This is a genomic window from Pseudidiomarina taiwanensis (genome assembly GCF_003987435.1).
GTDB classification, from domain to species: Bacteria; Pseudomonadota; Gammaproteobacteria; order Enterobacterales; family Alteromonadaceae; genus Pseudidiomarina; species Pseudidiomarina taiwanensis.
The window spans coordinates 519,043-575,344 of sequence record NZ_PIQG01000002.1 but is presented as its reverse complement, the minus strand read 5'-3'; the positions used below and the strand labels follow the sequence as shown (position 1 = coordinate 575,344).

Sequence of the window (56,302 nt, the reverse complement as noted above, 5' to 3'; positions counted from 1 at the left end):
GACTTTTTCTGCTTGTTTGCGGTTCGGGGCATGCTACATTAGCGCCTGACATGTTAGACTATCGGCATAGTGTAAACCCTGTTGTTGTGAACTTCCAAAGGTAATAGCGCATGGCTAAAGGATCATTTTTTTCGCTGTTTGGGAAGAAAAAGCCCGAAACCGCTGAAGCAGTAGATGAAACGCAAGCTCAAGAGTCACCCGCTGAGGCTTCACCCCCACCTCGTGAAGTTCCTGATGCCGCCGAAATGTGCGCCCAAGTCACCGCTGAACACCGCGCTCCGAAGACTTCACCAACCCGCGAAAAGCCGAGCCTTTGGAAACGTTTACGCGAAGGTCTGAAGAAAACCTCAACGGCCGTGGGTGATGGCATTTGGGGTATTTTCAAAGACAAGAAAATTGATGACGAGCTGTTTGAAGAGCTCGAAACCCAATTGCTGACCGCTGATGTCGGTGTCCCGACGACCTTAAAAATTGTGGAGCAGTTAACTGAGCAAGCCGACCGGCGCCAGTTGCAAGATGCAGCGGCCTTATATGAGTTGTTGCAGAGCAACTTGACTGAGCTGCTAGAGCCCGTCGCTCAGCCACTGCAATTATCGGAACAAGATGGTCCGTATGTGATTTTGATGGTTGGCGTAAATGGGGTCGGTAAAACCACCACCATTGGTAAATTAGCACAACAATTTAAGCAACAAGGTAAGTCAGTGATGTTGGCGGCTGGGGATACCTTCCGTGCGGCTGCGGTTGAGCAGTTGCAGGTGTGGGGTGAGCGCAACGATATCCCGGTGGTGGCACAACATACGGGTGCGGATAGTGCGTCGGTGATTTTCGATGCGGTTGAGGCGGCGCGTGCCCGTGGCGTTGATGTACTGATTGCCGATACGGCAGGGCGTCTACAAAATAAAGCACACTTGATGGACGAGCTGAAAAAAGTCGTGCGAGTGATGAAGAAGATTGATGCGAATGCTCCCCATGAAGTGATGTTAGCACTTGATGCGGGGACGGGTCAGAATGCCATCAGTCAGGCGAAATTGTTTACCGAGGCGGTTGGGGTCACGGGGATTACCCTCACCAAACTTGACGGCACCGCCAAAGGTGGCATCATTTTCGCTATCGCCGATCAGTTTAAGATCCCCATTCGGTATATCGGCGTGGGCGAGGGGATTGATGATTTACGGCCTTTCCATGCCGAAGAATTTGTCGCCGCTTTGTTCCAACGTGGTGATAACGATACGACCTCAACAACTGAGTCAGCATGATTAAATTTGAACAAGTCAGTAAAACTTATCCCGGTGGCTTCCAAGCACTGAATCAGGTCAATTTTCATGTCGAGCCGGGTGAGATGGCATTTCTGACCGGGCACTCAGGTGCGGGGAAAAGTACGCTACTGCGACTGATTGGGATGATGGAACGCCCAACCACTGGGCGGGTGCTGATTAATGGACATGACTTGCGCAAAATTACCCGCAAACAAATTCCTTATGTTCGCCGTGATATCGGGATGATCTTTCAAGATCATCGGTTATTGATGGATAAAACGGTTCTCGATAATGTTGCGCTGCCGTTGCTGATTGAAGGCTATTCAATGCAAGAAGCGCGCAAACGCGTGCAAGCGGCGCTCGAAAAAGTAGGGCTTGGTGACAAACTCCGCCATTATCCGATGATGTTATCTGGTGGTGAGCAGCAGCGAGTGGGGATTGCCCGCGCGGTCGTTAACAAGCCGCCTTTGTTGCTTGCCGATGAGCCTACCGGCAACCTTGATCCTAAGCTGTCGATGGAGATCATCAAGCTGTTTGAGGACTTCAACAAAGTCGGCGTCTCTGTCTTAATTGCAACCCATGATCTGGGCCTGATTGCCCGGATGCGTTATCGCACGCTAACCCTTAAAGAAGGGCGTATGATCAATGACGGCTTACAGGAGAGTGAGCTATGAGTTTGCTCTTTCGCAGTCGCCAGTCTGGCGCCCAGCAAGTAAAAATCTCTGCTGTTAGACGACTGCTGATGTTTTTTGTGCATCACCTGCAGCAGGCCGTTGCCAGTTTGGGTGAGCTGGTGCGTTATCCGCTTGCCAGCTTAATGACCATGGCGGTACTGGGGTTGAGCCTGACCCTGCCCGCAACCCTTTACGTGGTGGCGAAAAATACCGAGAGTGTCGGGGCAAAATGGCAAAGCGCCGCAGAAATCACTTTATTCTTACGCACTGATTTAAGTGAACAAGAAGTTGCGACATTTCGTAAAAGAATTGCGCTTTCTGCTGAAATTGAGCAGGTGGAATGGCGCGATAAGGCGGCCGGATTAGCGGAATTTCGGGAAAGCTCTGGGTTTGGCGAGGCGCTTGATGCACTGCCTGACAACCCGTTACCCGATGTGTTAATTGTGACGCCGGTTGCGAGTAAGCAAAACAGCGCCTCGGCGCAGGCTCTGCTGCAACGTTTATTGAATGAGCGTGAGGTCGCCGAAGCGCGGCTCGATTTGGACTGGTTGGAGCGTTTACAAGCGTTGCTGAACTTGGTCCGCGATGGGTTTCTTGGTCTTGCTGTATTGCTCTGTACCGCAGTGGTGTTGATTGTGGGGAATACCATTCGGCTGAACATCAACAGTAAGCGTGACGAGATTATGGTGATGAAGCTAGTCGGTGCAACAGATGCTTACATTCAACGGCCTTTTCTCTACACCGGGATATGGTATGGTGTGGTCGGTGGCGTGATTGCCTGGTTAGCGACCGCACTCTTGCTCTGGTGGATTGAAGGGGCAGTGATTGAGGTGACTGAACTGTATGCGTCGCAATTTTATTTGGCCGGTCTCAGTTTTGCTGAAATGCTGGTGGTATGGGGTCTGGCGGTAGGTTTAGGTCTTGTTGGATCGTATTTAGCGGTAAAAAAACACGTCGCAAGCATTGAACCAAGATAGATTGATCCCCATGATCCTTTTGGTACAATAGACGGAACTTTTTCCACTCGAAGTGGTCAGACAAGTGTCGATATTAAATCGGACACTGAAGTAAAAAGAGGATGTTATTGAATGAGCACTGATATGAGCAGTATGGCCCTAGCCGTTCCCCAAAGTAGCGGGAGCCTGGAGTCCTATATTCAGTCTGTCAATCGCATTCCAATGCTGAGCGCAGAAGAAGAGCGGGAACTGGCAGAGCGTCTAGTTGGCGAAAATGACCTTGAGGCTGCACGCCAATTGATCATGTCGCACCTTCGTTTCGTGGTGCACGTTGCCCGTGGCTATTCAGGCTATGGGTTACCTCAAGCAGATCTAATCCAAGAAGGAAACGTCGGTTTGATGAAAGCGGTCCGTCGCTTCGACCCAACCGTTGGTGTCCGCTTGGTGTCGTTCGCGGTGCACTGGATTAAAGCCGAAATTCATGAGTATGTGCTGAAGAATTGGCGCATGGTCAAAGTTGCGACCACCAAAGCGCAACGTAAATTATTCTTCAACTTGCGCAAGATGAAAAAGCGTCTTGGCTGGTTTACCGACGAAGAAGTGAATACAGTTGCTGAAACGCTTGGTGTAAGTGTTTCAGAAGTGAAAGAAATGGAAGCTCGAATGAGCGCCCATGACCAAGCCTTTGAGCTGAGTTCAGATGATGATGATGCGCGCGATGGCGGCACCTATTCACCTGCACAGTATCTTGAAGACAAACGTTCAGATGTTGCTGAAAGCATCGAAAACGAGCAATGGGAAAGCCACACGCAACAACGCTTGCTGGCGGCAATTCGTACCCTTGATGAGCGTAGTCAAGACATCGTTCGAGCGCGTTGGTTAGATGAAGAAAACAAAACCACTTTGCAAGAACTGGCTGATAAATATCAAGTATCAGCAGAACGAGTGCGTCAGCTCGAAGCGAACGCGATGAAGAAACTGCGATTGGCAATGAGTTAACCGACTAACGCACCAGTTTCGACGCAAACACAACTTCAATATTTGCCGCTTCTAGAAGCGGCAAATTTGTTTCTAAGAGCTGTAAAGTAGCTTCATGAGGGTGACCAATGGCAATGGCAAACCCATTTTTATGGGCAGTTGCAATGAGCCGCTGCCAGGCACTTTGCATCGCAGCCGCTTCCCGTTCATGGTCTAAAAACACATGGCGGCGTTCGGTCGGCACAGCGTAGGCTCGTGCGGTCGTCTCAGCAACAGTCTCCACCGTGGTGCGGCTGTCGATAAAAAATAGCTGGCGCCGTTTGAGCTCATCCATAACAGCGGTCATTACCTCGATATCACTGGTCGCTAAACTTCCCATATGATTATTCAAGCCAACCGCCATCGGCACTTGGCTTAGGGCATGGTCCAGTTGGGCAGTGATTTCGTCGGCGCTCATCGTGATTTGTAATGTCCCTTGCTCCTTGGGCATGAGGTCATCGTTTGCTTGCATCGGCAGATGCACCATCACCTCTTTGCCAAGCGCTGCGGCATCTTCTGCTAACCCTGCACCAAACGGGCTATCGGGTAGCACGGCGATGGTCAATGGGTAGGGCAGTGCAAAAAAACGACCATCACGCGCAGAGTAGCCGACATCATCAATGATAATGGCAATTTGAGCCGGGCGGGTTGATTGTGGCTGTGGCGCTTCGAGAGCAGCGGCGCTGGCGCTGCTAAATAACAGCATCGTAGCCCCAAATAACCGCATAACGCTGCGCATTAACGCACCCAGCGGGTCGGATTAACCGCATCGCCTTTGATGCGGATTTCGAAGTACAAACTCGGCTCAGTCTGTCCGCCTGATTGGCCGACGAGTGCGACGGTCTCGCCCTGACGCACGGTCTGGCCCACATCAGGAACGATGGTTTGGTTGTGGCCATACAGGCTCATATAGCCTTCACCGTGGTCAAGCACTAGGACTAAACCATAGCCACGCAGCCAATTGGCAAAAATCACCCGGCCATCGGCTATCGCCTTCACTGGCGTGCCTTCTGCAGCCTCAATAATGACTCCGCGCCAGGGCACACCGCCACTGCGTTCGGTCGCGAACAACCGGCGCACTCGTCCTTCGGCAGGCCAGAGCATTTTCCCTTGCAAAGGCTTCAAGCCAAGCAATTGGGGTTCATCGCGCAGTGCTGCAAGCAAGCCTTCGAGCACTTGCTCGAGTGCCTCTTGGTCGCGTTTGAGGGCCGTTATCCGCTGGGTATCGGCTTGTTGCTCGCGCTGCAGGCGTTTCAGTAGCTCTTGTTGTGACTGGCTTTGCTCACGCAACACGCCTTGTTGCCGGCGCTGGGTGTTCGCCTGTTCTTGCAAAGTGGCTTGTTCAGCAGTTAAGGCTTGGGCAACTTGATCGAGATCTGCAGCCGTTTGATTGACTTGATCCAGTTGCTGTAAGCGGGCCCGATTAAGATATCCATAGTAACCAAGCATGCGCTCGACTTGATTTGATTGCTGTTGATTGAGCAACAGCTTGAGCAAATCATGTTCGCCCATCTTATAGGCGGCTTGGATTTGTTGAGCTAACCGCGCCTGTTGCTGGGCGTACTCGCGCTCGAGTTGCTGTTGCTCAGTTTTAAGTTGCTGTAAACGCCCTTCAGTGGCGGCAATAGCCGTTTGCGTTTGTTGCAACTCGCTGGCGACCGTACTCATTTGTAGCTCGAGTTGGCGTAATTGCTGTTGGGTAAGCGATAAATCTTGTTGACGCTCTGCAATTGCTGCTTGGCGCGCAGCGATTTCAGCCGCCAGCTGTTGCAAGCGTCGCTCGGTTTGCTCGCGCTCGGCGGCAACATCGTCTTGCCAAGCAAAGCTCGGAGCGGCGAGGATAAGCGCCGCCATTAGCAAGGTAAGCGAGAGCAAAAACTTCATCGCAGCATCACACTTAATCAGTAAGAGTGACGATAGGCGTTCCTGTCATCTCTTTAGGTTGCGGTAAACCGAGTAAATGCAGCATAGTCGGAGCGACATCGCTGAGGCGACCCCCATCGCGCGCTTGAGCCGGACGACCGACGTAAATAAACGGCACTAACTCGCTGGTATGCGCGGTGTGGCATTGACCGGTGCTATGATCAACCATTTGCTCAGCGTTGCCGTGGTCTGCGGTAATTAAACATTCGCCGCCGACTTGTTGGAGCGCGGCTACGACTCGACCAATACTCGTATCGACTGCTTCACAGGCTTTCACGGCTGCCTCGAAGTTACCGGTATGACCGACCATATCGCCATTCGGATAGTTGCAGATAATCACGTCGTAGTCGCCACTGTGAATGGCTGCGACTAACTTATCGGTCAATTCGACTGAACTCATTTCCGGTTTCAGATCATAGGTCGCGACATCTGGTGACGGGATCAAGACGCGCTCTTCACCTGGGAATGTCTCTTCACGCCCACCACTAAAGAAGAAAGTAACATGGGCATATTTTTCGGTTTCAGAAATCCGCAGTTGAGTTTTGTGATGTTGCGCGAGCCAATCACCCAGCACATTTTTTAAGCTCTCTGGCGGATACGCAATTGGCCCTTTTAGGTTCGCTTCATATTCGGTCAGCATTACAAACGAACTTAATTTGGGCACGCGACCACGATCAAAGCCGGCAAAATCTTCATCTAAAAAGGTATGGGAAAGCTGACGGGCGCGGTCGGCTCTGAAATTCATGAAAATTACCGCATCGCCATCACGCATTTCGACTTGATCACCAATGGTCGTGGGCTTCACAAATTCATCATTTTCGTCTCGTGTATAAGCCGCTGCTAGACCATCAAGCGCACTCGCAGCGTGATATTCAGCGCGTCCAGCAATCAATAGCTGCCAAGCTTGCTCAATACGTTCCCAGCGTTTGTCGCGGTCCATTGCATAATAGCGCCCCACCAAGCTGGCGAAACGCCCTTTACCTAGGCTTGCGAACTTAGCTTCAAAACGTTCAATCGATGCTTTTGCTGAGCGTGGCGGGGTATCTCGGCCATCTAAAAATCCGTGTACATAAATATGCTCGGCGCCACGCTGAGCGGCGAGTTCAACCATAGCGAGCAGATGATCTTCGTGGCTATGGACGCCACCGGGTGACAGCAACCCCATGATATGCACTGCTTTTTGCTCTGCTACAGCCGCATCGACGGCATCGGTTAGCACCGGGTTTGTAAAGAAATCACCATCGGCGATGGCTTTGCTAATACGGGTGAAATCTTGATATACAATTCGACCTGCACCAAGGTTGACGTGGCCAACTTCTGAGTTGCCCATTTGCCCGTGCGGCAGCCCCACTGCCATCCCTGAACCGTCCACTAAAGTGTGGGTGCAGGTTTGCCAGAGTTTATCCATATTCGGTGTATGAGCCGCGGCAATGGCATTATCAGGTGCCGCTTCGCGGTGTCCCCAACCATCTAGGATAAGTAACGCTAGGGGTTTACGTTGTGCCGACATAGCCACCTCAGTAAAGTCGAATTGCAATAAATATTTGTGCTTATTTTATGCGATTTTAGGGGAAATAACACCCTCGATATCGGCGTCAATTTCGATGTTTTGCGGTAAACTTTCGATAAATTTTGCTGGCAACTGCTATTTCAGTCGGTATACTTTGCCATTGATTTTTCCACCAAGAGAATCGGTCGTTATGGAGCAAATTTTAGCATTCGCTGGGAATCACCCGTTCATGAGTATTTTGTGGGTGGTTTTGTTGATCGCTTTGATCGTCACGTCATTGCAGTCAGCAACGTCTGGGGTCAAGCAGTTAACCCCGCAACAAGCGACGTTCGCAGTGAATCGTGAAGATGGCGTGTTCGTTGATATTCGGTCGCAAGACCAGTTCCGCAAAGGGCATATTGCGGACTCTTTGAATATCACCGCCGAACGAATTCGGAAAAACGATTTGCAAGCCCTTGAGAAGCACAAATCTGCCCCCATCGTATTAGTATGCAACACCGGCATGACCGCGAAAGGGGTCGCTGGGCAGCTAAGCAAAGCAGGATTTGAGCAGGTGTCCGTGTTACAAGGTGGCGTCAATGCTTGGCAAGGTGCTAGCTTCCCGTTGGTGAAAAAGAAATAATCATAACTCGCTCATATTAAAAATTAATGTTCAATAGATAGGATGTAATCATGGCTGACGAACAGCAAACAAATGGCGCGGCACAAGACCAAGCGCAACAATTCGCAATCCAGCGTATCTACACTAAAGACGTTTCATTTGAAGCGCCTAACTTGCCACAAATTTTTCGTGCTGAGTGGAAGCCAGAGCTAAACCTCGACCTCAACGTTAAGAACGAAAAAATCGAAGACAACTTGTACGAAGTTGTGTTGAAAGTCACTGTGACCAACAAAATTGGTGAAGACGTTGCTTTCTTGGCAGAAGTACATCAGGCCGGTTTATTTACTGTTGCTGATAGCATCCCAGAAGGTCAGCGTGCTGGTTTGTTAGCTGCATTCTGCCCAAATATCTTGTTCCCATATGCACGTGAGTGCTTGGCGAACTTAGTAAGCCGTGCAAGCTTCCCGCAATTGAATCTCGCGCCAGTAAACTTCGATGCGATTTTTGCACAGCACATGCAACAACAACAGCAGCAAGCGCAGCAACAACAAGCTGACGCTTAAGCGCCAAGGTCTTCACTTTGCGTGAACAACATGCTGTAACAGTGCTAGGAGCCGGTTCTTATGGGACCGCCCTAGCATTTTGTTTCGCCCGTAAGGGCACGCCAACCACTTTGTGGGGGCGCGATTCCGCTCAAATCGAGCAAATGCGTAGCACCCGCGAAAATAAACGCTACTTACCAGGTATCCCTTTTCCAGATAGTCTCGTTGTGACCGACGACTTAGCTCAAGCGGTTGCAGCCTCAGACAACATCGTTGTGGTGGTTCCAAGTAGTGCATTTGCCCAAGTTTTAAAAGACATCAAACCGCTGCTTCGTGAGCATGCCCGAGTTGCTTGGGCGACCAAAGGGCTTGAGCCTAATACTGGGCGCTTATTATACGAAGTAGCCGAAGAAACTTTGGGCACCGAGCGTTCGCTGGCAGTATTGTCTGGCCCAACTTTTGCAATGGAAATGGCAAAAGGCTTGCCAACGGCGATTTCGATGTCGTCTAAAGATAACGATTTCGTCGAAGAACTTTCAGAACTGCTGCACTGCGATAAAAGTTTTCGGGTCTACACCAATGATGACTTTATTGGGGTGCAACTAGGTGGTGCGGTCAAAAATGTCATCGCGATCGGGGCTGGCATGGCCGATGGGATTGGCTTTGGCGCGAATGCCCGCACGGCTTTAATCACTCGCGGTTTAGCCGAGCTGACACGATTGGGGTTAAAACTCGGCGCTCGCCCAGAAACTTTTACTGGAATGGCCGGCCTTGGTGATCTGATTTTGACTTGCACCGATGATCAATCGCGTAATCGTCGCTTAGGGTTAGCGCTAGGACAGGGCAAAACCGTTGAGGAAGCAATGGCTGAAATTGGTCAGGCGGTAGAAGGATATCGAAATACCAAAGAAGTCGTTGCCTTAGCCCGCCGCAACGGGGTCGAGATGCCTATTTGCGAGCAGCTTTATGAAGTGCTCTACGGTGATATGTCACCGCGTCAAGCCGCGATTAACTTACTCAGCCGCGCCCGTACCTCGGAGTAACGAGCGCTGCCGATGCCGGCTCCGCTCAAGCTAAAGGGCCAGCGAGCCAGTGCCAATGTTGGTCAAAGTGTGCCGTCGGAGCAGTTTTGAATTCTGAGCGTACAAATTGGCCGAGTTTACCTTCCACATAACTTAGTAGCAGGTTAGCGAAAGCCGCTTCATCCATCTGCTGATGAAACCCAGCGCGCATGCCATGCTCACGCAGCGTTTGTTTTAAACTCGCTTCGATTTTATCGAATAAACCTTTCACCCGAGCGCGCAGGCGTTCATGCTCACCAAGCAGTGCGTCGCCGCTTAACACGCGACTGATGCCGGGATTCCGTTCGATAAAGGTCAGTACCACTTTTAAAATCATTTGGCAGCGTACCGAGACGTCTTTTTCAACTTCGATAATCTGATTGATGCGGCTGAGCAATGTGTCCTCAGTGAATTCAATCAAACCTTCAAACATCCGTGCCTTGGATGGAAAGTGGCGATATAAGGCGGCTTCAGAAACGCCTAGGTCAGCTGCTAAGCGGGCAGTGGTGATACGCTGACCATGGCTGGTTTCCAGCATTGCCGCGAGAGTTCCGAGAATTTCTTGCTTGCGATTCGGTTTAGTCATGAGGTTACGTTTATCCTTAGCTCACTAGGGTAATAACTGTGCCGCACGGGCGAAAATGGCGAACGCCAATTCGAGTTTGCTGGCACGGGGCAATTCGGTTTGTTGGATTTCGTTTTGTGCATCACGCCAAATAAGGGTCATGGCGTTATCATCAGTATTAAATCCAAGGGCGGGATCGCTGACATCGTTGGCGGCGATCATATTTAACTTTTTGCGCTCAAGCTTACCGGTGGCATAGCTGACAACATCATGTGTCTCAGCGGCAAAGCCGATACAAAAAGGGGCATTAGGTTGCGCGGCCACGGTCGCTAAAATATCGGGGTTAGGGGTCAACTCGAGCGTAAGGGTTGCGCCCGATTTCTTCATCTTTGCGCTCGCCGCTTGCGCCGGGCGATAATCTGCAACCGCAGCACAGCCGACAAAAATATCACAGCCAGGTAATGCTGCTTGCACGGCTTCGAGCATTTCTGCCGCACTCGTCACATCAATCCGCTTAACGCCGACGGGTGTGGTCAGCCGAGTTGGTCCGCTAACGAGCGTAACTTGAGCGCCAAGCGCCGTCGCAGCTTGCGCTAACGCAAACCCCATTTTACCGGAGCTATGGTTACTGAGATAACGTACTGGATCGATGGCTTCTTGAGTTGGTCCCGCGGTAATCACCAGTTGCTTGCCTGCTAAAATTTGCGGCTGTGCAGCTGTGGTCAATACCTTAACCAAGGCTTCACGAAGCTGCAGTGGTTCTGGCATACGTCCCGCACCGACATCACCACACGCTTGTTCGCCTTCGGCTGGGGCGATGATCTGATAGCCAAATTGCTGCAAGCGTTGCAAATTTGCTTGGACTGCTGGGGCCGCCCACATTTGCTGGTTCATCGCAGGTGCCAGTAGCACAGGGGCCGTGGTCGCTAAGCACAAGGTACTGAGCAAATCATCAGCCAGGCCATGCGCAAGCCGACCCAGAGTATTAGCGCTTGCTGGTGCGATCAGAATGGCATCGGCCCATTTGGCCAGCTCAATATGTCCCATTGCCGCTTCTGCAGCAGGGTCGAGTAGGTCATGGTGCACGGGATGGCCTGAAACGGCTTGCAGGGTAAGCGGCGTAATAAACGCTTGGGCGCCTTTCGTCATCACCACGCGGACGTCCGCACCAAGGTCGCGGGTACGACGCACCAGTTCGGGAATCTTATAGGCTGCAATCCCACCGCTGATGCCGATCAGGATCTTTTTGCCGTGTAGCGATTCTTCATGCCTTTCGCTCATAGTGAGTCCTTACCTTTTAAGATGTTGTAAAGATACCACGAGGGCAAAATAAAATGCGAGTCAGTTCCACAAAAGGTTTGTACAAAAGAACAACAACTGTTAGCTTATAACAACTCTTATACAAAGGAATTAAAATATGTTAAAAGTTATTTTACCTGTTGCAGCTCTCGTTCTTGCAGGATGCGCAAGCGGCAACAAAACGACAAGCACCGCGACAGAAACCACCGCAGACACACAACAAGAAACGGCAGAAGTGGTTTATATCTGTACTTCAGAGCATGTGGTGGGAACCAACTTTAAACGTCGCCGTTGTCGTACCCAAGAGCAAATTGATCAAGAACGCGAACAAGCGCAAAGCGAGCTCTCTGAGTTTCAACGCAGCACAATTAGCGCACCTATCGACAACTAAATAGCGTCAATCACCCGCAAAGCTATACGATTGCGAGTTTTAGAAACCACCGTTAAGGTGGTTTTTTTATGGCACTCATCATGGGTTTTGTTCAAGGAGGAACATATGGCGTCGATCAAACAATGGCCTGCGGCCGAGCGGCCGCGCGAGAAAATGTCGAATCATGGCGTGCAAGGTCTTGCCGACTCGGAGTTACTTGCGATTTTGTTAGGCACCGGTGTGCGCGGCAAAGATGTGGTCGCTTTTTCGCGCGAGTTGTTACACGCCTTTGACGGCATTGGTGGGCTGTTATGTGCTGAAGCGGACAAGTTGTTGCAACATCCCGGTATTGGTCCGGCTCGGGTGATGCAACTGCAAGTGATTATGGAACTCTCGCGGCGCTATTTGAGTTGGCAATTGCAGCGCAGTGATGGTTTTACTCAGCCAGCCATGGTGAAAGATTACTTAACTGCGCAGTTACGGCATCAAGAACGTGAAGTGTTCGTCGTCTTGCTACTGGATAGTCAGCATCGGCTATTAAAGTATGTCGAACTTTTTTATGGCACCATCAATGCAGCGCCCGTGTATCCACGCGAGATTATTAAACTGGTGATGCAACATAATGCCGCGGCGGTGATTCTCGCCCATAACCATCCCTCGGGTGTTGCGGAGCCAAGCGATGCCGACCAACGCGTGACCGACCGACTCAAGCGAGCGCTGCACCTGATCGACGTTGCACTGTTGGATCATTTTGTTATTGGTGCCGGAGAACCAGTATCGTTTGCTGAACGAGGGCTGTTGTAGTAAAGTAGCGCAGCTGAATTTGAGCCCCCCGAATTAGGATCAAACGATCAAAAAATCACAGTGATCACTTGATTGCTGCGAGAAATTACTGTATAAATTGCGCCCTCGAATTCAAGGCATGGCCGCGATGGGCGAAAGGCGAGCTAGAAAGATATTTTTGGAGTAAAGAACGATGTCACGAGTATGTCAAGTTACAGGAAAGCGTCCCGTAGTGGGTAACAACCGCTCGCACGCGAACAACGCGACCAAGCGTCGTTTCCTGCCGAATCTACAATCTCACCGTTTCTGGGTTGAATCAGAGAAGCGTTGGGTGAAATTGCGTATCTCTACTAAAGGTATGCGTATCATCGATAAGAAAGGTATCGACACTGTGCTCGCAGACTTGCGCGCTCGTGGCGAGAAAGTGTAAGGAGTTAAACCATGCGTGATAAGATTCGTTTAGTTTCATCAGCCGGTACAGGTTACTTCTACACTACCGACAAGAACAAGCGTAACATGCCTGAAAAAATGGAGATCAAAAAGTACGATCCCGTTGTGCGTAAGCATGTCATGTTCAAAGAAGCCAAAATCAAGTAAGTTGATTTGCTTTTGCAGTTTTGAAAAACCCGGCCTTGGCCGGGTTTTTTATTGTTAGCGACTTGGGTCAATGACCCCGCCAATGCTGGCGTTTAAGCGGAACCACCCGGTAATACTGTAGCGGTCGCGTTGTCCAGCAAGTACCTCGTGGACAAACTTGTCACTTAAAAACAGCACCAGCTTACCCGCCTCGGGTAGCACGGTTTCAAGGATCTCTTGGCGTTGCCCGTAGATCACCAACTGCCCACCATCTGTGCTACTCCAATCTGGATTCAGGTAGAGCACAGTGGTTAAGATTCGATTACTGCGGCCTTTAAAGGCATCCAGGTGCTTGCGATAAAAAGCGCCCGGCGGATAATGGGCTAAGTGGCACTCATAGTCGAATAGCCCCATAAATAACTCGCGATTCAGCTGCAGCCGCAGTGTCTCAAGGCCATTTAAGTAATTTGTCTCAAGTGTATTAGCACGGCTGAGCCAACGGATCTTATCTTGGCGGATGCGCGTATTGGTGCTGTAGTCATCCGCCCGACCAATGCCAGCTTGTTGCCATTCGTAATCGGGTAATTGTTGCGCGTATTGATAGAGCAGGCGAGTATGCGCAGCGCTCAGAAAATCAGGTACAATGACATAGCCGTTGCGGACCAATTGGTCGCAATCAATTGCCTGAAAATCAAAAGCAGTTGGGGTTAATCCGGTTGGGTTCAAGCACTATGCCTCGCTCAATTTTGCGCGAAATATAGGGTAAGTTTTTTCTTAGAGCAAGAGTTATTTGATGCCAGAGTTACCAGAAGTTGAAGTGAGTCGGCGCGGGGTCGCACCGCATATCGAAGGGCAAGTGATCCGCCAAGTGGTGGTGCGCGATGAGCGTCTGCGCTGGCCCGTGCCAAGCACGCTACAAAATGTTGTTGGCGGGCGCATTGAAAAGGTCGAGCGGCGCGCTAAGTATCTTATTCTGCACACCGATAAAGGCTATGTGATCATTCATTTAGGTATGTCCGGAGCGTTACGTGTGGTGCCAGATGACACCCTGGTGGTTAAGCACGACCATGTTGAGCTGCAACTCGAGAACGGGCTGGCGCTACGGTTTAATGATCCACGCAGATTCGGCTGTTGGTTATACAGTGAGGAGCACCCCGGCAAGAGCCACCCATTATTGACCAGTCTCGGCCCTGAACCTCTGACCGATGACTTTGACGCGGATTATTTATTTGCCCAATCCCGTGGTCGTCAGCAAGCAATCAAAACCTTTATCATGGATAACCATGTTGTGGTTGGGGTAGGTAACATCTATGCCAACGAGAGCTTATTTAAAGCAGGCATTCATCCGAAGCGGGCTGCCGGCAAGGTGAGCAAGGCACGCTATCAAAAGCTGGTTCCGATTATCAAAGCAACCCTTGCGCGCGCGATAGAACAAGGGGGCACGACGTTACAAGATTTCACCCAAGCCGATGGTCAACCCGGCTATTTCAAACAGGAGTTAGCCGTTTATGGACGTGGCGGTAAGCTTTGCATGAATTGCAAAACTCGGCTGAAAGAGATTCGCTTGGGGCAGCGTACTACAGTCTACTGCCCGAAATGTCAGCGCTGATAAAAGCGCTGTAATTGCGTCATAAAAAACTCAGGATCAGAAATAAATGGGGCGTGGCTGCAATTGGGTGCGACCACCGCTTCACTGTTAGGAGCTAACTGATCGACTTGAGTTTTTAAACGCGCCGGTACCAGCGCGTCAAGGCGTCCATAAATGCGCAGAAATGGCAGTTGTAACTCATGCAAGCGCGGGCGTAAATCGACCTCTGCAAGCATATCAAGCCCTGCGTGAAGCACTTCAACGCTTGCCATGGGTTTGGCAAATAACCATTCTTTGATTTGTCTTACGTCCGCCTTCGCATGCGGGCTGCCCATACTTTGTAAGGCTAAAAACCGCTCCACCGTGCGCTTAAAATCGCGGCTTAATTGGCGTGCGAAAGTCGACAGAATATGCGGTTCAATCCCCGGCCAGTTTTCTGCCGCCGGGAAATATGGACTTGAGGCAACCGTGACTAAGGATTGAATACGCTCAGGATCATCGAGGGCAATTTGGCTGGCTACCAAGCCGCCTAAACTCCAACCGATTAAATGACATCGAGGCGGCAGCGTCTGCGCCGTCAGTTGGCATAAATGTTCGAACGAAAGAGGCAATTCAGCGGGCCATGGTGACTCGCCGTAGCCGGGTAGATCGAGCTGATGGAGCCGCCCTAACTGGGCCAATTGCGCACTTACCGGGGTCCAAATATTGCCATTTAAGCCCCAGCCATGGAGGACAACAATATCCTCCCCAGTGCCACTGATTTTTGACCATACAGGCGTTACCATAAAGGCCTCGTTGACAGATTTCAGCGCTTGAACGCATAAGGAAATGCAATGGTATCGATCCGGCAGTCATTTGCCAAGCTCGGCCAATTAGCCAAGGTCTGTTGGTTATGCCAACAGCCACTTCGACTCACCGATGTCGGTGGTTTTTGTGATTATTGTCGAGCCGACCTACCGCGCTTGCCACCGCGTTGTCAGAAGTGGCGGTATGGCCATCGTGGTCCAGTATTTGGGGATGCTTGGTATGCGGCATGTGCATGGCATCCGCTCAGTCAAAACCTGATTCGTCAATTAAAGTTTCAAGGGCGCCCCGAGTTAGCTTATGATCTCGCGCCCTTACTCGCAGCACAGCTTACTAAATGCTATCAGCTTAGCGGGCGGCCATGGCCCGACTTGATCATGCCCATGCCAATGACGCGCAAGCGTTGGCAGCTACGAGGTTATAACCAAGCGGCGTTATTAGCGAAACAGGTCGGGCAGATTCTAACTATTCCGGTCGCTTACGGCGGCTTACGGCGGTTGCATGACCGCGGCCAACAGCACCGCTCGAATCGAGCTTTACGCTGGCAGAATATGCAACAGGTGTTTCATTGCACAAGGACACTTAAGCAGCAGCGCATTGCCTTGCTCGATGATGTGTTAACAACGGGGGCTTCAGTATCGGCCGCGGCACAAGTAATTCAACACCGCGGCGCAACAACTGTGGATGCTTGGGTATTCGCCTTGACCGAGGCGAATACCCAGAGCGATTAGTGGGCGTGTGCTTGCTCTGCAGCTTCTTCAGCCGCTGCCGCAGCGTTTTCTTCATCGCTCACTGTAGGGGTGATTGCTGGCGCCATAAAGATGGCATTACTTAACAACTTAGCGGTACCCCAGAAGTAGGCTCGGAAGTTGACGTTATCAGCAAAGCCGATAACCCGACCACTGCCCAAACGATGCGCTAAGATAGCCGTTTTGCCACCAATCACTTCACGGTTTTCTGCCGCAGCATAACCCGCGAGTAGAGGCTCATCGTTATAGCGTGCGACACTGACAAACGGACTGTTCGGCACTTCAAGCGCGTTCAGACTGTTCTTGAACATAGGTAAGCGTGCATCGGTCATACCGAAGCTAAGTGGATGCGTGGTATCGAGGGTTACCCCGAAAATGGCTCCAGCAACCCGACGCTTGCCGTAATAGCTGTCCATATCCGCGAAGCTTAAGTCGGCAGTTGGGAATTTCTCTTTGAAGGCATCGCCAGCAACAAACTTACCTTGCAGAATGCCGTGTTCAGCGAGCCAGCGCGCACCACCGCGTTGACCAATCACGGTTCCACCTTGGCGTACCCATTGTTGTAGGCGCTCCGCTGCAGCTTTCGTTAAGCTGCGATAGCTACCATCAACCATAATAATGTGGGTATAGCGAGACAGGTCGCTACGCATCAAACGGTCGGTATCGACCATCGAAACCGGAACCCCAACATGGCGATCGAGGTAGTACCAGGTCTCACCGTTTTCGTACATATTGGTGTCGGTGCCGACCAACATCATCACGCTAATTGGCTCGACTGGACGCAGGTTGCGACTCCCGAGGTCAATCCCGCGCGGAGTTAAGCCACTGTTAATCGAAAAGACATCGATCTGGTTGTCGATCGCAATTTCGAGCACTTTGTCTTGTACGGCGACCCAATCCTGCTGTTGATAGGCTTGGGTGATCACCACTGCGCCCTGCGCGAAATCTTTGTTACCTGAGCCGGTGCTGGCAGTGAAGCTCTCATCTGCTTGACGCACATGAATACCTGCTTCGAGTAATTGCTGCAAAGCGCGTGGTGCGAAGTAGTGATGCCATTCAAACGCATACGCAACAGCATTGTCAGCAAGGCGTTTGCCGGTAAAGCGTGGGGCTTCATATACTTCATCAGCAATATTAATGCGACGACCATCAAAGCGCGCGAAATCGACATCAAACGCTAACGGTAAGCTCCAACTCGAAACATCATAGAAAGTATTATCACGGAAGCTTTGCTGGGTGCTAAACACCGCTTTAATTAAGGTATATTGCGGTTGCTCTAAAGGCACATAAAAGCTGTTGTCCGCATCAAAACGACGGCCATCAATGGTGATATTACGGGTCAGTTGATACACTTCGATTTGGTGCTGGCGGAGGATATCGAGCATGCCCTGGACTCGGCCTGCGTCATCAACGCCACCAAAAACATAGCCTTTGTAATCGTCTTTTTTCGCTTTCTCCATGGCGTTGTCAAAGAAGCGCTGTTGATAGTCTAAGAAAGCTTCTTTGCGGGCATGGGCACCATACATGGTGGTGAGCGAGGTAATAAATTGGTTCTCGATAGTGAATGGGAACTCGACTAAGCCATTGATTGAATCTTGCGCATGGCCGCGACTAGAACCTTGCTCAAACAAGATACCGATTGCGCCTTGAACGTCAGGATAGGTCGAACCCTTGCCGACATAAAAATCATCGAAAGATTCTTCGGTATAGTACAACCGCGCTTTGGCATCGAGTGCTGCCGCGTGCTCTTCGGCTAATTCAGCCGTCAAGGTTACATTCTCTTCTGGAGTATGCGGGTTGCGCCGCGTTGGAATGCCCGGCTGGAAGAAGAAAGTGCTGTCAGTACCCATTTCATGGAAATCGGTTAGGACATTTGGCTTCCACTTTTGGAAGTTGGTAATCCGCGCCCGTGACTCCGGATGTTGCAACAGCAACCAGTCGCGATTTAAGTCAAACCAATAGTGGTTGACGCGGCCACGCGGCATATCTTGGACGTGTTCACGATGCTGGGTATCGCTGACCAAGTTCATGCTCTTGTGCTGGTTTGCCCAGTTTGCAAAACGCGCGAGACCGTCTGGGTTTAAGCTTGGGTCGAGTAAAATAATGGTATCTTTGAGTAATTGCTCGATTTTCTCGCCTTGTGCAGCGGCTAAATAATAGGCGTACAACAGGGCTGCATTTGAACCACTTGGCTCATCCCCATGAATGCTATAGCCCATGTAAAGAACAAGCGGAGCGCTGGCTGGATCGCCGTCGCGACTCGGATCAGCAAGGGCAAGATGTTGCTGGCGCAATTCTTCTAAGTTGGCAAAGTTCTCTGGTGCCGTGATCGTTAACAACAACAACGGGCGTTGTTGATGTGTCCGTCCAGTCACTTCCAGTTGAAAGCGATCAGAGTGCTCACTAAGTACTTCCATATAGCGGACTAATTGGTCATGACGAACATGCCATTCACCGACTTCATAACCCAACACCTCGGCCGGTTTAGGCACGCTTGGGTCATAGGTGACATCATCAGGTAAGTAATCATTAAGTGACTTAGCGAAAGCTTGGCTTGAACCTAAGCTCAATATTACCGTCGCCAGCACCAGAAAAATACGTTGCAACATAGCCTTAAACTCCTTTGAATATCAGCCGTTACCCTAGCAAAACTCAAGCGCTCAGGATAGCGCGGTTACTATGCAATGCTGTTTTTTTGCGGTAAGATATACCCTACTAATTTACTCAGGTATAGCTTTGAGGTGAAAAGCATGATTCGCATTACTGAGAGCGCCCAAGCCCATTTTCGTAAGTTGCTGGCTGAGCAGCCGGCAAACACTAATATTCGTGTGTTTGTGGTCAACCCCGGAACCGCATCGGCGGAATGTGGGGTGTCGTATTGTCCACCAGATTCGGTTGAAAGTGACGACCAACTCCTGCCTTTTTCAGGCTTTGATGCTGTCGTCGATGCAACCAGCGCCCCATTTTTAGAAGATGCCGTGATCGATTTTGAAGAAAAAGAACTCGGCTCTCAATTAACTTTAAAAGCGCCTAACGCGAAAGCGCGCAAAGTTGCTGACGATGCACCATTGATTGAGCGGGTTGAGTACGTGATTCAAGCGGAAGTGAATCCACAACTTGCCAGCCACGGTGGCCGTGTGTCAGTCAGCGAAATCACAGCCGATGGCGTGGCAATTTTGCAGTTTGGTGGCGGCTGTAATGGTTGCAGCATGGTTGATGTGACCCTAAAAGAAGGCATTGAAAAACAGCTATTACAACAGTTCCCAGGTGAGCTAACTGGGGTTAAAGATGCCACCGAGCATCAGCCGGGCGAACACAGTTACTACTAACTTGTATAAATCTGTATTAACTCACAGATAAACGTAAACATGATGTAAATTTTTGATCCGTTAAACTTGTCTAACTCGTAGTAAGTCCGAACCCATGGGTTTTCTTACTACGAGGAATAGACAATGAAAGGGATCATGAAATACGGTTTAGCTACCGTTGCTGCGGTGCTCCTAAGTGCTTGTGGTAGCAGTAGTGATGACGAATCAACAGTTGTTTTACCCGAATTAATTACCGAAGTTCGTGTTCACCACACAGTGGCTGACGCACCGAACGTGAATGTGCTGGTCAATGGCGGTGCAGCAGTTGAAGATGCCGGTTTTGGCGCATCCTCAACTGTGCTTGAGTTGGATGCTGGGACCTATAGTTTGCAAGTCGATGCGATTTTAGCGGATGGTTCGACTGCGACAGTCATCGGTCCGGTGAACGATACGCTGGCGGCCAACACCCGCTACGAGATTTTAGCGATCGGTAAAGTCGCGGACGAGACGATTCAACCGCTTATTATCACCAACCTAAACAGTGAAATTGCTGACGGTAATGCGCGTCTGCAAGTGGTTCATGCGGCACCGGACGCACCACTGGTAGATATCTACCTTACTGCGCCAGATGCCGATCTGAGCGCCTCTTCACCGGCAGCAACCTTGGCCTTCTCTGATTTCACCGGCCAAGTCGAAGTTCCAGCAGGTGACTATCAAGTACGTATCACCCCAGCTGGCGACCCAGCCACGGTCGTGTTTGATAGTGGCACCTTGCCACTCACCGCAGGTGCAGACTTAATCGTATCGGCAGTGACCAATACTAAAGCAGGTGATTCACCAGTGATGTTGCAAGTTGCAGACGGCTCAGGTGCAAGCATCGTAACCGACATTAATGCCGGTGCAGATGTCCGTATCGTCCATTCAAGTGCTGACGCACCAACCGTTGACTTTGTCGCCGACGGCGATATGCCAGCAACCCTTGCAACTTTGAGCTTTGGTCAGTTCACTGACTATCTGAACGTTGCGGATGGTGATTACCTGATTGATGTTATCGTTAATGGCACTACTACGGTTGCTTTAAATGATATCCCGTTGAGCCTCGCTCAAGGCGAAATCTATTCAGTGTATGCAATTGGTTCGGCTGGTGATGGTTCGCTTACTGCAGGTGTGTTGACTCCAGATACACGCCGTATTGCGACCGAAGCTAAGTTACAAGCCGTGCACGCTTCACCTACTGCAGGCGATGTCGATATCTACGTCACCGCGACGGATGATATTACTAGCGCGACGCCTGCTTTCACTGCGGTGCCGTTCACCACTGAAAATGGCCCAGCATCAACCGGTTATGTTTCGCTGATGCCAGGTGACTATTACGTGACTATCACTCCAACCGGCACCAAAGATGCGGCGATTGGTCCTGAACTGGTGACCCTGGAAGGCAATGGTATCTATACTGCAGTTGCCGTTGATGCAGTCGGTGGTGGTGTTCCACTCAATGTTATCGCGATGGATGATTTTGCGACTGTCGACTAACTTAGTAAGCGTCGGCGCAGCAGCCACCACTGGCTTAAGCCGCGCGTACTTAGAAAGCAAACCAGCGCCAACCACAACCCGTGGTTGGCGTTTTTTTCGGTGAGCAACATTTGGCTGAGAAGCACCACAGGAACGAAGCCAAAAAGGGCGCTGAACAGCATGGTGTTGCGCATCCCGGTGGTCCACCCTAAGCCGATGTAAACGCCATCGTAAAAATAGCTCCAGTGTGCCAGTAGTGGTAGTAAGTAAAGCCAAGGCAAAAACTGTTGTGCAACTGCGCGGACATCGGTTAAGTCAGTAATTTGCGCGATAATCCAGTCGCCAGCCCACCAAAAAATAAGACTGTAACAGCAGGCAAACAGCAGCGACCAAATCAGAGTGAGCCGCATCCAATGGCGCTCGAGTTGCCGGCTTTGCTTGCCGCGCGCCGCGCCCACGAGCGCTTCAACGGCATAGGCCACACCATCTAAGCCGAGCGAAATGAGCATGAGAAATTGCATCAGCACGGCATTCGCCGCCACCACGACTGTGCCAAAAGCTACCGCATAGCCAGTCATGGTTGCCATACACAGTTGCAGTGCGAGCGAGCGAATAAAAACATCGCGATTCATCCCGATAAAGCGAGTCAAATGGGCCTGCTCGAGTCGTAATTCGCTGCGCCGAGGGAGTTGCTGACGAATCAACCACAGCCCTAACATCGCCGTGCTGATTTCGGCGAGGACTGAAGCATAGGCAGCGCCCGCAACATTTAAATCCAGCCCGATAATAAAAATAATATCGGCGATCACATTCACCGCATTGGTGAAGATCACCAGAAACATCGCTTGGCGAGCACGTTGGCGCGCTAATAGCACGCCCAATATCACCAGATTGATCAAAGCGGCTGGCGCGGCCCAAAGACGGATCTCAATATAGTCTGAGGCGAGGGTTAGCAAGTTAGCTTGCGGCTCAATGAGCCACCAGGCGAACTCAGTTAGCCAAGGGCGCAGTGCAATGATCACTCCCCCCAGTAACAGCGCAATAATAAGTGCATGATAGGTAATGCTGCGCTGGGCTCGGCGGTCGTCTGCGCCAAAAGCGGCAGCCATTTCGGCGGTCGTGGTCATGCGCAAAAACACTGCGAGCAGATAAATAAAACTCACCACCATAGCGCCAAGTGCAACGGCGCTTAAGTAAATTGAATTGGGCAAATGGCCGATAATCGCCGTATCTACTAAACCGAGCATAGGAGCGGCAATATTTGATACAATCATGGGCACCGCAATTGCGAAAATGCGGCGGTGATCAGTTAGCGGTCCAAAACGGGCAAGGAGGGAAGTTGTGAAATTTTGGTTTGGTGTTTGCGTCATAGCGTTCGCTGTCGTCTTTACGTCTGTGAGTTATGCCTTGCCGAATTCTGCATCCCCGCACCGCGAGGCCGAGCGCGGTATTGTGATTTTACAATACCATCATGTCGGTGATGATACCCCACGCGTCACTTCGGTAACAGCCGCCGAACTTGAAGCGCATTTTGCTTTATTGAAAGAGCTCGATTTCACTGTGCTATCGCTCACTGAAGCTAAGCAACGGCTCGCTGCCGGAACGCTGCCTAAGCGCGCCGCCGCAATTACTTTTGACGATGGTTGGGCGAATGTGTTTGTGAATGGTCGCGAAGTGTTTGAGCGCTACCGGTACCCTTTCACTATTTTTGTGAATCCTAAGTTAATGGCAGAAAACCCGCGCCAATATATGAGTTGGGAACAACTTAAGATCCTAACCGAATACGGTGCTGAAATTGCCAATCACACCAATGAACACCATCACATGACGTGGCGTGAGCCAGGGGTGACTGAGCGTGCGTGGCTTGCCCGAGAGCTCGCCGATGTGCGGGCTGCACAGGCACAAATTGAGCAGCACTTCGATCAGCCGCAGCCGATGTTGGCTTACCCATACGGTGAGTTTTCTTTTGAACTGGCCGAGGCGTTGCGGCAAATCGGTTATTTGGCCTTTGGTCAACACTCAGGTGCTTGGGGGCGTTTGAGTCACCCTGCGGCAATTCCGCGGTTTCCCGCATCGGGGCGCTATGCGGCGCTTGATACCTTGCGCACCAAAATTCTATCGCTGCCGATGCCGGTGGTAGAGCATCACCCGCAGGATATGGTGCTGGAGCATGACACCGAGCAGTTAACGATAAGTATTGAGTTGGCACCGCATCAGGATTTGCATCGTCATCAAGTGCAGTGCTTTTACGGTGCAGATGTCATTCAACCAAGTGATGATGGTTCAGCTTTGACCTTTACCTTGCCAAAACAACCGCCCATTGGCCGATCACGCGTTAATTGTACGGCACCGAGTATCAGTGAGAGCGGTCGCTTTTATTGGTACTCAGTGCCGTTGGTTCGCCCTGATGAAAACGGACGCTGGCCTGATTAGTAGGCGTCAGCAATAAGCGCAAAATCAGCGGCTAATTGGTCCATGTTGACGGTCGGGATTTTACCGGGCACATGTTCAGCTTTGAATATGGCCTGCAAATGACCGGCTGGGTTGACCAAGATAATAGCGGCGCTGTGATTAACGAGGTAATCCGTGGCGCCCTCATCAGGCACCGAATACATCAAACCAAGATTCGTCACAAAGGGGTACAGTTGCGGATGCTCGCCCCGGACGCCCACAAATTCTGGACCAAAGAAGCCGGTATACTGTGTTAAGCGCTCGATATCGTCACGCGGTGGATCGACCGATATCATCCAAACTTTGACCGGAACATCTGTGCTTGCGCTGAGGGTTGGCATGATCCGCCGCAAATCTGCCATCGTGGTCGGACAGATATCAGGGCAATAGGTGTAACCGGTAAAGAGCAAAGTCCACTGACCGACGAGTGCCTCAGTCCCCACGCTCGTAGCCGCGGTCGACTCAAGACTGAATTCAGGAATAGCGCGGGCTGGATCATAGACCAAAGCTTTAGGTTCAGCTTTGGGCCATAACTGCTGTACCGCAACGCCGGCAATGATTGCGATCGCTGCGGCGATGGCAAGAAGAATTCGCATGTGTTACCCCATTAAGACCGGTGCCGGTCCAACGTAGTGATCGACCAGTAGCAAAATAAATAAAGCCATCAACTGCCAAATTGAAAACTTGAACATTTTAAAAGCAGTCAGTTTGCTCGGCGCAAATTTGAGCTTCCAAGCGTAGCCTAAGAACCAAATACTTAAGATGCTGGAACCAATCAGATAAATGACACCTGACATGCCGATTAAATAAGGCAATAAACAAATAATGCCGAGCAAAATGGTGTACAGCAAAATACAGGTTTTGGTGAATTCTATGCCATGGGTCACCGGCAGCATGGGGATTTCAGCTTTGGCGTAGTCCTTGGCGCGATGCACGGCTAAGGCCCAAAAGTGCGGTGGTGTCCAGGTGAATACAATCATGACCAACATAATCGCGAACGGATGAATCTCGTTGGTTACTGCAGTCCAGCCCAGTAGCGGTGGTGCAGCACCAGCAAGGCCACCGATAACAATGTTTTGTGGCGTCGCACGCTTAAGGTACATGGTGTAAATAAAGGCATACCCCACCAAGCTGGCAAATGTCAGCCAAGCCGTGAGCATATTGACCCACAGCGCCAAAATCGCAAAGCCTAGCCCGCCGATGATCGCAGCGAAGCTTAACACCCGCTTCGGTGAGAGCGACCCTGAAGGCAGTGGACGCCGCAATGTCCGTGCCATCCGCGCATCGATATGGCGATCAACAAGGTGATTGATGGCAGCTGCTGAGCCGGACATCAAGCCGATCCCAGCGAGGGCAGGTATCAGAATTTGCCAAGCGACCCAAGTTTCTGTCGCTAGGCACATCCCCACCAATGCCGTTAATAACAGCAACAACACCACGTTGGGCTTGGTCAGCTCGAGATAGTCGCGCCAGCCCGCTTGTTTTTTAGCGTCCGCCGCCAATGGGGCTGAGTCCGCTTTTAGTTCGCTTGTATTGCTCATAATGGTACATCTTGTGTTCTGTTTATCGTGTTATTATCGCAGCGTCTTTATGCTAGGCATTGCGCGCTAATTTATAATTTAGAGCGACCAAACTGGCCATTAATAGTGCGCCGAATAAGTTATGCGCTACCGCAACACTTAATGGCAACAGCATAATGACGTTGGTTAAACCCAAGGCTAGCTGAATCACCAGTAACAGCGCAACCCAATTCAAGCTACGACGAATGACATTCGAGGAAGCGCGCTTATAACCCAAAAATAGCAGCACGCCGACCACTACAGTTACCAAAACCGCACCTAAACGATGTGCAATATGCATGGTGACTCGTTCGCCGTAGTCATGTGCGCCGTATTGGTAGGTTTCTGCCGCGGGCACAGAGAACGCTCCTGGAATATCGATTTTACTGACCCAATCGCCCTCACAGAGCGGTAGCTCAGTACATGCCATGGCAGCATAGTTGGCGGCCACCCAGCCACCTAACGCAATCTGGCCGATAACTGTGAGTAAAGCGAAAAGCGCTAAGCCGCGCAGGGTTCGCACACCAGCATCGCCTAGGGGTAAATGCACCCGGGTCAGGCGCAAGTGCAGTAAAGTTAGGAGTGAGAAGGTGGTGAAACCGCCAAGCAGGTGCCCCATGACGATCAAAGGTTGCAAGTTTTTGGTCACTGTCCACATGCCAAGTGCCGCTTGGAAAATAATCAGTGCCAGCAACAGTGCAGGTAATTTAACCGGGGTTTCTGGGTAGCGTCGTTTGCGCACAAGGGCGGTAATAAAGATACCAAGAATCACTAAAGCTAAAGTTCCCGCCGCATAGCGGTGAATCATTTCGTTCCATGCTTTGTTGTATTCAACTGGTGCATGGGGCCACAACTCGACTGCTCGCTCGAGTTGTGCATCGGTTTTGGGAACGGTCAGTGTGCCATAACATCCTGGCCAATCAGGACACCCGAGTCCAGCATCCGTAAGCCGAGTAAAGGCACCAAGGACAATAACGACTACAGTTAAAATAAGGGCAAATTTGACGAGGCCGCGCATGGTCTTATCCTACTCTCGAAAGTTTTAATAATTTGCGTAAATCGCTCAACACACTTTTGGCTTCCATCCGCATCGCTTCCTCGTCTTGATGAAGCGGGTAGTGGAGAATGACATTACCGAGTGGGTCAATAATAAAAATTTGGTCTGCGGGTAAGCTTGCAAACGGTTGGCTCAATTCTGCATCGGCTACAGCTTTAACTACAGGAGTCTGACTTAAGTCATGCTCAGTTGGGGTTGGGGTAAGGAAGACTGGGCTCACACGCCCTGACTCCTTGCCAAGTGCAACATCCAACTGGTTAATTGCATATAGGCCTTGCTGACAAGCTAGGCCACAAGCGCCCGTTTGCGGTAACAAGACCACCCAACCTTCGGGTAAACCCTGTTTGAGCTCACCTAATTCAACTGGCGGGACTAACATGATGCCCTGATTGGTGGCAGCGCCCTGATACCAATGTTGATCAAGCACTAATTTCGCCCCAATGATCGGGATGATAAAGGCAAGAGCGACACCAATTAATGTGGCGCGAGATTTTTTCACAGATGACATCTTCATTCCTCTGTTGTTTTTGTTCTGGAACGACTGGCAAAAATAAACACAACGACACATGCGAGCGCAAGACTAAACCACTGCAATGCATATGCCTGATGCTTTTCCGGTGCCATAACTTGAGGTTGCCATTGTCGCGGCCAACCGAATTCTGCTTGTTCTGAGAGTAGCACCACATAGGGCGCTAAGGGAAGTTGTGTCAGTTCACTTAGGCTTTCAATATCAAGCCGCTGAATCCGCTGTGGCCATGGCCCCTGCTCAAGGATGTGATCGCTTAACTGAAAACCGAATTCACTCGGCTGGTAATAACGCCCTGGAATCGTTAAAACGCCTTGCGGCAGCTCAAGTTGCGGCAATTCGGCTCGGTTCGAGCCGACGGGAACCCAGCCTAAGTTGACCAAGACTAATGTGTCACTAAGTGCTGGTTGCGGGGTCAGCAAGCCGATCACTTGGTAGCCGACTTGGCCGTTGAGAATTTGGTTATCTAATAAAAAGTAGCGATTTGCTTCGAATTGCCCAGAAATCTCAACGCTTGCGTAACGCTCTGGTTCAGCCGCGGTTGGGTCGTTCAAATTGAGTGGCAGCTGCTGCTCGGCGTAATCAGCAAATAGCTGACGTTTTTGCTCCGCTCGGTCGAGTTGCCAGAAACCAAGCTTGACCAAGATGCTGATAACAAGCACAGTGAGGATCAACGCAATTTTATTTCGAGATACAAACATGGAAATTTTAGCGAAAATCATCCTCGTACTACTCATGCTGTTTATGGTGGTGAACTTATTTAGAGCCTTGTTTGCAATGTTGAAAAACGATCCGAACAAGCCATCTATGAGTCACTACCTAGGTAAGCGGGTGATGTGGTCTGCGCTGGCGATGATCATCATCATCATTCTGCTTGCCAGCGGGGTGCTTGTGCCGCACGCACGACCTTACTAGTTGTAAGGCCGTGCGCTCTCATCTTAGAGAATATAAACAAAAATAAACAAGCACACCCAAACCACATCGACAAAGTGCCAATACCAACTGGTGGCTTGGAAAGCAAAGTGATTATCTGGGGTAAAGTGCCCCTTCAATACTCGGAAAAACATCACAATCAACATTAAGGTTCCAAGGGTCACGTGCATCCCATGGAAGCCAGTTAACATGTAAAAAGTGTTGCCATAAATGCCTGAATCCAAGGTTAAGCCAAGCTCATTATAAGCATGGACGTATTCCCAACCCTGTAAGTACAAGAAGATACAGCCCAAGATAATGGTCGCGCCAAGCCAAAGTTTCAGTGGCGTCCGCTTATTCTTCTCTAAGCTGACATGGGCAAAGTGACAGGTCACCGATGACACAATCAAAATGATGGTGTTATAAAGTGGCAAGCCAAACCACCCCATGCTGCCTGACTCAATTCCTCCAGGCGTTTCAGTGAGCGGCCACATCGCCTCAAAGCCAGGCCATAATATTTCGTTGGTCATGGCATTATTACTGGCTCCACCAAGCCACTCAACGGCAATAAAGCGGGCATAGAAAAGTGCGCCGAAGAAGGCCGCAAAGAACATGACTTCGGAGAAAATAAACCAGCTCATACCCTGTCGGTACGAAGCGCTCAGCTGAGCGCTGTAGAGCCCCGCCATCGATTCGTTGATTTGGTCACGGAACCAACCAAACAACATCACCACAATAACGGCAAGCCCAGCGAGTAAAACTTCTGCGCCCCAGCCATCAATTTCTTTGCTTGATTCAATAACGGTGTGGCCGGCTCCAAAAGCAATCAGGCCAAGACCAATCGCCCCAACAATCGGCCACGGGCTCGAAGCTGGGACATAATATTTTTCGTGTTTTTCTGCCATAACAAGTCCTCAGTTGGCTGGCGCCATTTGCGCCAACACATCCGGTGTAGCATTGGCTGTCATATCGTACAGCGTGTATGACAAGGTTAATGTGTGAATATGCTCCGGAATATCCGGGTCAAGATAAAACTGCATCGGCATCGCGGTATCGGCACCCGCTTGTAGCGGTTGTTGGTTAAAACAGAAACACTCTGTTTTGTTTAAATACAGCGCCGCCTCACCGGGAGCAACGGAAGGAATCGCTTGGGCGACCATGTTGCTGCCGGTTGGGTTGCTTGCTAGAAAATTCACAACGCGAGTTTCACCGGGGTGAACTCGGACACTGTTCATTTCAGCTTTAAAATCCCACGGCATCCCTTGTGCATTGCGGGTAATAAACTGCACGTTCACAGTGCGACTAGTGTCAACTTGATGCGTGCTGACAGCAGCCGCTTCGTTACGAGTGCGTCCATTAAACCCGGTTAAATCACAGAAAGCTTCATAGAGCGGCACAAGGGCAAAGCCGAACGCAAACATCCCAGCGACTGTTAATAGCAGCCGCCGAATGATGCGCCCATTATCTGGGCGCGGTTCAGTTTGAGGTGCTTCACTCATGGCTTAGTCTACCTTCGGTGGTGTTTCAAAGGTGTGATAAGGCGCAGGTGATGGCACAGTCCATTCTAAGCCTTCTGCACCTTCCCACGGTTTAGCCGGTGCTTTTTCACCGGTACGCACGCACTTAATCACCACCCATAAGAAGATCAGCTGTGATAAGCCGAACGCAAATCCACCGATACTTACGATTTGGTTGATGTCAGCGAATTGCACCGCATAATCCGGGATCCGCCGAGGCATTCCAGCAAGACCTGCAAAGTGCATCGGGAAGAACAGCACATTGACTGAGATTAACGAGGTCCAGAAGTGCCAGCGCGCCAGGGTGGTGTCATACATATGACCGGTCCACTTAGGTAGCCAGTAGTAGGCTGCTGCCATGATTGAGAAAATCGCGCCACTCACCAAAACATAGTGGAAATGAGCAACCACGAAGTAGGTATCGTGGTATTGGAAATCAATTGGCGTGATCGCCAACATCAAGCCCGAGAAACCACCGATGGTGAACAAGATGACGAAGGCTAACGCAAACAGCATCGGCACTTCGAATGTCATCGAGCCGCGCCACATGGTGGCAACCCAGTTAAAGACTTTCACCCCAGTTGGAACCGAGATCAGCATGGTGCAGTACATGAAGAATAGTTCTGCGGCTACCGGCATCCCAGTAGTAAACATATGGTGAGCCCATACAAGGAAGCTTAAGCCAGCAATCGCTGCGGTGGCGTAAACCATCGACGCATAACCGAACAGTTTCTTGCGCGAGAAGGCCGGTATAATCGCTGAAATGATCCCGAACGATGGCAAGATCATGATGTAAACTTCGGGGTGGCCAAAGAACCAGAAAATGTGCTGGAACATCACTGGGTCACCACCGCCCGCTGCATCAAAGAAGCTGGTGCCGAAGTATTTATCGGTCAATACCATGGTTACTGCACCTGCGAGAACTGGCATCACCGCAATTAACAAGAAGGCGGTAATAAACCAAGTCCACACGAACAACGGCATCTTCATATAGGTCATGCCTGGTGCGCGCATATTCATAATCGTCACGATCACGTTAATGGCGCCCATAATCGAGGAAATCCCCATGATATGAACCGAGAACACGAACAGTGCCGTTGAGTCGCCACTGTAAGTGGTCGATAACGGTGCATAGAAGGTCCAACCGAATGCTGGGCCGCCGCCTTCCATAAATAGCGAGGCGAGCAAGATGGCAAAAGCAAAAGGCAGAATCCAGAAACTCCAGTTATTCATCCGCGGTAGCGCCATATCCGGTGCACCAATCATCATTGGTATCATCCAGTTGGCAAGCCCGGTGAAAGCTGGCATGACTGCCCCAAAGACCATAATCAGACCATGCACTGTGGTCATCTGATTAAAGAAATGGGGGTCAACAAGTTGTAATCCTGGTTGGAATAGCTCAGCGCGAATCACCATCGCCATTGAGCCACCGACCAAGAACATAATGAAACTGAACCATAGATAGAGTGAGCCAATATCTTTATGGTTCGTAGTAAACAGCCAACGGGAAATGCCCGTTGGAGCATGGTGATGATCGTGATGATCCATCTCGCCAACAACTGTGCTCATAATTGGGTCTCCCTTATTCGTTTACGTAAGCATTGACATCAGCCGCTTGGACCATGTCACCGGTATTGTTACCCCAAGCATTTCGCTCGTAGGTGACGACCGCTGCAATTTCACGCAGGCTGAGCATGTTTTTGAACGATTGCATGGCGGTACCGTTTTTGCCGTTGACGACAATATCGATATGCCCGTTGATATCATTCAACATCATCTCAGTGCCCACTAAACTTGGGAAAACACCCGGGATACCCTGGCCGTTAGGCTGATGGCACGCGGCACAGTTACCGAGGTAAACGCGCTCGCCGAGTTCCATTAGCTCATCCATGCTCATCGACATTGCCAGCAGGCGTTGTTCTTCAGCTTTGGCTTCGCGCTGCATGCGTTCTTGCTCATCCAACCAAGCCTGATACTCGGCTGGCTCTTTGGCGATGACGACGACCGGCATAAAGCCATGGTCTTTACCACAGAGCTCCGCGCACTGACCACGATAGATACCTGGTTCGTCAACTTTGGTCCAAGCTTCGTTAATAAAGCCCGGGTTCGCATCTTTTTTCACTGCAAAGTCAGGTACCCACCAAGAGTGGATAACGTCATCAGAGGTAATTAAGAAGCGTACTTTGGTATCTGTTGGAATGACCAGTGGACGGTCAACTTCAAGCAGATAGTTTTCGCCTTTATCCAGACGGTTTTCGATCTGTTGCCGCGGCGTCGCTAGCAGGCTGAAGTATTCGACATCGCGGTCTAAGTACTTGTAGTGCCACTTCCATTGCGAGCCTGTGACCAAGACGGTGACATCTGCTTCAGAAGTATCTTCCATTGCGAGCAGGGTCGAAGTTGCTGGAATCGCCATACCGACCAAGATCAGGAACGGAATAACAGTCCAAGCGATTTCGACTTTTACGTTTTCATGGAAAGAAGCGGGTTTATAGCCTTTTGACTTACGGTGGCGCCACATTGAATAAAACATAGCCCCAAACACAATGGCACCAATTACACAGCAAATGTAAAAGATGGTCATGTGTAAGTCATAGACGCGGTTACTTACCTCAGTTACACCCTGAGTTAAGTTTAATTGCGATTGTGCGCTCGCAGCCAGGGGTAACCCAGCCGCAAGTGCGGTGATGAGTCTCGTTCTCACGCGACGTCTCCTCTCATTCTTCCGACGCGGTTGCCCGCGAATACACCGAAGTGCGAGTCGTAAGAACAAAGAGGGAAGCAGAAAAAGGAACAGCATTTCCCGGATAGAAAATCGCTTTCCCTACTAACCCTTTGTTGTTCTGATTAAGTTATTTTTATTTATTGTGTTAGCAGTAAGCTGCATGGATCAAAATACCATGACGTGATGAAAAAGCCACCGATTAAATCAATAATTTTTATCTCAGATGTAAAAAAAGGCGGCCAATTGGCCGCCCGTTTCTATTCCTACATCTTGCGAGGATTTAGTGGAGTGGTGCAAGAGAAGGGATATCGTTAAAAATATAGCTTTGCGTGGCACTTACTTTACTGGCCATTTTTAAGCGCTGTTGTGCCCGTGGGGTCAGATGCTCTAACCAGCTCAAGACAACACTACTTGTACCTGCTAATAGAGCTTGTTCCGTTGCCCATTCACGTTGGTCTGCATCGCGACCGACAACCCAGCGAATCCGGCCTCGGCTTACGCCAGCTTGGACGAGTGCCGCAATGACATCACGGTTGCCGCCAATGACTGTGATCCAATCGTTGGTACGAATTGCGGTTGCAGCGACTTGCTCCACAACACTGATAAGGTCGAGAGACAAATGCTCTTCACTTTGAAAAAAGATGTCCTGATTTAGTTCAGGGTTGGCTTGATAGCCACTGTTGAAACCGTTTCTCATAACCATGCTCCATTTCGAATCACCCCAACCGCTAACCCTTCAATGGTGAAGTAGTTTTGCGTTAAATCGACTTGAATCGGTGAGAACTCTTCGTTCTCTGGGTGAAGTAAAATCATATTGCCTTTACGCTCAAAGCGCTTAACGGTGACATCCTCATCCACTCGGGCGACGACAATTTGGCCATTGCGTGCTTCGTGAGTTTTGTGAACTGCGAGCAGGTCACCATCTAAAATTCCAATATCCTTCATGCTCATTCCGTTCACTCGAAGGAGGAAATCCGCATGCGGATGAAACAGGCTTTCGTCGACTTTGTAATGACTCTCGACGTGTTGTTGCGCCAAAATGGGTTCACCAGCAGCGACTTGGCCAATCAGTGGTAAACCTTCAATTTCTTCTTCAACGCCAACTAAGCGGATCCCACGCGACATTCCCGGAAGCATTTCAATGACGCCCTTACGAGCGAGTGCTTTCAAATGCTCTTCAGCTGAGTTCGCCGATTTAAACCCCAGCCGCTGCGCGATTTCGGCACGCGTAGGTGGCATTCCAGTTGCCTCAATATTGTCTTTAATGAGGTCTAAAATCTCTTGTTGACGCGGAGTAAGTGGGCGCATTCTCGTACCTGTTTATCTATACAGTGATACTGTCAGTATATACAGTGTTTTGGGTTGTGCAACTATTTTTAGGATATTTTTTCTGCGGCGTTCAGCATACAATAGGGGGCAAGACTGTTTGAGCGAACCCAAACAAGAGGCATTGGTATGAGTTGGATCCCATTCTGGCGCGCGATATTGCGCGGCCCGACGCGCTGGTTTACCCGCTTTGAGACCATCTTAGATAGTGAGGTGAAAACCACGGATCACGCTGATCAAGTGGTATATGTGATGCGATCGCAGTCGGCAACCGACCAATTGGTTGCCCAACGTGCGTTGCGCGCCGAAGGCTTGCCAGATTTACACGAGCCACTGTGGCTCAATGGAACAGCGTATCCCCGCTTATTGTATCTTGCTCCGGCGAAAACCAAGGCAGCGGAGCAGGCCGTTGATACCTTCCAGCAATTACTCGAAGCCCATGCGAAAGATCCAAGTCTGGCGGTGCGAGTCGTCCCACTTGGACTGTTTTGGGGGCGCAAGTCTGGGCAAGAGGGGCGCGCCGGCAAGACCATGGTAAGTGACCTTGATGACCCAGGGATGTGGCGTAAGTTTTGGTTAGTCCTGTTTTCGGGCCGCAATATTTTGGTGCGCGGCAGTCGGCCACTACAGGTGCGTCCGATGGCTGAACAATTTGGTACTGATCGACGCATCGCCCATAAGCTAGCGCGCGTGGCTCGAGTTCATTTCGTGCGTTTGCGCCATGCAGTGGCTGGCCCGCAAATGATGGAGCGCAAGCAGGTCATCAGCGAATTGCTGGCAAGCCAAGCGTTACAGCAGGCGATTCGGGATGAAGCCAAGGCCAAGAAGATTAGTCATGCTCAGGCGCAAAAACAAGCGGCCAAATATCTTGACGAAATCGCAGCGAATTACAGCGAAACCTTGGTCCGCGTATTAGATCGGTTTATGGCGTGGCTGTGGAGCAAAATCTACAGCGGTGTGCATGTGGAGGGCGGCGACCGTATTCGGGCCTTGGCTCAAGCCGGCCATGAAGTGATTTATGTGCCCTGTCACCGCAGCCATATGGATTACTTGCTACTTAGTTATGTCATTTATAAAGAAGGGCTGGTGCCACCGCATATTGCGGCGGGTGTGAATCTTGATTTCTTCCCTGCCGGACCTTTGTTCCGCCGCGGCGGCGCATTTTTTATCCGGCGCAGCTTTAAAGGCAATAAGCTTTACGCGACTGTGTTCCGTGAATACTTGAACCGGTTGTTCCAAAAAGGCTATCCAGTTGAATATTTTACCGAGGGCGGACGTAGCCGCACCGGACGTTTGCTTGCGCCGAAGACCGGCATGGTGGCAATGACAGTGCAGGGGATGTTGCGAGGCCAAACTCGGCCGATTAGTTTGGTGCCTGTGTACCTAGGATACGAGCACATCATGGAAGTGGGCACTTACTTAAAAGAGTTGAAAGGGAAGTCAAAAGAAAAAGAATCTGTCTTTCAGGTGCTCAGCAGCTTGCGCCATTTACGTGACTTTGGCCATGGCTTTGTGACCTTTGGTAAGCCGATTAACTTGGGCGACATGCTCGATCAGATCCAGCCTGATTGGCGCAGTGAAATAACTCACGGTGCGGAAGAGCCATCGCGACCGCGCTGGCTGACACCGACGGTTAACTTATTAGCCGAGCAAATTATGTTCCGCATCAATAATGCTGCAGCGCTAAATAGCGTTAATTTAACAGCGCTTGCACTGCTTAGCGCTGAGCATCACAGCTTGTCCAAACAAGCATTAATAGAGCAGCTTGACGTTTACTTGCAATTAGCACGTGAAGTGCCTTATAGCTTAGATATTTATGTCCCGAAACAATCGGGCGAGGAGCTCTGGCAGCTCGCCTCAATTCATGACAAGTTTAAGGTGCAAGCCGATCCATTAGGGGATGTGATTCACCTCGATGGGCAAAGTGCCATTGCGATGACCTATTATCGCAATAACATCATGCACGTGATGATTGTGCCAGCCATTATTGCGGCTTATGCATGTGCCCACCGCAAGTTTACTGTGGCTGAAGTGACGGCCTTACTTGAGTCATTGCACCCGCTGCTCCAACAGGAACTTTTTGTTAGCCATGAAGCAGAAGACTTAAGCTTGTGGGTTGCCGCTTTACTTGAGGAATTCACGCGGCTTGGTTTTGTAACTCAAGGTGACGCTGGCAGCCAAGAATATCGCACCGTCGCTACCTCTAGTGCGGCGCACGGGCGACTCGAATTGTTGGCTCGAGCCAGCAGTGAAACGCTGCAGCGTTACGCAATTCTGCTGGAATTGCTACAGCAACGCAGCCCACTTGGTCGCGCGCAATTGGAGCGAGCCGCGGTCGAAGTAGCCGAGCGTTTGAGCTACTTACATGGTGTGAGTGCGCCCGAGTTTTTCGATAAGAAACTTATTAGTAGCTTGATTGCAACTCTGAAGCGGGAACAGTTCATTGACGTGAATGGTGATGGCGACTTTATTCCTGATCAGCGCGTTGCAGGTTTCAGCGACGCACTCGATGCGCTGCTTGAACCAGTGGTGATGCAGAGTATTCGCGAATCAGTGCAGAACTATAAAGTTTAAAACCAATAATGGATGGCAAGCGCGAGCACGAGCACATAACCGACATGATTGTTATGTAAAAAGGCTTGGAAACAAGCCTGCGGCTCGCGCCACCATAGCAGCTTGTGCTGCCAGGCGAAAAGCCCCGCGATCAGGAGCAAGGCGAGTTGATAACTGAGTCCAGCTTGCAGCATGTGTCCAAGCCAAAACCACAGCACTAGACAAGCAAGTTGTAAGGCTCCAATAATCAAACGATCCCAGCCGCCAAATAGAATAGCTGTTGATTTCACACCAATTTTGAGATCATCGGCCCGATCAGCCATGGCGTATTCAGTATCATAAGCCACAGTCCAAATAATATTAGCGAAAAACAGCAGCCACGCGGTGCCATCAAGCGGTGCATCGACGGCTGTGTAAGCCATCAAAATCCCAAAGCTAAAAGCAATCCCGAGGACGAATTGCGGCAAATGGGTAAAGCGTTTACAGAAGGGGTATAAGGTTGCGACGGCAACCGCTCCAAAGGCGAGCCATAAGGTGGTTTGATTCAATTGCAAAACGATAAATAGCGCGACGCTCAGTAACAACACGAAGATCAAAATCGCGTGCCACGGCTGCAACTCACCACTTGCCAGCGGTCGTAATTTAGTCCGTTCAACATGGCCATCGACCTTGCGATCGGCAAAGTCATTAATGACGCAACCGGCCGAGCGCATAATAAAGACCCCCAGCATAAACCAGACGATGATTTCCAACGGTGGATTCCCTTGGCTCGCCACCAACAGTGCCGCAAGTGTTGGCCAAGCGAGCAACAGGGTTCCGATTGGTCGGTCAACTCGCATTAAGCGCAGATAAGCGTTCAGGCGTTGGCTAAGGGGTGCGTTCATGATTCCTCCGCAAGGGTATTTTGATAAGCTGCCGAGGCACTTAAAAAGACTTCAGCGACCAAAATGTGATGTCCCCGAGTCGCAAAACGACTGCGTCGACCCCATACGGTTTGCGCTACCCCACCGAGCTGTTGATTGAGTTGTCCAACCGTGGAATCGGCCGCAAATGCACACACTTCGATGTCGCCGCGACTCAAATCAGTTTGTTGAAACAGGTGCTCGCCAAGTGGCTTGTTGCCAAGCTCGGCCAGTGCCAGCCCCGCTTGCTGTAATGCTGCATGGGGGAAAACACTGCGAGCAAACACCATCGGCTGCTGATCACACCAGAGGATCACTTCGCGCACCGTTGCTTGCTCATCTAAGGCGAGCCATTGCGCTTCATTGTGGGTCACTGGAATCGTTGCTTGGCCAATCACTTGAACCTCGAAGGTCGAATAATAGCGCTTTAATTTTGCGGTGAGTGAGTCTGAGTCGAGTAACCATTCCTGTAGCGCTGCGGTCAGTTGCTGTTGCTCAGCAGCGTTGAGCTGCTGTGGTGCCTGCCACTGTGCCCGACTGGTACTTGGAATAACCGGAAATGAAAAACTCGGATAACGCATTACGAACGCGCACGCTGCCAGGCTGTAAAGCGCATTATTAGACCGAATCCGAGCCCACTCAACAAACCCGCAGTATGCGCAGTGTTGGCGATGTTGACCCAGAGCAAGCCACTATAGCCAAGGGCAAGCCAAATCAGCATAAAGGCGATCAGACCAGGTGGGAGATAAAGTGGATGGCGTGGGTTTTGCCAAGCCAGCACGACCGCCAAGCCAAATAGGCCATACACGACCCCAGACAGCCCACCAAAAAATGGTCCAGCTGCAATAAATTGGGCGACATTCGAAATCACCGCGCAACTGAGCCAAGCTAGGACAAGCCAGGTGCTACCGTAGAGGTTTTCAAAGCGTCCGCCGAGGTAAACCCACCAGACTAAATTGAATACAATATGAACCGCGCTAAAGTGCAATAACGCAGGGGTGACGAACCGCCATGGCTGTGACCAAGGCCACTCGTTCCAGTAATCAGAAATATGCAGATAATCTCGAATGGTTTCGCTGGCGGGTGTATTTAAACCAATAAAAACCAAGATCACCAGTGCCGCATAAACCAGAGTGAAGGGCCCGGCAAACACGCGCAAGCGCTCCCATAAGTTGGCCTTTGGGGTAGCGCTAGCTGTGGGTGCCGTGAAAGTGTTAGCGGTATTTGCTTGAACTGTTTCGGGATTATCCTTGAATTCTTGCAAAAGTGCCTTGGCATGAGCGAAATAACTGGCTTGAATCACCCAAATTTCGAGCTGCTCGCCTTTCTCACTGACCGTGACGGGAACCCCTTGAGACGTTAAGAACTCATAGGCAGCCCGAACTTGGTCGTGATGCTTACTGGCGAGCAGTTTTTTCATTTAACTTCGCTCCACTGCATCTGGGAATTGCTGGGCCCAAGCAGTAAAACCGCCATCGAGGCTACTGACCGGGTCAACTCCTTGCTCCGCCAGATATTGCGCTGCGCCTTGGCTACTATTACCGTGATAGCAAACCACCACGACATGTTCAGCTGCCCCGACGCTATTCAAAAACTCAGCGAGGTTGCTGTTATTTAGTTGCTCAGCGCCCGGAATGTGGCCTAAGGCAAAAGAACGCTGATCGCGAATATCGACGAAACGAGCCTCACCTGCTGCATGAAGTTGCTTTGCTGTAGTGACATTAATGCGCTTGAAATCAGCCATAATTTACCTCGCTGGACGCGGCATTTACGCGTCGGTCCAATCTAAAATAACTTTACCCGACTGCCCAGAAACCATGATATCGAAACCTTTTTGGAACTCTGCCACCGGCAATTGGTGAGTCAAAATCGGCGAAAGATCGAGTCCTGATTGCAATAAGCTTGCCATTTTGTACCAGGTTTCGAACATTTCTCGTCCGTAAATTCCTTTAATGGTTAACCCTTTAAAAATAACCTGATTCCAGTCAATCGCAACACTTGTTGGTGGAATTCCCAACATCGCGATTTTGCCACCATGATTCATGGTTTCTAGCATACTCGAAAATGCAGAAGGGACCCCAGACATTTCGAGGCCAACATCAAAGCCTTCTTTCATGCCAAGTTCGGCCATCACATCTTTCAGGTTCTCTTTGCTGACATCGACTGCGCGGATTGCTCCCATTTGCGTAGCGAGTTCCAGACGGTAAGGATTAACATCAGTAATCACGACGTGTCGGGCACCAACATGGCGGGCTACGGCGGCAGCCATAATGCCAATTGGACCAGCCCCGGTAATCAGCACATCTTCACCGACTAAATCGAATGCCAATGCGGTGTGTACTGCATTACCAAACGGGTCGAAAATAGCGGCAAGATCATCACTGATGTCATCAGGCAGTTTGAAAGCATTTTCAGCGGGTATCACCAAGTACTCAGCAAAGGCGCCGGGACGATTGACGCCAACGCCAACCGTATTGCGGCATAAATGACGACGTCCGGCGCGGCAATTACGACAATGGCCACAGGTTATATGGCCCTCGCCCGAAACGCGATCGCCAATACTAAAGCCACGCACACCGTCGCCCATCGCGGCAACTTCACCGACATACTCATGGCCGACAACCATAGGTACCGGAATCGTGTTTTGTGACCACTCGTCCCATTTGTAAATATGGACATCGGTGCCGCAGATTGCCGTTTTTTTAATGCGAATCAATAAATCGTTGTAGCCATACTCAGGTTGCTCGGTTTCGGTCATCCAGATGCCGGGCTCAGCATGTAATTTCGCTAATGCTTTCATATCAATGCTCTCTTAGTTAATCACGCCAAGTTCTTTACCAATGCGCGTAAAGGCGGCAATCGCTCGGTCAAGCTGAGCGCGACTGTGTCCGGCTGACATTTGGGTTCGAATACGGGCTTGTCCACGTGGCACCACTGGGAATGAGAAGCCAACCACATAAATGCCCTCTGCGAGCAGGCGATCTGCCATTTCTGAGGCGAGCTTAGCATCACCAATCATCACCGGAATAATGGCATGATCGGCCCCACTTAACGTAAAGCCAGCGGCAGTCATTTGCTGGCGGAAATAATTGGCGTTGTCCCACAATTTAGCGCGCAGTTCATGGCCGTCGGCAAGCATTTCGAGAACCCGAATCGAAGCTTGTACAATAGCCGGTGCAACTGAGTTCGAGAACAAATAGGGGCGTGAGCGCTGGCGTAGCCAGTCGATGACGTGCTTTTTACCCGAGGTGTAGCCACCTGACGCGCCGCCAAGTGCTTTCCCTAGCGTACCGGTGATAATGTCAACGCGCCCCATCACATTACAGTATTCATGGGTACCGCGGCCATTTTCACCGAGAAAACCAGTGGCATGGCAATCGTCCATCATGACGAGCGCACCATATTGGTCGGCGAGGTCACAAATACCTTGTAAGTTGGCGATAACCCCATCCATCGAGAACACGCCATCGGTGGCAATAAGAATATGCCGAGCGCCATCTGCTTTGGCTTGTTGTAGACGCGCCTCTAAATCGGCCATGTCATTGTTTGCATAGCGATAGCGTTTCGCCTTGCTCAAGCGGATGCCATCAATAATGGAGGCATGGTTTAAAGCATCGCTGATAATCGCATCTTCAGGGCCCATTAAGGTTTCAAACAAGCCACCGTTGGCATCAAAGCACGAGCTATACAAAATTGTATCTTCGGTGCCGAGGAATTCACTTAACTTGGCTTCTAAGGTTTTGTGGATATCTTGAGTACCACAGATAAAGCGCACTGAAGCGGTACCGAAACCATGCTCATCAAGGCCTTTTTTGGCCGCCGCAATAAGGTCAGGATGGTTGGCTAAACCAAGGTAGTTATTGGCACAGAAGTTCAACACAGATTCGCCATTGCCGACCTGAATTTCCGCTGCTTGCTCACCTAAAATAATGCGCTCACTTTTATACAGCCCTTCGCTTTTCAGCTCGGTTAACTGCGCTTCGAGTTGTTGATAAAAATCTTGCTTCATGTAATTCTCCGCTCATTCACACCGGTTACGGGTGTCTCATTTACTATGCGCCTAGTTTAACCGATTTCGGGGTAAATCCGCATCCTCATTTAGACGAGTGGAGAGATTTCATGCACCAACGGGCTATCTATCCGGGTACTTTTGATCCCATCACCAACGGTCATGCCGATTTAATTGAACGGGCCGCAAATTTGTTTAGTGAAGTCATTGTTGGGGTCGCGGCCAGTCCGAGCAAGCGTCCCATGTTTAGTTTGGAAGAGCGCGTTGAACTCGTACAGCAAGTGATTCAACCCCTAAAGAATGTGCGGGTGGTCGGTTTTACCGGATTACTGGTTGATTTTGCGAAGCAACACCAAGCCACAGTTTTAATTCGTGGCCTGCGTGCAGTGAGTGATTTCGAGTATGAGTTTCAACTGGCTAATATGAATCGGCGTTTGTATCCGGAACTGGAAAGTGTGTTTTTAACGCCTTCAGAAGAAAATTCTTTTATTTCATCAACTTTGGTGAAGGAAGTTGCGATTCACGGGGGTGAAGTTAAGCAGTTTACCGCGCCAGTCGTTGCTGCTGCGCTCGCCGCAAAAACACGTTAATAGGTCGCAGCAAGACGCTATTAGAGCGTTTTTGGTCTACTTTTTGGGCCCTTATAACAGCTGTTAGACTGTTTTTTTGCGGTATTTTAGGGTATTATCGCGACCACTTTTTTCACCCAAATGTTTCGCCTAGTTTCGACCCGCAGGAGTCCACCCATGACTGATCTGGATTTGAGCCAATACGGCATCACAGACGTCACTGAAATCGTTCACAATCCATCTTACGATGTGCTCTTTGAAGAAGAGACTCGTCCTGACCTTGAAGGTTATGAAAAAGGTCGCGTCACTAAGCTTGGTGCCGTTGCTGTTGATACCGGTATTTTTACCGGCCGTTCGCCAAAAGATAAGTACATTGTGCGCGATGACACGACGCGTGACACCTTATGGTGGTCTGATCAAGGCAAAAACGACAACAAAGCGATTACTCCAGAAGTATGGGCTGACCTGAAAGGGATCGTGACTCAGCAGTTGTCGAACAAACGTTTGTTCGTCATCGACGCTTTCTGTGGTGCCAACGAAGACACGCGGTTAGCGGTGCGCTTTATTACTGAAGTTGCTTGGCAAGCGCATTTCGTCAAGAACATGTTCATCCGTCCGTCGGCAGAAGAACTAAAAACCTTTAAGCCTGATTTCGTGGTGATGAATGGAGCGAAATGTATCAACTGCAACTGGCAAGAACACGGGGTGAACTCAGAAAACTTCGTCGCCTTTAACTTGACCGAACGGATGCAATTGATCGGTGGTACTTGGTACGGCGGTGAGATGAAAAAAGGTATGTTCTCGATGATGAACTACTTCTTACCGTTAAAAGGCATTGCCTCAATGCACTGTTCTGCGAATGTTGGTGAACAAGGCGATGTCGCCATTTTCTTCGGCCTTTCAGGTACCGGTAAAACAACCTTGTCGACCGATCCAAAACGCAAGTTAATCGGTGATGACGAGCACGGCTGGGACGATGATGGTGTGTTCAACTTCGAAGGCGGTTGTTATGCGAAAACCATTAACCTGTCTGAAGAAGCCGAACCAGACATTTATCGTGCGATTCGCCGTGACGCGTTACTTGAGAACGTTACTGTTTTAGAAGATGGCACAGTCGATTTTAACGATGGCTCAAAAACCGAAAATACGCGTGTGTCGTACCCGATTTACCACATCGACAATATCGTCAAGCCGGTTTCTAAAGCAGGACATGCGAAGAAAGTTATCTTCCTAACTGCAGATGCTTTCGGTGTGTTACCCCCGGTTGCTAAACTGACTGAAGCTCAGACGCAATATCATTTCTTGTCAGGTTTTACGGCCAAACTAGCCGGCACTGAGCGCGGTATTACTGAACCTACACCGACTTTCTCAAGCTGTTTCGGGGCGGCCTTCTTGAGCTTACATCCGACTAAATACGCTGAAGTATTGGTCAAGCGGATGGAAGCGGCAGGTGCTGAAGCTTATCTTGTGAATACCGGTTGGAACGGTACCGGTAAGCGGATCTCGATTAAAGCAACCCGGGCAATTATTGATGCGATTTTGGATAGTAGCATCGAAGACGCTGAGTTTATCGACCTGCCATACTTTAATCTGGCAATGCCAACCGCTCTGCCAGGTGTGGAAGACAGCTCGATTCTTGACCCACGTAATACCTATGAAGTTGCCAACGATTGGGATGTGAAGGCGCAAGACTTGGCACGTCGGTTTATTGCCAATTTCGAGAAATTTACTGATACTAAAGAAGGTGCAGCGCTGGTTGCGGCAGGTCCAGAGCTGTAAGTTGATGGATGAATTAGAAAAGGGCGCCTACTGGCGCCCTTTTTTGAAGTTCTTTCTTAGAGCTTGTCAGCGTGCGGCAGGTTGTGCGCTGGCGCTTCGGTCCCGCCTTCAACGAGGAAGTGGGTCATCCAACGCATTAAACGCATGCTGTAATCCAGTTGCGCAGCGGCACGGCGGTTACCGTGTCCTTCGCCTGGGTATAGCACTAACCGTACTGGGACATTTCCGTGGGTTTTCAGGTAGCGATAAAGCTCCATCGATTGACTCGGATGGACTCGGGTGTCTTCTTTACCATGCATAATCAAAATTGGCGTACGGGCCTGCTCTGCATGATAAATAGGGCTGCGCTCAAGATACCATTGCCATTTTTCCCATGGATAGCTGCGCGCATGCACTGCGTGCATTTCTTTGGCGATATCTGTGGTACCAAATTTAGAAATATTATCGCTGATGCCGACGAACATGACACTGGCAGCAAAGTGCTCAGTCAGCGCAGTTGCGCCCCATGCTGAAGCATAACCACCATATGAGCCACCGGTGATGCCGACTTTAGTTGGGTCAACTAAACCTTGCTCGACTAAGTAGTCTTTACCGTCCACGAGATCATCGAACTCTTTTCCAGCATAGTCGTTTTGACCAAGCTTCGAGAACTCAACGCCACGCCCAGTACTGCCGCGATAGTTGGGGAAGAACAGCATGTAACCGTTATTTGCAGCATATTTAACTGGGCTCGCATAACGGTCCAACCAACCATTGCTGTAATGTGCTTCAGGACCACCATGCACAACCATGATCAGTGGGTATTGCTGGCCTTCTTGGTAATCTGTCGGATAAACCACGATGCCCTCGAGTTCAAGCCCATCGCGAGCGAGATACGTCACGGTTTCTTGGCGTGGCATGGTGATTTCGGCAAGCCATGGGTTGGAGTCCGTTAACCGAATGAGCTGCTGGTTTTGAACCCGGAATAATTCAGTCGGATGCTCTGCAGTATGTGCGCGGACAAATACATCGTTGCGCCCTGGAGCCGTTTCAATATCAACGACGATTGCTTGCCCAAGCTCGAGTAAGCTCCGACTTTCTAGCCACTGCATGGTGAGGGCTTGCACTTCAGTTTCAGTGCCGCGATGACCTAACCAAATCAGTTCGTCGTTGCGACGCCAAGCGATATCTTGCACATGCCCCATGTAGTTCGGTAGCACTTCGGTACGGGCATTGTTTTGTTCAGTGTCATACACATACAAACGACCATCACTTGGATCGTTGTAATCCGCCGCACCAATTACTGCAAGGTAGCGACCATCTGGCGAGAATTCAGCCGCACCAAGTTTACCGATGGATTCGAATTGGCTGACTTCGTTACCGGCAAAATCGATGAGTTTGTAGTTACTGCTCATATAGTTATCATCGACCAGCGCAGTCGGAGCAGTGCGAACCAACAATTGCTCAGCAGCTGGACGAAATGCCACTGAGTACACTTGCTCAGCGGTCGTCACTTGAACAGGTTTTGCACCTTCAACCGTGGTGTTGAATAGCCAAGCATGGGTAAACTCGAATTCTTCTTCATAAACTTCAGCTTTAAAGCCTTTGGTGCGCAGTTTCTTGGCATTTTCATCGGCCTTAGCGCGAGCGCGGAAGGCAATATATTGGCCGTCAGCACTCAGGGCGTAGCTAGAAATTGAGTTTTCATGGCTTAATACTCGCTGTGCCTCACCGCCTTGCGTCGAGATTTTATAAAGCGAGGTATGCTTATCGCCATCACGCTTACTCAAGAAGTAGATCGCATCACCGTGAATTTGTACTTGGCTGATGCCATGTTCACCCGCTATAAAAGGCACCGGCTCAGCTTCACCACGGACCACGAAAAGCTCAACGCGGGCACCACCGTCATCATCGACATAGGGGGTCCGCGGAGTTACTCGGGTAAATGCGGCAAGGTCACTATCTGCAGCAATAGCTACACTATTTACTTGCTTGGTCGTTACGGTCTCGATCAGGCTCATTTCACGCGCTAAACTTGGCAGAGCGAGCAAGCCAGCAAGCAGGATAACACTCGCTTTTCTCAGCATGTTGAACTCCTTTAGGGTTATTTTTGTCACATATCTTAGCAGTAAAAATGTTGACTTCCCACGAAATCACGCCACTCTAGATGGGTAAATTCATCGACTTATCAATCAACGCAGGAGCGACGATGCTAGATCAATTACTGATCGGCGCAATACTGATTACGACCTTAGTGCTGTTTGTTATCGACAAGTGGCGCTATGACATCGTTGCAATGGGAGCTTTGCTGGCCGCGGCAATATTAGGTCTCGTGCCAACCGCCGAGGTGTTCTCTGGCTTTGGTAGTTCGGCCGTGATCACCGTTGCTGCCGTTTTGGTCATCAGCCATGCTTTGTGGCGCTCTGGAGTGGTTGATGCCTTGGCCGGATTGGTCAAAAAAGTTGGTGATAAGGGCTGGATACAAATGATTGTATTGACCAGCTTAACGACTTTCGTCTCCGCTTTTATTAGTAACACGGGCGCCATGGCGATTATGATCCCGGTTGCCTTGCAACTGGCGAGAGCGCGCGGTGGCAATGCCTCACGGGTGCTGATGCCAATGGCATTTGGCTCGCTCTTAGGTGGCACCATAACGATGATCGGTACGCCGCCGAATATAATCATTGCCGAGATTCGTCAAGCCCATGGGCTCGATGCCTTTGGCATTTTCGATTTTACCCCAGTCGGGTTGGCGGTTGCGATTGCCGGACTGCTCTTTATGTGGATTGCGGGGCGCTGGTTAGTGCCGGCCAAAGATGGTCGCAACACCTCATCGGCTCCTTATGATGTGAGTGCTTACCTCACCGAACTTTATATCCCTGCGCAAAACGCTTTTGTTGGCACCACCTTATATGAGCTCGAAACGAAGGTGAAAGAAAACTTTGCGGTGGTTGCACTCAAGCGTGGTAATAAGCAAATTACCGCACCACCGCGTTACCAGCGTTTTCGTGCCGAAGACGTGCTGATCGTTGAAGCAGATGCCGATACGCTGCAGCAAATCCTTGATTTAACGGATTTTCAGCTGAATGCCGAAGAAGAGCTCGATGAACGCTTTTTAGTCTCCGATGAAATTACCGTGATTGAAGGAATCGTCGGCCATGATTCACGCTTAATTGGTCGCTCGGCTGCAGATCTGCGTTTACGTCACCGTTTTGGCGTGAATGTATTAGCTGTTGCTCGGCAAGGGCAACGGCTTAAGCCCGCTCTTGCTAATGTGAGATTTAAGCCCGGTGATGTCCTTCTATTGCAGGGCGATAATGATGTATTAGGCGATGTGTTCCGCCGCTTTGGCTGTTTTCCGCTGGCGCAGCGGAGTCTGCGGATTGGTAGCGAGCGGCAACTCGCCCGGCCACTTCTTATTTTTGCCGGAGCCATCGCCCTGAGTGCGTTGGGGCTACTTTCGGTGCCAGTTGCCTTTACTCTCGCTGCCGGCGCAATGGTGATGAGTAATGTCATGCCACTGCGCGAGCTCTACGAAACCGTTGAATGGCCGATTGTGGTCCTGCTCGCCGCGACGATCCCGCTTGGCGCCGCACTCGAGGCGACCGGGGCCGCGACCACGATTGCTAATGCTGCGTTGTGGCTAGGGCAGGGCAGCGCGCCTTGGGTCGCTTTGAGTCTGTTATTAGTAGCGACCTTGCTGCTTTCTAATATTATCAATAACGCGGCAGCGGCGGTGCTGATGGCACCGATTGGCATCAGTATGGCGGAAACCCTTGGCGTCTCGATGGATCCGTTTTTAATGGCGGTCGCGGTTGGGGCGGCGCTGCCTTTCTTATTGCCGATTGGACACCAGTCCAATTTATTGGTGATGGGGCCGGGTGGATACAGCTTTAACGACTATTGGCGTTTTGGCCTACCCCTATCGATTGTAGTGGTGATCATTGCGGTTCCACTTATTTTGCTAGTTTGGCCGCTTGCTGGGTAGCCGCTGCGCCGCGTGCGACGATCCGCACTTGTTGCACGGTGCGCTCGAGAATGGCGCGGCGCTCCGCTGGTTTTGCATCTAAGGCATCGGCACCTGCGCTGAATACAATGCGCACAATCGCATCGGCCTGTAGTTCAGCTAGCTCTCTTGAAAAGTTTTGTTCATCGACAAGATAATCGATTAACTCTGAAGTGAAATGATCGACTTCCCGTTGCACGGCAAGGCGAAACTCTCGGGAGTTTCCCGACTTCTCTTGTAATAGCAGCCGAAAAATTGCCGTGTGCTCTTCCACAAACTGCATAAAGGTTGTGATAGACGAGCGGATAATCGAGCCACCTTTGGCAATTTGCTGACGCGATTGGCGCAGCAACTGGCGCAGTGTTAATCCCCCCTCATCCACTAAGGTAAGCCCGAGTTCTTCCATATTTTGAAAATGGCGGTAGAACGAAGTAGGGGCGATTCCAGCCTCCCGCGCTACCTCGCGTAAGCTCAAGCTGGCATACCCATGTTCAGCGGACAGCTGATTCATCGCCGCTTCAATCAGAGCTCTGCGAGTTTTTTGTTTTTGTGCTGCGCGAACGCCGGCCATCACGATCCTCGGGGGTTGCTAGTGAATAACGCAACTATTATGCCTGTAGCGAGTAAACTTGTGCAAATGAATGCTTGCATCTAAGTCCTGAAAAAGTTAAATTCAGCGTACACATGTTCGCTTAAAAATTGCGGGCTAGATTTAATGTTCGGAAGTATAAAGTTATGACAACTGCGCCTGCCGCAAAACCTCCACTTATTTGGTTAAATATTCTTGTTTTTTCAATCACTTTCTTAGTCGCCGCGATCGGTGTGCCTTGGTACGCTATCAGTATCGGCTTTGCCGGTGAGCTGACCTGGATCTTATTGGCAACCATTGCTTTTGCGGGCATCTCGATTACCGCCGGGTATCATCGGTTGTGGTCGCATCGCACCTATGACGCACATTGGAGCCTACGTGTTTTATTTGCCTTAGGGGGCGCGCTAGCGGTTCAAAATAGCGCCTTGCATTGGTCTTCGGATCACCGCGAACACCACAAGCATGTCGACGATAACGACCGTGACCCATACTCGGCTAAGCGTGGCTTTTGGTATTCGCATATCGGCTGGATGTTGCGGGAATATCAAGCGAAGCGCTACCACGACTACGCCAATGTTCGCGATTTGGAAAAAGATCCGATTGTACGTTGGCAGCACAAGCATTATCTGAAGCTGGTCTTATTAACCACAGTGGGCTGGCCGTTGCTAGTGGGTTGGTTAGTGGGTGATATCTGGGGCAGTATACTCTTGGTAGGTGTTGCACGTTTGGTAATTAACCATCACACCACTTTCTTTATTAACTCATTGGCACATATTTGGGGTAAACAAACCTATACTGACCGCAATACTGCCCGCGACAATGGAGTTCTCGCGCTATTTACCTTTGGTGAAGGCTACCATAATTACCATCACATTTTCTCAGGGGACTACCGCAACGGGATTCGTTGGTGGCAGTTTGACCCGAGCAAATGGTTGATTCGGAGTATGAGTTGGCTTGGCCTAACCAAGAACTTAAAGCGCAGCAATGGCTATCAAATTGAAAAAGCGCGGTTGTCGATGCAGTTACAACGCGTGACGCGGGGCCAGCAAAGCCTCTGTGAGCAGCAGTTGGCAAAGCTACAACAAGAGTATGAACTGCTCCTTGCGCGCTTAAAAGAGTACTATCAGGCCCGAAAAAATTGGGCGAACCAAGCGGACTTGCGAGATAAAATCGCCGCCATGCAAAGCACTCTCAAAGCGCATAAAAAGTATTTTATTGCGCTTATTGAGAGTACCTTGCGCGCCCCAGAACCAGCCCAAGGCTAGTTCTTTTTCGCTTTCGCGAACGCCTCGGCAAAGGCAGATCCCATTGCTGAGGCGCCCCTGTCCTGCGGTGATTTTTTAGGGCGAGCTGCTGCCGTGGCGCGTTGCTTGTTGTGAGCCGCTGGTTGAGGTTTGGCTGACCCGCTGCGACTCGCACCAATTTCATCATCAAGACGCATGCTCAGACTAATCCGCTTGCGCGGCAGGTCAACCTCGATCACCTTCACTTTGACGATGTCTCCAGCTTTGACCACTTCATGTGGCTCACTGACAAATTGGTGGGACATCGCCGAGACATGCACTAATCCGTCTTGATGGACGCCGATATCGACAAAAGCCCCAAAGGCGGCAACGTTACTGACCACCCCTTCAAGGGTCATGCCAGGCTTCAAATCGGCAACCGTTTCAACCCCATCTTTAAATGCTGCAGTTTTGAACTCAGGTCGCGGGTCGCGGCCTGGCTTCTCCAATTCGTGCAGGATATCGCGGATGGTGGGGAGCCCGAACTGCTCATCGACAAAGGCTTTAGGGTCGAGCTTACGGAGGAAGTCGCGATCACCAATTAAATCATTTACGGCTTTGCCTGCACTCGCAGCAATATGTTCGACCAGCTTGTAAGCTTCTGGGTGAACGGCTGAGCTATCAAGCGGCTGACGGCCATTACGGATGCGCAAAAAGCCCGCGGCTTGCTGATACGATTTAGGCCCCATACGCGCGACTTCGAGGAGCTCCTCGCGACTGCTGAAGGCGCCTTTTTGATCACGATAACTGACAATGTTTTGCGCTAAAGTACGCGATAAGCCAGAGACGCGAGCCAACAGGGGGACCGACGCTGTGTTAAGGTCGACGCCCACTGCGTTGACGCAGTCTTCAACCACTGCATCGAGACTTTGCGCCAACAACGCTTGGGAGACGTCATGTTGATATTGGCCAACCCCAATCGCCTTGGGTTCAATTTTTACTAACTCCGCCAACGGGTCTTGTAGCCGCCGAGCGATTGACACCGCGCCACGCAAAGAGACATCAAGCTCAGGCATTTCTAGGGCGGCAAGCTCTGAGGCTGAATAGACCGAGGCCCCCGCTTCGTTGACGATGACCTTGTTAATCGAATTAAGATCCGCTTGTTTAAGCATTTGTGCGACGAGGCGGTCGGTTTCCCGCGAGTATGTCCCGTTACCAATTGCAATGAGCTCAACTTTATATTGTTGGCACAATTGGGTCAGGGTGCGCAGGCTCTTGTCGACTTGATTTTGTGGCTGGAACGGGTAAACCGTATTGGTCGCAAGAACCTTTCCCGTTGCATCGATGACCGCAACTTTAATCCCAGTGCGCACGCCCGGGTCGAGACCCATGGTCGTTTTGGCACCAGCAGGAGCCGCCATCAACAAGTCTTTTAAGTTGTTGGCAAAGATCTTAATCGCGTCATGCTCAGCTGCCTCGCGCACCCGCGCGAACAGTTCAGTTTCCATGTGCAGCAATAACTTGATCCGCCAGGTCCACTGAATCGTCTGCCGCAACCAAGCCGCGTTTGCTCCGGCCTCAGGGTTTAATTCGAAATGGTTCGCAATCAGCGTTTCACCATAGCTACTTGCGGTGACAGAACGCTCTTCTTGACCCGGCTCCGGATTCAATTTAAGTTGCAGCACCCCCTCATTGCGCCCTCGAAATAGCGCCAAGGCGCGATGCGATGGAATTTTCTTAAGGGCTTCAGAAAACTCGAAGTAATCGCGATATTTTGCCCCTTCTTGTTCTTTTCCGGACGCCACTTGACTGGTGATATGAGCGTTTTCCCACAAATAGTGACGAACTTTTTTCAGTAGCTCAGCATCTTCAGCAAAGCGCTCCATGACAATGAAACGCGCTCCTTCTAAGCAAGCTTTGCTGTCGGCAAAGCCGGCTTCAGGGTTGAGATAAGCTTGGGCCGCTTGCTCTGGGTCAAGATCGGGTTGCTGCAGCAATGCATCGGCAAGAGGTTCAAGCCCTGCTTCAATTGCGATTTGACCTTTGGTGCGCCGTTTCGGTTTGTACGGCAGATACAGATCTTCCAGCTCAGTCTTAGATTGCGTGGTGCGAATCGCTGCAGCGAGCTCCGCAGTCAGTTTGCCTTGCTCTTCAATACTGGCAATAATCACTTTGCGGCGCTCATCGAGCTCACGTAGGTAACTCAAGCGCTGTGCCAGTTGACGCAATTGCGTATCGTCAAGACCGCCGGTAGCTTCTTTGCGGTAACGGGCAATAAACGGGACGGTTGCCCCTTCATCTAATAACGCAACAGCTGCTTGGACTTGTTGCGGCGCAGCGTTTAACTCAGCCGCGATTTGCTGTGGAATCCAGCTCATAACATCTCTCTATGGTGAATTTTTACTGATTATATCAGGCTGCGTCGGGGTAGGTAATGGCGATGACATACCAATATTTGGGACCTTGGGGTGTCTGGACGCGAATTTCATCATCAAGCATCTTCCCAAGTGCGGCCCGCGCCATCGGTGCATCGATCGAAATCACATCGTTACGCTGATAAATCTCATCTGGACCTACAATACGGAATTGGACCTGTTCACCCGCTTCGTTCTCTAGTGTGACCTGGGCACCAAAATAAATTTTTCCGGCTTGTTGTGGGGAGTAATCAACGATTTTTAGTTGCTCTAACCGCTTGCGTAAAAAGCGAATACGGCGGTCGATGCTACGCAACTTTTGCTTGTTGTACTTATAATCCGCGTTCTCACTTCGATCGCCTAGGCTGGCGGCCCAAGCGACTTTCTCAGTTGTTTCGCGGCGTTCTACGCGCCACAAATGATCGAGCTCAGCTTGTAATTTTAAATACCCTGCGCGGGTGATGAGGTTACTTGCCATGATTTTAAGAATTTGACCGTGACGGTCAGGCCATGTGGTTTAGAATGGCTAAATTGTAACTGGGCATCGTGTAATTGTGCAATCCGCCGCGCAATCGACAAGCCCAGCCCAGTGCCCTCATATTGACGGTTCTCGGCACTGCGATAGAAGCGTTCACCAAGTCGAGTTAATTCCTCATCACTCACTCCTCCACCAAAGTCGACGACCTCAACCACAAGTTCATCGGCTTGGGTGTGGGCGCGAATGATTAACTTGCTGTCTACTGTGCTTTGTTGCATCGCGTTATAAATAAGATTGCGCAACAGCACTTTCAATAAGATTGGGTAGCCGAGCAACTGACAGTTAGGTTCAATATCAATCTGCCAGTCGATTTGCTCAACTTCGTCGCTCGGTAGGTCGGCTAAAATTTGGTGAAGTAAATCAAGTAAGTCAACCGCCTCGCGCTGTTGCTGCTTAAACTCGAATTGATCAAGTCGTGCCAGCTCGAGCAACTGATTCACCAAGCGTGTCATCCGCTCTGCAGCGGTTTGAATGGCGACCGCATTAGGGTGATCTTTGCTAAGCTGGGCTGCGTGCAGTATAAGTGCCGCGAGCGGGGTGCGCAGTTCATGCGAGGCGTCTGCGACAAAGCGTTGCTCGCGTGCAATCTCTTTTGCAAGCCGTGCAAACAAGGTGTTTACAGCGATACGAACCGGTTCAAGTTCGCTAGGGAGTGGGGCGTTAATCGCCCCAAGATCTTGGCTTGAACGGGTCGCTAGCTCAGCCGCGAAACGTTGCACCGGCTTGAGCAAAATAGCGGTGATGAGAAATATCACCAGACTGATAGGAACCCAGGTCAACAGTATGCTAACGAGCTGTTCTAACGCTAAGTATTCACTTATTTCGGAGCGGACATCTTCACGTTGGCCGGTGTAGACCCAGACTTGATTGCTTGGGTCAAAACGACTAAAGCCAACCCATTCAAACCCTTCACGAGAGGTCAGGTGATAGCCATTTTGCGGTTGTGAAAGTGGCTCACCAAGAGCATTGGTGGTTGCAAATAGCAAGCGCTGCTGAAGATCCCATACTTGAATTCCAAGCTTGCTCTCGTATTTGTGACCATCACTGAGCCGGTCATGTTCACTCTCTTCGCTCGCTTGCAGTTGCTGCGGAATTTGAATCAAGGTGACTTGATCAGGTGAAGGAGTCCAATGCGCGGTCCGCAACAAACTAGTCATCAGGCGGTTAGTTTGAGCTAATTCGGCATCATACACTTCATCTAACTCATGCATGGTGTTGCCATAGGTCGCATAGGCCGTAATACAAAGTACGATGAAAACAGTCAGATTAATGAATAGCAACAATGCCGTTCGAAGTGAGAGTTTCATGATTGATCCAGCTGTTGAATATTCGGATCAAGGCGATAGCCGACGCCGCGGACGTTACGAATCAATTCTTTATAGAACTTCTTGCGCAAATTATGAATATGAACCTCAATGGCATTACTCTCCACTTCGGAATCCCAGCCGAAACATACGGATTCAAGGTGCTCTCGCCTAAGGATTCGCTGTGGATGCAACATAAATTCTTTCAGTAACAGCCACTCTCGTTTGGTCAAAATAATACTCTGCTGTTGATAACAAACACTCTGGTTAGCGAGATCCATCTGGACCGGCCCCGCGCTTAAAATATCGTCTGTGCGTTGTTGCTGACGCCGGGTAATGACGCGCAAACGCGCTTCTATTTCGCGTAAGTCAAAGGGTTTGGTGACAAAATCATCGGCACCCGCATCAAGGGCAGCTAACTTAGTGTCGATATCATCCCATGCCGTTAGAACTAAAATAGGCACGCTCAAACCTCGACTTTTCAGGCGTTTAATCAACGGGACTGCGAGACCATCGGGTAAACCCAAATCGAAAATTGCGGCTTCAAAATGATCTGTATCAAAGGCAACTTCCGCTTGTCGCCCCGTTGTACAGTGCTCCACTTGGTAGCCTTTTTGTTTGAGCCCCTGCACTATACCTTGGGCGATAAGCTCATCATCTTCGACTAATAACACCCGCATTTATCCAATCCTTTCACATGCATGACTGAGATCCAGTTTAGCTTGATAAACCGGCGTGTCTATCGTAAACAAGCCAGTTAATGTATGGAACAAGTGGTCGTGGCTAATCGCTTGCTGCTGTTGTTGCTGTAAACAGTCTACTTCAGTTTGATAGGTCTGGCGAAACTGTTCGTCACTCCAAAAAATCATCGGCACATGCGTTTGACTTTGTGGGGCGAGCCAGTATGGCATGCCATGCAGATAGAGCCCTTGCTCGCCCAGTGATTCGCCATGGTCAGAGACATACAACATAGCTCCAGCGATAGGGTGCTGGGCTAATTCATGAATGACTCCGGCGATGACTTTATCGGTGGTTAAAATCGAGTTGTCGTAACTATTATTGATTTGTTGGTCATCACATAACTGGAGTTCGGCGGTCTCACATTGCGGTGTAAATTGTGCGACATCAGCACTGCTACGACGCGAGTAGGCGGGTCCGTGACTACCGATCATATGCAGCACGATAACGGTATTTTGCTGTACCTCAGTAATGCTTTCACGGAGATATTCGAGTAACACTCGATCGTCACAATAATCGCGGTTTTGGCACCATTGAGGATAACGTTCTCGCTCAATTTCGACGTGCTCAACCCGATCGCAGACATGTTTACAGCCCGAGTTATTATCGATCCAGCGCACTGCAAATCCCGCGGCTTTGAAAAAATCGAGAAGATTACTACTGTACTGAGCTTTGCTCGGCTCATAGCTGTTGCGATCGAGCCAACTAAACATGCATGGCACAGAGATCGCCGTCGCAGTGCCACAGCTTTGTACCTGCGAGAAAGCGACTAAGTCAGCGTTTGCGGCAATTTTTGCCAGCTCAGGAGTGGTCTGACGATTGTAGCCGAACAGCCCAAAGTGATCGGTTCGAGCCGTTTCGCCAAGGACCAGAACCAACACCTGAGGCTCATCGGTGGTAACTGAGGGAGTGATGCCTTGGGTTAAGTTTTCAAACTGCGGTGGCGTGCTGAGCTTGGTGCGAGCCACGGATTGAATTGCCCCAACCCAATTGGTCGGAATCGTATGATAGCGCAAATCGCGGTGATTTCGCAGGACCGAAGCTAACGGCTGATAACTGGTCAAAGCAAGGGTTGCAATCAAGCCGATACCGACGACAACGCGCACAATTTTATGCATCATAAATGAACGAGGACGTTGTGGCACGATTTGCACAGCAAAAAGTATGAGCGTCGGAATCATACCGAAAAATAGCAATCGTTTGACCAATGCGAAGGAGAGTAGGGCACTGGCTTCGTGTGGATCGGTCTCGACCACATTGACCATCATATCGGCATTAATGACGACGCCGTAACTGGTCATAAAGTGGTATGCCAAGGCGGAACTGATGAACACCATAGCCAATAAAACTTTGCCTAGCTTTGGCCACCATAAACATTCGACCAGCAGCAAATGCAGGGCAAACAGCAAGAGGCCGAGGGCGACCGCTAGGCTCAGCTGCAAGTGCGGAATACTCGTCGCAACAGCTTGGGCGAATAAGCTATTGTAGCCCAGCGTGAGCCAGAGTGCGCTCATCACAATGAGCCATGATGCTTGGATGCGCGGACGCTTAAGCATAAGTTTTAGCCTCGCTTGGTTTGCGATTAACGATATTAAAAAAGATGGTTGCGACCCATAGTGCGATAAAAGCGCTAGTGATGTCGTCGATAAAAAAATGCGCCCCGCGCAATTGTTGGATAAAGCCTAAGCCAAATCCGACAGTGAGACTGGTAACAAGGGCGATCATGGCGCGCTTAGGCTTGCGCTCGCGCCAATAAAAATAAAGTGCGATCCAAGCGAAACCAATCGAGGCATGGCCAGCTGGAAAGCATTTACCCGCCTCGATAAAGCTTGGTTTGAGTTGGAATAAGCCATAGTAAGGTCGAGTCCCACCAAATTCGACCAAGTCCCACGGGCAATCAAGTTGGGTCACTGTTTTGAGGTAGGCGATCAAACCAAAACTGGTTAATACGCTTAGAATTAATAAGCCACGGTTTTGAGTCCGAGGCGTCCAGCCATAACGAATACAGTCGCGCCCAAAGAGCAGCAATAACGATGCAACTAAGACACTATTAAGATGGCGTACTCCGGTATGCATGACAGTCTCGGTGAACCAGTGTTGCCGCAATGCCCATTGCATGCCCTCTAATTCATAAAGAAAGTGGGCAAAACTCAAATGCACTGAGGTGACCTGAGTGACCATTAAGATTGCGATGAATAGAAGCGTGAGTCGCGCCATGTCCGTTCTCCCGTTATGGGAGCAGAGCATGACAAAGGAAACTTAAATTAAACTTAAGTGAAGAGGTTTAGGGCGCTATTCTAAAAACAAAGTGATCTGATTAGCGCTGTTGCGGTCACCATGAAATACCATATGTTGAAAGGCTTGATACCAATTTTGCTGGCTACGACATTGGACCCTCACTAACTCGTAAGCCCTAAGTTGTTCACTCTGAACGAAACGATCGCGAATACGCTGTTCAAGTGGGCGAGCCCAATTAGGGTCGCGCCAGGCGAGGCTGACAAATATTACGGGAGCTTGTCCAATTTCAGTGGA

58 protein-coding genes (2 of these 58 running past the window's edge) are annotated in these 56,302 nt (G+C 50.4%); 22 read left to right on the top strand and 36 right to left on the bottom strand.

Annotated elements, in window-relative coordinates:
* A protein-coding gene (gene rsmD, locus CWI83_RS06620) for a 16S rRNA (guanine(966)-N(2))-methyltransferase RsmD (protein WP_126827346.1) crosses the window boundary here: on the bottom strand, positions 1-32 show its 5' portion. The gene continues 568 nt to the left of window position 1, outside the view; only the first 32 of its 600 coding nucleotides appear in the window; it begins with the start codon at positions 30-32; its stop codon lies off the left edge, out of view.
* A 78-nt stretch (positions 33-110) separates the two neighbouring features.
* On the opposite strand from rsmD, the gene ftsY reads away from it, so the two are divergent.
* The 4 genes from ftsY (at position 111) to rpoH (ending at position 3,885) form a co-directional block, all read left to right on the top strand.
* Positions 111-1,256 carry a signal recognition particle-docking protein FtsY gene (gene ftsY / locus CWI83_RS06615; protein WP_126827344.1) on the top strand — a complete coding sequence of 382 codons (1,146 nt, stop codon included), beginning with the start codon at positions 111-113 and terminating at the stop codon, positions 1,254-1,256.
* A complete protein-coding gene (gene ftsE / locus CWI83_RS06610; protein WP_126827342.1) occupies positions 1,253-1,930 on the top strand; it encodes a cell division ATP-binding protein FtsE in 678 nt (225 codons plus the stop codon). The genes ftsY and ftsE overlap by 4 nt, the downstream gene beginning before the upstream one ends.
* Positions 1,927-2,907, top strand: coding sequence for a permease-like cell division protein FtsX (ftsX, locus tag CWI83_RS06605; RefSeq protein ID WP_126827340.1), 981 nt, complete (start codon positions 1,927-1,929; stop codon positions 2,905-2,907). The genes ftsE and ftsX overlap by 4 nt, the downstream gene beginning before the upstream one ends.
* Before the next feature lie 111 nt (positions 2,908-3,018).
* On the top strand, positions 3,019-3,885 hold the full coding sequence (gene rpoH / locus CWI83_RS06600; RefSeq protein WP_126827338.1) for an RNA polymerase sigma factor RpoH: 867 nt from the start codon (positions 3,019-3,021) through the stop codon (positions 3,883-3,885).
* A gap of 4 nt (positions 3,886-3,889) precedes the next feature.
* Here the strand turns inward: rpoH and CWI83_RS06595 are convergent, their stop codons facing one another.
* Genes CWI83_RS06595 through gpmM form a run of 3 tightly spaced genes read right to left on the bottom strand, consistent with a single transcriptional unit; the run spans position 3,890 to position 7,336 of the window.
* Positions 3,890-4,642 carry a divergent polysaccharide deacetylase family protein gene (locus tag CWI83_RS06595; protein ID WP_126827336.1) on the bottom strand — a complete coding sequence of 251 codons (753 nt, stop codon included), beginning with the start codon at positions 4,640-4,642 and terminating at the stop codon, positions 3,890-3,892.
* A complete protein-coding gene (locus CWI83_RS06590) occupies positions 4,642-5,787 on the bottom strand; it encodes a murein hydrolase activator EnvC family protein (RefSeq protein ID WP_126827334.1) in 1,146 nt (381 codons plus the stop codon). The genes CWI83_RS06595 and CWI83_RS06590 overlap by 1 nt, the downstream gene beginning before the upstream one ends.
* Positions 5,788-5,800: 13 nt before the next feature.
* Positions 5,801-7,336 (bottom strand): 2,3-bisphosphoglycerate-independent phosphoglycerate mutase, encoded by a 1,536-nt coding sequence (gene gpmM / locus CWI83_RS06585; protein ID WP_126827332.1) that lies wholly within the window; start codon positions 7,334-7,336, stop codon positions 5,801-5,803.
* Positions 7,337-7,565: 229 nt separating this feature from the next.
* On the opposite strand from gpmM, the gene CWI83_RS06580 reads away from it, so the two are divergent.
* The 3 genes from CWI83_RS06580 to gpsA are packed head-to-tail and all read left to right on the top strand — an operon-like array spanning position 7,566 to position 9,522.
* A complete protein-coding gene (locus tag CWI83_RS06580; protein ID WP_241969887.1) occupies positions 7,566-7,958 on the top strand; it encodes a rhodanese-like domain-containing protein in 393 nt (130 codons plus the stop codon).
* Positions 7,959-8,008: 50 nt separating this feature from the next.
* A complete protein-coding gene (gene secB, locus CWI83_RS06575) occupies positions 8,009-8,500 on the top strand; it encodes a protein-export chaperone SecB (RefSeq protein ID WP_126827328.1) in 492 nt (163 codons plus the stop codon).
* A gap of 17 nt (positions 8,501-8,517) precedes the next feature.
* Positions 8,518-9,522 carry an NAD(P)H-dependent glycerol-3-phosphate dehydrogenase gene (gpsA, locus tag CWI83_RS06570; protein ID WP_126827326.1) on the top strand — a complete coding sequence of 335 codons (1,005 nt, stop codon included), beginning with the start codon at positions 8,518-8,520 and terminating at the stop codon, positions 9,520-9,522.
* Between the two features lie 25 nt (positions 9,523-9,547).
* Here gpsA and slmA read toward each other — a convergent pair whose 3' ends face one another.
* Entirely contained in the window at positions 9,548-10,126 is a 579-nt protein-coding gene (slmA, locus tag CWI83_RS06565; protein ID WP_126827324.1) for a nucleoid occlusion factor SlmA, read from the bottom strand.
* A 24-nt stretch (positions 10,127-10,150) separates the two neighbouring features.
* The gene (gene coaBC, locus CWI83_RS06560) at positions 10,151-11,386 is read right to left on the bottom strand and encodes a bifunctional phosphopantothenoylcysteine decarboxylase/phosphopantothenate--cysteine ligase CoaBC (RefSeq protein WP_126827322.1); all 1,236 of its coding nucleotides are present in this window, start codon (positions 11,384-11,386) and stop codon (positions 10,151-10,153) included.
* 136 nt (positions 11,387-11,522) lie between these two features.
* Between coaBC and CWI83_RS06555 the strand changes: the two genes are divergently transcribed.
* From CWI83_RS06555 to rpmG, 4 genes are all read left to right on the top strand, one after another.
* Positions 11,523-11,795, top strand: coding sequence for a hypothetical protein (locus CWI83_RS06555; RefSeq protein ID WP_126827320.1), 273 nt, complete (start codon positions 11,523-11,525; stop codon positions 11,793-11,795).
* 105 nt (positions 11,796-11,900) lie between these two features.
* Positions 11,901-12,578 carry a RadC family protein gene (gene radC, locus CWI83_RS06550; RefSeq protein WP_126827318.1) on the top strand — a complete coding sequence of 226 codons (678 nt, stop codon included), beginning with the start codon at positions 11,901-11,903 and terminating at the stop codon, positions 12,576-12,578.
* A gap of 172 nt (positions 12,579-12,750) precedes the next feature.
* Positions 12,751-12,987, top strand: coding sequence for a 50S ribosomal protein L28 (gene rpmB / locus CWI83_RS06545; protein ID WP_126827316.1), 237 nt, complete (start codon positions 12,751-12,753; stop codon positions 12,985-12,987).
* An 11-nt stretch (positions 12,988-12,998) separates the two neighbouring features.
* Entirely contained in the window at positions 12,999-13,154 is a 156-nt protein-coding gene (rpmG, locus tag CWI83_RS06540) for a 50S ribosomal protein L33 (protein ID WP_126827315.1), read from the top strand.
* A gap of 54 nt (positions 13,155-13,208) precedes the next feature.
* On the opposite strand, the gene CWI83_RS06535 is transcribed toward rpmG, so the two are convergent.
* Entirely contained in the window at positions 13,209-13,859 is a 651-nt protein-coding gene (locus CWI83_RS06535) for a 2OG-Fe(II) oxygenase (RefSeq protein WP_198677254.1), read from the bottom strand.
* A gap of 67 nt (positions 13,860-13,926) precedes the next feature.
* Here CWI83_RS06535 and mutM point away from each other — a divergent pair, with 67 nt between their 5' ends.
* Complete coding sequence (gene mutM, locus CWI83_RS06530; protein WP_126827313.1) at positions 13,927-14,742, top strand: bifunctional DNA-formamidopyrimidine glycosylase/DNA-(apurinic or apyrimidinic site) lyase; 816 nt, start codon at positions 13,927-13,929, stop codon at positions 14,740-14,742.
* Here mutM and bioH read toward each other — a convergent pair.
* The gene (gene bioH / locus CWI83_RS06525) at positions 14,733-15,506 is read right to left on the bottom strand and encodes a pimeloyl-ACP methyl ester esterase BioH (RefSeq protein ID WP_126827311.1); all 774 of its coding nucleotides are present in this window, start codon (positions 15,504-15,506) and stop codon (positions 14,733-14,735) included. The genes mutM and bioH overlap by 10 nt on opposite strands.
* Before the next feature lie 48 nt (positions 15,507-15,554).
* Here bioH and CWI83_RS06520 point away from each other — a divergent pair, with 48 nt between their 5' ends.
* Positions 15,555-16,256, top strand: a complete 702-nt coding sequence (locus CWI83_RS06520) for a ComF family protein (protein WP_126827309.1) — start codon at positions 15,555-15,557, stop codon at positions 16,254-16,256.
* Here CWI83_RS06520 and CWI83_RS06515 read toward each other — a convergent pair.
* Positions 16,253-18,883, bottom strand: coding sequence for a M14 family zinc carboxypeptidase (locus tag CWI83_RS06515; RefSeq protein WP_126827307.1), 2,631 nt, complete (start codon positions 18,881-18,883; stop codon positions 16,253-16,255). The two genes, CWI83_RS06520 and CWI83_RS06515, sit on opposite strands and share 4 nt — an antisense overlap.
* A gap of 141 nt (positions 18,884-19,024) precedes the next feature.
* Here CWI83_RS06515 and nfuA point away from each other — a divergent pair, with 141 nt between their 5' ends.
* Both nfuA and CWI83_RS06505 read left to right on the top strand, forming a co-directional pair.
* Positions 19,025-19,603 carry a Fe-S biogenesis protein NfuA gene (gene nfuA / locus CWI83_RS06510; RefSeq protein ID WP_126827305.1) on the top strand — a complete coding sequence of 193 codons (579 nt, stop codon included), beginning with the start codon at positions 19,025-19,027 and terminating at the stop codon, positions 19,601-19,603.
* Positions 19,604-19,726: 123 nt separating this feature from the next.
* A complete protein-coding gene (locus CWI83_RS06505) occupies positions 19,727-21,115 on the top strand; it encodes a DUF4397 domain-containing protein (RefSeq protein WP_126827303.1) in 1,389 nt (462 codons plus the stop codon).
* Here the strand turns inward: CWI83_RS06505 and CWI83_RS06500 are convergent.
* Entirely contained in the window at positions 21,112-22,368 is a 1,257-nt protein-coding gene (locus tag CWI83_RS06500) for an MATE family efflux transporter (RefSeq protein WP_241969886.1), read from the bottom strand. The two genes, CWI83_RS06505 and CWI83_RS06500, sit on opposite strands and share 4 nt — an antisense overlap.
* Before the next feature lie 67 nt (positions 22,369-22,435).
* On the opposite strand from CWI83_RS06500, the gene CWI83_RS06495 reads away from it, so the two are divergent.
* Positions 22,436-23,527, top strand: a complete 1,092-nt coding sequence (locus CWI83_RS06495) for a polysaccharide deacetylase family protein (RefSeq protein WP_126827299.1) — start codon at positions 22,436-22,438, stop codon at positions 23,525-23,527.
* Here the strand turns inward: CWI83_RS06495 and CWI83_RS06490 are convergent.
* The 5 genes from CWI83_RS06490 to CWI83_RS06470 are packed head-to-tail and all read right to left on the bottom strand — an operon-like array spanning position 23,524 to position 27,349.
* On the bottom strand, positions 23,524-24,141 hold the full coding sequence (locus CWI83_RS06490; protein WP_126827297.1) for an SCO family protein: 618 nt from the start codon (positions 24,139-24,141) through the stop codon (positions 23,524-23,526). The two genes, CWI83_RS06495 and CWI83_RS06490, sit on opposite strands and share 4 nt — an antisense overlap.
* 3 nt (positions 24,142-24,144) lie before the next feature.
* On the bottom strand, positions 24,145-25,086 hold the full coding sequence (gene cyoE / locus CWI83_RS06485; RefSeq protein ID WP_126827295.1) for a heme o synthase: 942 nt from the start codon (positions 25,084-25,086) through the stop codon (positions 24,145-24,147).
* A 52-nt stretch (positions 25,087-25,138) separates the two neighbouring features.
* The gene (locus CWI83_RS06480; RefSeq protein WP_126827293.1) at positions 25,139-26,122 is read right to left on the bottom strand and encodes a COX15/CtaA family protein; all 984 of its coding nucleotides are present in this window, start codon (positions 26,120-26,122) and stop codon (positions 25,139-25,141) included.
* 4 nt (positions 26,123-26,126) lie between these two features.
* Entirely contained in the window at positions 26,127-26,669 is a 543-nt protein-coding gene (locus CWI83_RS06475; protein ID WP_126827291.1) for a hypothetical protein, read from the bottom strand.
* Positions 26,670-26,671: 2 nt separating this feature from the next.
* Positions 26,672-27,349, bottom strand: coding sequence for an SURF1 family protein (locus CWI83_RS06470; protein ID WP_157980372.1), 678 nt, complete (start codon positions 27,347-27,349; stop codon positions 26,672-26,674).
* 37 nt (positions 27,350-27,386) lie between these two features.
* On the opposite strand from CWI83_RS06470, the gene CWI83_RS06465 reads away from it, so the two are divergent.
* A complete protein-coding gene (locus CWI83_RS06465) occupies positions 27,387-27,602 on the top strand; it encodes a DUF2909 domain-containing protein (protein ID WP_126827288.1) in 216 nt (71 codons plus the stop codon).
* 23 nt (positions 27,603-27,625) lie between these two features.
* Here CWI83_RS06465 and CWI83_RS06460 read toward each other — a convergent pair whose 3' ends face one another.
* From CWI83_RS06460 to lexA, 6 genes are all read right to left on the bottom strand, one after another.
* Positions 27,626-28,504, bottom strand: coding sequence for a cytochrome c oxidase subunit 3 (locus CWI83_RS06460; protein WP_126827286.1), 879 nt, complete (start codon positions 28,502-28,504; stop codon positions 27,626-27,628).
* A gap of 9 nt (positions 28,505-28,513) precedes the next feature.
* Positions 28,514-29,098, bottom strand: coding sequence for a cytochrome c oxidase assembly protein (locus CWI83_RS06455; protein ID WP_126827284.1), 585 nt, complete (start codon positions 29,096-29,098; stop codon positions 28,514-28,516).
* A 3-nt stretch (positions 29,099-29,101) separates the two neighbouring features.
* Positions 29,102-30,685 carry a cytochrome c oxidase subunit I gene (gene ctaD / locus CWI83_RS06450; RefSeq protein WP_126827282.1) on the bottom strand — a complete coding sequence of 528 codons (1,584 nt, stop codon included), beginning with the start codon at positions 30,683-30,685 and terminating at the stop codon, positions 29,102-29,104.
* A 13-nt stretch (positions 30,686-30,698) separates the two neighbouring features.
* On the bottom strand, positions 30,699-31,820 hold the full coding sequence (gene coxB, locus CWI83_RS06445) for a cytochrome c oxidase subunit II (RefSeq protein ID WP_241969885.1): 1,122 nt from the start codon (positions 31,818-31,820) through the stop codon (positions 30,699-30,701).
* Between the two features lie 301 nt (positions 31,821-32,121).
* A complete protein-coding gene (locus CWI83_RS06440; RefSeq protein ID WP_126827278.1) occupies positions 32,122-32,538 on the bottom strand; it encodes an SOS-response cell division inhibitor in 417 nt (138 codons plus the stop codon).
* On the bottom strand, positions 32,535-33,149 hold the full coding sequence (gene lexA, locus CWI83_RS06435; protein WP_126827276.1) for a transcriptional repressor LexA: 615 nt from the start codon (positions 33,147-33,149) through the stop codon (positions 32,535-32,537). Before lexA ends, CWI83_RS06440 begins: the two co-directional genes overlap by 4 nt.
* Positions 33,150-33,296: 147 nt before the next feature.
* Between lexA and plsB the strand changes: the two genes are divergently transcribed.
* The gene (gene plsB / locus CWI83_RS06430) at positions 33,297-35,741 is read left to right on the top strand and encodes a glycerol-3-phosphate 1-O-acyltransferase PlsB (protein ID WP_126827274.1); all 2,445 of its coding nucleotides are present in this window, start codon (positions 33,297-33,299) and stop codon (positions 35,739-35,741) included.
* On the opposite strand, the gene ubiA is transcribed toward plsB, so the two are convergent.
* Genes ubiA through CWI83_RS06400 form a run of 6 tightly spaced genes read right to left on the bottom strand, consistent with a single transcriptional unit; the run spans position 35,738 to position 40,631 of the window.
* Complete coding sequence (gene ubiA / locus CWI83_RS06425) at positions 35,738-36,604, bottom strand: 4-hydroxybenzoate octaprenyltransferase (RefSeq protein ID WP_126827272.1); 867 nt, start codon at positions 36,602-36,604, stop codon at positions 35,738-35,740. The genes plsB and ubiA overlap by 4 nt on opposite strands.
* On the bottom strand, positions 36,601-37,203 hold the full coding sequence (locus tag CWI83_RS06420) for a chorismate--pyruvate lyase family protein (RefSeq protein WP_126827270.1): 603 nt from the start codon (positions 37,201-37,203) through the stop codon (positions 36,601-36,603). The genes ubiA and CWI83_RS06420 overlap by 4 nt, the downstream gene beginning before the upstream one ends.
* On the bottom strand, positions 37,203-38,042 hold the full coding sequence (locus CWI83_RS06415; protein ID WP_126827268.1) for a rhomboid family intramembrane serine protease: 840 nt from the start codon (positions 38,040-38,042) through the stop codon (positions 37,203-37,205). The genes CWI83_RS06420 and CWI83_RS06415 overlap by 1 nt, the downstream gene beginning before the upstream one ends.
* A complete protein-coding gene (gene glpE, locus CWI83_RS06410) occupies positions 38,043-38,366 on the bottom strand; it encodes a thiosulfate sulfurtransferase GlpE (RefSeq protein WP_126827266.1) in 324 nt (107 codons plus the stop codon).
* Between the two features lie 24 nt (positions 38,367-38,390).
* On the bottom strand, positions 38,391-39,422 hold the full coding sequence (gene tdh, locus CWI83_RS06405) for an L-threonine 3-dehydrogenase (protein ID WP_126827264.1): 1,032 nt from the start codon (positions 39,420-39,422) through the stop codon (positions 38,391-38,393).
* A gap of 12 nt (positions 39,423-39,434) precedes the next feature.
* A complete protein-coding gene (locus tag CWI83_RS06400) occupies positions 39,435-40,631 on the bottom strand; it encodes a glycine C-acetyltransferase (protein ID WP_126827262.1) in 1,197 nt (398 codons plus the stop codon).
* A 110-nt stretch (positions 40,632-40,741) separates the two neighbouring features.
* Between CWI83_RS06400 and coaD the strand changes: the two genes are divergently transcribed.
* Together coaD and pckA are read left to right on the top strand one after the other, a co-directional pair.
* On the top strand, positions 40,742-41,221 hold the full coding sequence (gene coaD / locus CWI83_RS06395; protein ID WP_126827260.1) for a pantetheine-phosphate adenylyltransferase: 480 nt from the start codon (positions 40,742-40,744) through the stop codon (positions 41,219-41,221).
* Between the two features lie 156 nt (positions 41,222-41,377).
* A complete protein-coding gene (gene pckA / locus CWI83_RS06390) occupies positions 41,378-42,979 on the top strand; it encodes a phosphoenolpyruvate carboxykinase (ATP) (RefSeq protein WP_126827258.1) in 1,602 nt (533 codons plus the stop codon).
* Positions 42,980-43,035: 56 nt separating this feature from the next.
* Here the strand turns inward: pckA and CWI83_RS06385 are convergent, their stop codons facing one another.
* Complete coding sequence (locus CWI83_RS06385; protein WP_126827256.1) at positions 43,036-45,045, bottom strand: S9 family peptidase; 2,010 nt, start codon at positions 45,043-45,045, stop codon at positions 43,036-43,038.
* 122 nt (positions 45,046-45,167) lie between these two features.
* Between CWI83_RS06385 and CWI83_RS06380 the strand changes: the two genes are divergently transcribed.
* Positions 45,168-46,946, top strand: coding sequence for an SLC13 family permease (locus tag CWI83_RS06380; protein WP_126827254.1), 1,779 nt, complete (start codon positions 45,168-45,170; stop codon positions 46,944-46,946).
* Here the strand turns inward: CWI83_RS06380 and fabR are convergent.
* On the bottom strand, positions 46,915-47,535 hold the full coding sequence (gene fabR / locus CWI83_RS06375) for an HTH-type transcriptional repressor FabR (RefSeq protein ID WP_126827252.1): 621 nt from the start codon (positions 47,533-47,535) through the stop codon (positions 46,915-46,917). The two genes, CWI83_RS06380 and fabR, sit on opposite strands and share 32 nt — an antisense overlap.
* A 164-nt stretch (positions 47,536-47,699) precedes the next feature.
* On the opposite strand from fabR, the gene CWI83_RS06370 reads away from it, so the two are divergent.
* On the top strand, positions 47,700-48,818 hold the full coding sequence (locus tag CWI83_RS06370; protein ID WP_126827250.1) for an acyl-CoA desaturase: 1,119 nt from the start codon (positions 47,700-47,702) through the stop codon (positions 48,816-48,818).
* On the opposite strand, the gene CWI83_RS06365 is transcribed toward CWI83_RS06370, so the two are convergent.
* The 7 genes from CWI83_RS06365 to CWI83_RS06335 form a co-directional block, all read right to left on the bottom strand.
* Positions 48,815-51,154, bottom strand: a complete 2,340-nt coding sequence (locus CWI83_RS06365; protein ID WP_126827249.1) for a Tex family protein — start codon at positions 51,152-51,154, stop codon at positions 48,815-48,817. The genes CWI83_RS06370 and CWI83_RS06365 overlap by 4 nt on opposite strands.
* Before the next feature lie 34 nt (positions 51,155-51,188).
* The gene (gene greB / locus CWI83_RS06360) at positions 51,189-51,668 is read right to left on the bottom strand and encodes a transcription elongation factor GreB (RefSeq protein WP_126827247.1); all 480 of its coding nucleotides are present in this window, start codon (positions 51,666-51,668) and stop codon (positions 51,189-51,191) included.
* Positions 51,632-53,035 carry an ATP-binding protein gene (locus CWI83_RS06355; RefSeq protein WP_126827245.1) on the bottom strand — a complete coding sequence of 468 codons (1,404 nt, stop codon included), beginning with the start codon at positions 53,033-53,035 and terminating at the stop codon, positions 51,632-51,634. The genes greB and CWI83_RS06355 overlap by 37 nt, the downstream gene beginning before the upstream one ends.
* Entirely contained in the window at positions 53,032-53,712 is a 681-nt protein-coding gene (locus CWI83_RS06350; RefSeq protein WP_126827243.1) for a response regulator, read from the bottom strand. The genes CWI83_RS06355 and CWI83_RS06350 overlap by 4 nt, the downstream gene beginning before the upstream one ends.
* Positions 53,713-55,326 (bottom strand): phosphoethanolamine transferase, encoded by a 1,614-nt coding sequence (locus CWI83_RS06345; protein WP_126827241.1) that lies wholly within the window; start codon positions 55,324-55,326, stop codon positions 53,713-53,715.
* Complete coding sequence (locus CWI83_RS06340; RefSeq protein WP_241969884.1) at positions 55,319-55,987, bottom strand: phosphatase PAP2 family protein; 669 nt, start codon at positions 55,985-55,987, stop codon at positions 55,319-55,321. The genes CWI83_RS06345 and CWI83_RS06340 overlap by 8 nt, the downstream gene beginning before the upstream one ends.
* A 287-nt stretch (positions 55,988-56,274) precedes the next feature.
* Positions 56,275-56,302 carry the end of a flavin reductase family protein gene (locus CWI83_RS06335; protein WP_126827238.1) on the bottom strand. Its footprint extends 623 nt past the window's final position, so 28 of the gene's 651 nt are visible here — the last part of the coding sequence; its start codon lies off the right edge, out of view; it ends in the stop codon at positions 56,275-56,277.

What these genes read in the sequence shown, in the direction of transcription:
- CWI83_RS06595 (WP_126827336.1), bottom strand. Translation starts at nt 4,642, where the DNA reads ATGCGCAGCGTTATGCGGTTATTTGGGGCTACGATGCTGTTATTTAGC.
- rpmG (WP_126827315.1), top strand. Translation starts at nt 12,999, where the DNA reads ATGCGTGATAAGATTCGTTTAGTTTCATCAGCCGGTACAGGTTACTTC.
- ftsE (WP_126827342.1), top strand. Translation starts at nt 1,253, where the DNA reads ATGATTAAATTTGAACAAGTCAGTAAAACTTATCCCGGTGGCTTCCAA.
- greB (WP_126827247.1), bottom strand. Translation starts at nt 51,668, where the DNA reads ATGGCAAGTAACCTCATCACCCGCGCAGGGTATTTAAAATTACAAGCT.
- CWI83_RS06480 (WP_126827293.1), bottom strand. Translation starts at nt 26,122, where the DNA reads ATGCGCGGCCTCGTCAAATTTGCCCTTATTTTAACTGTAGTCGTTATT.
- fabR (WP_126827252.1), bottom strand. Translation starts at nt 47,535, where the DNA reads ATGGCCGGCGTTCGCGCAGCACAAAAACAAAAAACTCGCAGAGCTCTG.
- CWI83_RS06500 (WP_241969886.1), bottom strand. Translation starts at nt 22,368, where the DNA reads ATGATTGTATCAAATATTGCCGCTCCTATGCTCGGTTTAGTAGATACG.
- CWI83_RS06475 (WP_126827291.1), bottom strand. Translation starts at nt 26,669, where the DNA reads ATGTCATCTGTGAAAAAATCTCGCGCCACATTAATTGGTGTCGCTCTT.
- CWI83_RS06580 (WP_241969887.1), top strand. Translation starts at nt 7,566, where the DNA reads ATGAGTATTTTGTGGGTGGTTTTGTTGATCGCTTTGATCGTCACGTCA.
- rpoH (WP_126827338.1), top strand. Translation starts at nt 3,019, where the DNA reads ATGAGCACTGATATGAGCAGTATGGCCCTAGCCGTTCCCCAAAGTAGC.
- CWI83_RS06400 (WP_126827262.1), bottom strand. Translation starts at nt 40,631, where the DNA reads ATGAAGCAAGATTTTTATCAACAACTCGAAGCGCAGTTAACCGAGCTG.
- secB (WP_126827328.1), top strand. Translation starts at nt 8,009, where the DNA reads ATGGCTGACGAACAGCAAACAAATGGCGCGGCACAAGACCAAGCGCAA.
- CWI83_RS06345 (WP_126827241.1), bottom strand. Translation starts at nt 55,326, where the DNA reads ATGCTTAAGCGTCCGCGCATCCAAGCATCATGGCTCATTGTGATGAGC.
- CWI83_RS06455 (WP_126827284.1), bottom strand. Translation starts at nt 29,098, where the DNA reads ATGAGTGAAGCACCTCAAACTGAACCGCGCCCAGATAATGGGCGCATC.
- CWI83_RS06420 (WP_126827270.1), bottom strand. Translation starts at nt 37,203, where the DNA reads ATGCGTTATCCGAGTTTTTCATTTCCGGTTATTCCAAGTACCAGTCGG.
- glpE (WP_126827266.1), bottom strand. Translation starts at nt 38,366, where the DNA reads ATGGCTGATTTCAAGCGCATTAATGTCACTACAGCAAAGCAACTTCAT.
- CWI83_RS06415 (WP_126827268.1), bottom strand. Translation starts at nt 38,042, where the DNA reads ATGAAAAAACTGCTCGCCAGTAAGCATCACGACCAAGTTCGGGCTGCC.
- pckA (WP_126827258.1), top strand. Translation starts at nt 41,378, where the DNA reads ATGACTGATCTGGATTTGAGCCAATACGGCATCACAGACGTCACTGAA.
- ctaD (WP_126827282.1), bottom strand. Translation starts at nt 30,685, where the DNA reads ATGAGCACAGTTGTTGGCGAGATGGATCATCACGATCATCACCATGCT.
- rpmB (WP_126827316.1), top strand. Translation starts at nt 12,751, where the DNA reads ATGTCACGAGTATGTCAAGTTACAGGAAAGCGTCCCGTAGTGGGTAAC.
- CWI83_RS06365 (WP_126827249.1), bottom strand. Translation starts at nt 51,154, where the DNA reads ATGAGCTGGATTCCACAGCAAATCGCGGCTGAGTTAAACGCTGCGCCG.
- CWI83_RS06370 (WP_126827250.1), top strand. Translation starts at nt 47,700, where the DNA reads ATGACAACTGCGCCTGCCGCAAAACCTCCACTTATTTGGTTAAATATT.
- coaBC (WP_126827322.1), bottom strand. Translation starts at nt 11,386, where the DNA reads ATGAGCGAAAGGCATGAAGAATCGCTACACGGCAAAAAGATCCTGATC.
- CWI83_RS06460 (WP_126827286.1), bottom strand. Translation starts at nt 28,504, where the DNA reads ATGGCAGAAAAACACGAAAAATATTATGTCCCAGCTTCGAGCCCGTGG.
- mutM (WP_126827313.1), top strand. Translation starts at nt 13,927, where the DNA reads ATGCCAGAGTTACCAGAAGTTGAAGTGAGTCGGCGCGGGGTCGCACCG.
- CWI83_RS06380 (WP_126827254.1), top strand. Translation starts at nt 45,168, where the DNA reads ATGCTAGATCAATTACTGATCGGCGCAATACTGATTACGACCTTAGTG.
- CWI83_RS06385 (WP_126827256.1), bottom strand. Translation starts at nt 45,045, where the DNA reads ATGCTGAGAAAAGCGAGTGTTATCCTGCTTGCTGGCTTGCTCGCTCTG.
- bioH (WP_126827311.1), bottom strand. Translation starts at nt 15,506, where the DNA reads ATGGTAACGCCTGTATGGTCAAAAATCAGTGGCACTGGGGAGGATATT.
- cyoE (WP_126827295.1), bottom strand. Translation starts at nt 25,086, where the DNA reads ATGAGCAATACAAGCGAACTAAAAGCGGACTCAGCCCCATTGGCGGCG.
- CWI83_RS06465 (WP_126827288.1), top strand. Translation starts at nt 27,387, where the DNA reads ATGGAAATTTTAGCGAAAATCATCCTCGTACTACTCATGCTGTTTATG.
- radC (WP_126827318.1), top strand. Translation starts at nt 11,901, where the DNA reads ATGGCGTCGATCAAACAATGGCCTGCGGCCGAGCGGCCGCGCGAGAAA.
- nfuA (WP_126827305.1), top strand. Translation starts at nt 19,025, where the DNA reads ATGATTCGCATTACTGAGAGCGCCCAAGCCCATTTTCGTAAGTTGCTG.
- plsB (WP_126827274.1), top strand. Translation starts at nt 33,297, where the DNA reads ATGAGTTGGATCCCATTCTGGCGCGCGATATTGCGCGGCCCGACGCGC.
- coaD (WP_126827260.1), top strand. Translation starts at nt 40,742, where the DNA reads ATGCACCAACGGGCTATCTATCCGGGTACTTTTGATCCCATCACCAAC.
- gpmM (WP_126827332.1), bottom strand. Translation starts at nt 7,336, where the DNA reads ATGTCGGCACAACGTAAACCCCTAGCGTTACTTATCCTAGATGGTTGG.
- CWI83_RS06520 (WP_126827309.1), top strand. Translation starts at nt 15,555, where the DNA reads ATGGTATCGATCCGGCAGTCATTTGCCAAGCTCGGCCAATTAGCCAAG.
- CWI83_RS06355 (WP_126827245.1), bottom strand. Translation starts at nt 53,035, where the DNA reads ATGAAACTCTCACTTCGAACGGCATTGTTGCTATTCATTAATCTGACT.
- CWI83_RS06515 (WP_126827307.1), bottom strand. Translation starts at nt 18,883, where the DNA reads ATGTTGCAACGTATTTTTCTGGTGCTGGCGACGGTAATATTGAGCTTA.
- lexA (WP_126827276.1), bottom strand. Translation starts at nt 33,149, where the DNA reads ATGCGCCCACTTACTCCGCGTCAACAAGAGATTTTAGACCTCATTAAA.
- CWI83_RS06505 (WP_126827303.1), top strand. Translation starts at nt 19,727, where the DNA reads ATGAAAGGGATCATGAAATACGGTTTAGCTACCGTTGCTGCGGTGCTC.
- CWI83_RS06490 (WP_126827297.1), bottom strand. Translation starts at nt 24,141, where the DNA reads ATGCGAATTCTTCTTGCCATCGCCGCAGCGATCGCAATCATTGCCGGC.
- CWI83_RS06350 (WP_126827243.1), bottom strand. Translation starts at nt 53,712, where the DNA reads ATGCGGGTGTTATTAGTCGAAGATGATGAGCTTATCGCCCAAGGTATA.
- CWI83_RS06555 (WP_126827320.1), top strand. Translation starts at nt 11,523, where the DNA reads ATGTTAAAAGTTATTTTACCTGTTGCAGCTCTCGTTCTTGCAGGATGC.
- ubiA (WP_126827272.1), bottom strand. Translation starts at nt 36,604, where the DNA reads ATGAACGCACCCCTTAGCCAACGCCTGAACGCTTATCTGCGCTTAATG.
- ftsY (WP_126827344.1), top strand. Translation starts at nt 111, where the DNA reads ATGGCTAAAGGATCATTTTTTTCGCTGTTTGGGAAGAAAAAGCCCGAA.
- CWI83_RS06340 (WP_241969884.1), bottom strand. Translation starts at nt 55,987, where the DNA reads ATGGCGCGACTCACGCTTCTATTCATCGCAATCTTAATGGTCACTCAG.
- CWI83_RS06440 (WP_126827278.1), bottom strand. Translation starts at nt 32,538, where the DNA reads ATGAGAAACGGTTTCAACAGTGGCTATCAAGCCAACCCTGAACTAAAT.
- CWI83_RS06590 (WP_126827334.1), bottom strand. Translation starts at nt 5,787, where the DNA reads ATGAAGTTTTTGCTCTCGCTTACCTTGCTAATGGCGGCGCTTATCCTC.
- slmA (WP_126827324.1), bottom strand. Translation starts at nt 10,126, where the DNA reads ATGACTAAACCGAATCGCAAGCAAGAAATTCTCGGAACTCTCGCGGCA.
- tdh (WP_126827264.1), bottom strand. Translation starts at nt 39,422, where the DNA reads ATGAAAGCATTAGCGAAATTACATGCTGAGCCCGGCATCTGGATGACC.
- ftsX (WP_126827340.1), top strand. Translation starts at nt 1,927, where the DNA reads ATGAGTTTGCTCTTTCGCAGTCGCCAGTCTGGCGCCCAGCAAGTAAAA.